Consider the following 56,834-nt stretch of genomic DNA (forward strand, 5'->3'; position numbering starts at 1 on the left):
GCGGCGAGCACCACGGCCCAGGCGCCGGGGCGTATTCGGGAGGCGGCGGGCGGGGCGGAGACAGGTGTGGAGACATCGGGCATGGGCGCCATGCTCCCAGGCGGTGCGCGGCCCGTACATCGGGCATCGCACGAGCGGGCCGCGCCTCGACCGCCGGTCGTCGGACGTCGGCGCCCGGGCCCGGACACCGGCCGTCGGCGTGGCAGATGCCCCATAACTCCGCGTACGCCACCATAGTGGTGCGCTATGAGTACGGAGAGCGCCCACGTGCCCCCAGGCCAGCCCCCCTCCGGCCCCCCGGACTCCGATTCCGGTGCGGCGCCCGGGACGGACTCCTCGCCGGACCGGGTGGTGGTGGCGCTCGGGGTACTGGGCGTCATCGGGATCGTCCTGTGGGCGGCCCTCGGACAGCACTCCTTCGAAAGCGCCTCGAACGCGGCCCTCCCCTGGGTGCTCGACAATTTCGCGTGGCTCTTCGTCATCGCCGCCGACGTGTTCCTGGTGCTGTGCCTGGTGATCGCCTTCAGCCGCTTCGGCCAGATCCGGCTCAGCAGGGACGACTCGCCGCCGGAGTTCTCCGACTTCTCGTGGATCGCGATGATGTTCAGCGCCGGCATGGGCATCGGGCTGATCTTCTACGGCGTCGGGGAACCCGTCTCGCATTACCTGGCCCCGCCGCCCTTCAGCGGAGCCGAGCCGCAGACGGCCGGGGCCGCGCGCACCGCCATGGAGTACTCCTTCTTCCACTGGACGCTGACCCCGTGGGCGATCTACGGGATCGTGGGCCTGGCCCTGGGATACGCGAGCTTCCGCCAGGGCCGGGGCAACCGGCTGAGCGCCGTGTTCGTGCCCCTCATCGGCGAGCGCCGGGCGAACGGCGCCTTCGGGAAGGTCCTGGACCTGCTCGCCGTCTTCGCCACGGTCTTCGGCACCGCGACGAGCCTGGGGCTCGGCGCCCTGCAGATCGCCATCGGGCTCGATCTGACGGCCGGGGTCGGCCAGAGCACCGGCGTCGAACTGGTGGTCATCGCCGTGCTCAGCGTCGCGTTCGTGATCTCCGCCTTCACCGGTCTGCACGGCGGGGTGAAGTGGCTCAGCTCGATCAACCTCGTCGTCGCGGCGGTCCTCATGGTCTTCGTCTTCTTCGTCGGCCCGACCGTCTACCTCCTGGACGTGCTGCCGTCCTCGGTCGGGGGTTACCTGCACCAGCTCCTCCCGATGGCGTCGCGCACCGGCGCCTTCGGCGGCCAGGACTGGCTGGGCGCCTGGACGATCTTCTACTGGGCGTGGTGGCTGTCCTGGGCCCCCTTCGTCGGCACCTTCATCGCCCGCATCTCCAAGGGCCGCACGATCCGCGAGTTCCTCCTCGCCGTGCTGCTCATCCCGAGCGGGGCGACCGCCCTGTGGTTCGTGGTGCTCGGCGGCACCGGCATCCGGTTCGCGGAGACGGGCGTCGTCGACATGGCGGAGAAGGCGAAGGAGGGGACGGAGGCGACGCTGTTCGCGATGCTGGAGGCCCTGCCGGCCGGTGCGGTGACCGCCTGGGTCGCGATGGTCCTGATCATGATGTACTTCGTCACCAGCGCGGACTCCGCCTCCCTGGTCATGGGCTCGCTGACCAGTCGGGGCGCCCTGCACCCCCGGCGCTGGCTCGTCGTCACCTGGGGCCTGCTCATGGCGGCGGTCGCGGCGGCCCTGCTGGTGGCCGGCGGGCTCCAGTCGCTCCAGAGCGCGACGATCCTGGTGGCGCTGCCCTTCGTCGTGGTGATGCTCTTCCTCTGCTGGTCCCTGCTGCGCGAGCTGCGCACCGACCCGGGCGGCGGGCCCAAGCGCAGCGAGGGGCTGCGCGGGGTGCGCGACGCGGTGCGCGCCATGGTCGGCGAGGAGCTGGGCAACCAGCCGGCCTCCCGCCACCGCCATCTGCGCCGCGCGGCGGCGGCCCGTACGACCGGCGCCGAGGGGGACGGCGACGGCGACGCGAAGAAGTGACGCCGGGAACCGCCGCTTTCCACGCCCCGGGGGCTCACGCCCGCTGACGGGGGGTCAGGAAGCGGTGGTGCTCCCGCGGAACAGAACGCCCCCCAGAAGTGTTCACCCTGCACGCACGTGGGGGGAGCCCGGGTGCCGGACGGCTGCCCGGGAGGCCCCGCACATGCGAAGGACGCAACGGATACGGCACGCGGGGGAGCTTCCCGGCCCGTCGAGAACGCGCTCCGCCCCCCTCGTCCCCGTGCTCGCCTTCGCGGGCATCACCGTCGCGGTCATGCAGACCCTGCTCGTCCCGGTCATCAAGGATCTGCCGGTCCTGCTGGACACGTCCCCGGCCGACGCCACCTGGGTGATGACGGCCACCCTGCTCGCGGGGGCCGTCTCGACGCCGATCATGGGACGGCTCGGCGACCTGTACGGCAAGCGGCGCATGCTGCTCGCCTCGCTGGCCGTCATGGTGGCCGGCTCGCTGGTCTGCGCCTCCACCGACGATCTGGTCGTCATGATCACCGGCCGTGCGCTCCAGGGCTTCGCCATGGGCGCGATCCCGCTGGGCATCGGCATCATGCGCGACGAACTGCCGGGCGAGAGGCTCGGTTCGGCGATGGGCCTGATGAGCTCGTCGATCGGGGTGGGCGGCGGCCTCGCCCTGCCCGCCGCCGCCCTGGTCGCCCAACACGCGGACTGGCACGCCCTGTTCCTCGGCTCGGCCGGGCTCGGCCTGCTCGCGATGGCGCTCACGTACGCCTTCGTCCCCGAACCGCCGCTGCGCGCGCCCGGCTCCTTCGACGTCGTCGGCGCCCTCGGACTCTCGCTCGGCCTGGTCCTCCTCCTCCTGCCGGTCACCAAGGGCGGCGACTGGGGCTGGTCCTCGGCGACGACGCTCGGGCTGCTGGCCTCGTCCCTGGTCACCCTGGTGCTGTGGGGCCTGTTCGAACTGCGCACCCCCGCGCCGCTCGTCGATCTGCGCACCACCGCCCGGCGCGAGGTGCTGCTCACCAACCTCGCCTCGATCATGGTGGGAGTCGCCTTCTACGCGGTCTCCCTGGTCCTGCCGCAACTCCTCCAACTGCCCACGTCCACCGGATACGGCCTCGGGCAGTCCATGGTGGTCGCCGGGCTCTGCGTGGCCCCGCTGGGCCTGACGATGATGTTCGTCGCCCCGCTGTACGCCAGGATCTCCGCCCGCCGCGGCCCCAAGGCCACGCTGATGCTCGGCATGCTGGTCATCGCGGTCGGTTACGGGGCCGGGCTCGGCCTGCTCTCCGCCGCCTGGCAGACCGTGCTGATCGCGGTGGTGCTCGGCGCGGGCATCGGCCTCGCCTACTCCTCGCTGCCCGCCCTGATCATCGGGGCCGTCGATCCCTCGGAGACCGGTGCGGCCAACGGTCTCAACACCCTGATGCGGTCCATCGGCACCTCGGTGTCGAGCGCCGTCATCGGCATGGTGCTGGCCGACACCTCGGTGGCCGTGGGAGCGGTCCGGGCGCCCTCCATGGAGGGGTTCCGGATCTCGTTCCTCATCGCCACCGGCGCGGTGCTGGTCGGCCTGGTGCTCGCGGCGTTCCTGCCCGCCCGGCGGCCCCCCCGCGCACCCGGTGCTCCTGGCGAGCAGTGCGGACGCCCGGCCGGGCCCCCCGCCCGCGCCCCGGGCCCCCGCCGAGAGCGCCGGCCGGGCCGTACGGCACGATGGGTCGCCGTCGACCGGCCCCTGAGCCGCCCCGCGCCACCTGGAGGAACCCCGTGACCGCCGAGTCCGCCGCCGCTTCCGCTTCCGCCGCCGGGCCCACCGGTTCCGCCGGGCCCGCGCCGGAGGTCCTCGCCGCGTTCGAGGCCGCCAAGGGCTTCATGCCGGTCCACGAGGGGCTCGCCCTCCACGCGGCGGCGACCGGGGCCGGTGCGCTCGGGCTGCCGCTGCTGGAGGTGGGCACGTACTGCGGCCGGTCCGCCGTCCTCCTCGCGGACGCGGCACGGGCGGCCGGGGTCGTCGCGCTCACCGTGGACCACCACCGGGGCAGCGAGGAGCAGCAGCCGGGCTGGGAGTACCACGACCCGAGCGTGGTGGATCCCGAGGTCGGGCTGATGGACACCCTGCCGACGTTCCGCCGCACCCTGCACCGGGCCGGTCTGGAGGACCACATCGTGGCGATCGTCGGCCGCTCCCCGCAGGTCGCCGCCGTGTGGGGCGGACCGCTCGGGCTCGTCTTCGTCGACGGCGGGCACACCGACGAGCACGCGAACGCGGACTACGAGGGCTGGGCTCCGCATGTGGTCCAGGACGGCCTGCTGGTGATCCACGACGTCTTCCCCGACCCGGCGGACGGCGGGCAGGCCCCGTACCGGATCTACCGGCGGGCACTGGACTCCGGGGCGTTCACCGAGGTGTCGGCCACCGACTCGCTGCGCGTGCTGCGCCGCACGGGCGCCGGAGTCTGAGCCCCCCGGGCCCACCCGGTACGGCGCACGACGGCCGGACGCCGAGCCGCCCGGTGCGGCGCGCCGCACCGGGGGCCGGTGTCCGAGGGGCCCGCGGCCCGGCTGGGTAGCATCGCCGCGTGCCGTACGACGACAGCCCTCCCCCCACCCGCCGCGCCCGGCCGCTGACCGCGGCCGCCGCGCTGGCCGCCGTATGCCTGACCGCCGCCGGATGCGGTGGCGGCCCGGAATCCGAAAGGGCCGGCGCCACCCCGCCCCGGCCCGGTGCGGGCGCCGCCTCCCCCGCCCCCTCGGGGCCCGCGGGTTCCCCCCTCCCCTCCGCTTCCGTCTCCGCCCCGGCCTCCGTTTCGGCGCGGCCGCTGCCCGCGGGGCCGCTCACCGGCCGGACCGTGGTGATCGACCCGGGGCACAACCCCGGCAACCGCGACCGCACCCGGGAGATCAACGAGCAGGTCGACATCGGCACCGGCCGCAAGGAGTGCGACACCACCGGCACGTCCACGGACGACGGTTACGCCGAGGCCCGGTTCACCCTCGACGTCTCCCGCCGGCTGCGCGCGCTGCTGGAGTCGGCGGGGGCCCGGGTGCTGCTGACGCACGACGCGGACCGCCCGTTCGGGCCGTGCATCGACGAGCGGGCCCGCATCGGCAACGAGGCGAAGGCCGACGCGGTGGTCTCCGTGCACGCCGACGGATCGGCCGTGGGCAACCGGGGCTTCCACGTGATCTTGCCCGCCCGGGTGAAGGGCGGTGGAGCCGACACCTCGGCGATCGTGGAAAGCTCGGCCGATCTCGGCGCGAGGATCGCCGGGCACTTCGCCCGCACGACCGGAAGCGCGCCCTCCAATTACGTCGGCGGAAAGACCGGTCTGGTCACCCGTGATGATCTCGGCGGACTGAATCTGTCGACCGTGCCCAAAGTGTTCGTGGAATGCGGCAATATGCGTGACCCGCAGGATGCCGCGCTGCTCACGGGCGAGAGTTGGCGGCAGAAGGCGGCCCAGGGGATGGCCGATGGCGTCAGCAGTTATCTGAAGGGGTAGTTCTGCGGGGATATCGGGGGGATACCCGATCACGATCCGGGTTCGGGGGCAACCCGCCCGGCCAGACGATAGATTCATCCGTACGATGGGGAGCCGCTCCCGAGCTTCGAGCCGCACCGGCGGCAGCGACGACCGCCCCGACGAGACGACCGACTAAGGACCTTCACGTGAATATCCGATCCCTCACTCGAGGTGACGGCGTGGTGATCGGAGCAGCGGTCGTGCTGTTCATCGCCTCTTTCCTCGACTACTCCAGCTACTGCCCGCAGGGCATCGACTGCTCCAAGATCGACAATCCCAACGCCTGGGACTCGCTCGGCCTCCTGATGAGCGTCTTCCTCGCCGGCGTCATCGCCGCGGCGCTGGTGGTCGTCAGCCGTGCGATGCCGGGCCGCAAGGTGGCCTGGCTCGACCTCGGCCAGTTCGGCGCCGCGCTCTCGGTCTTCGCCCTGTGGACCGCCTTCTGGACGATCCTCGACATCAGCAACGCGGGCGCCGGCCTGATCCTCGGCCTGCTCGCCGCCATCGTGCTCGCCGCGGGCGCGGTCGCCGGACCGCTGGTGCCGTTCCTCAAGGCCCCGCTGCTCAGCCCGGCCGGCCCGGCGCAGGGCGTCCAGGGCGGCCAGGCCCCCTACGGCGCGCAGCCCGGTCAGGGCTACGGCTACCCCGGCGCCCAGCAGCAGCCGTACGGCGCGCAGCCGAGCCAGGGCTACGGCTACCCCGGCGGCCCCCAGCAGGGTCAGCCCGCCCAGGGCGACCCGGCGCAGGCGCAGGCGCAGCAGGCCCAGGCTCCGCAGCCCTCGCAGGGCGGCGCGGCTCCGGCGGGCGACTTCGCCCCGTTCTGGTTCGCCGTTCCGGTGGCCCGCCCGCTGTACGGCGAGGACGGTTCGCCCAACCCGATCGCCGAACTGGCGCCGGGCACCTGGTACCTCGCGGTGGAGCAGCGCGGCCAGAGCCTGATCGCCCAGACGCAGGACGGCCGCCGCGGCGTCCTGCAGGACACCACGGGCATCCAGCGCGGCTGATCCCCGACGCGCACCTCGCGGCCCCTCGCCCTTCCGGGCGGGGGGCCGTCGTCGTACGGTCCGCCCCGCGCGCGCCCTCGCCTGACGGCGCGTCGCGGCGGGCCGGACCCGCCGCCCGGGGCGGCGGGTTCCCGCGGCCGGCTCAGCCGAAGGAGGAGCGGTCCAGCCAGAAGTCCAGGAGCGCGGCGTCTCCGAGCACCTCCACGCGCGAATCGGTCGGCTCCAGACGGCGGTTGAAGACGAGCATCAGGTCGGTGAGCGACCCGCGCAGCGCGACGGTCGCCTTCTCGTGCGCACGCCGCCAGGTGAAGCGGTCGTCGGCGAACTCGATCAGCCACTCCGCGCCGGGGGCATCGGTGGCGTGCAGGTGCAACGAGCGCCCGCCGCCCCGCAGTTCGGCCGCCTCCGGGTCGCCGTTCTCCTGGGCGAAGGAGACGATGCGCAGCCACTCCTCGATGGTGTCGGCGGCCACCTCGGGGGCCACCGTGTACGGAGCGCGGGCGGCGAGCGCCGCGTCGGCCCGGTGCACCGCGGTCTCGTGCGTCATGCGCCGCGCCCAGAACGCCGTCCGCCGCTCCCAGGCCCAGGCCCACACCTCGGCGTCCGGGCCCGCCTCCCGCAGCGCGGCGACGGTGGCCGCCGCCCCCTCGGCCAGCCAGGCGTCCAGTGCGGCCGGGTCGTCGTCCTCCGGCCCCGCGGTGCCGGGCACCTTCTCCTCGGGGACGTCCTCGACCGCCCGGGTGCGGACGATCTCGCCCACCCAGCGGTGCGCGCCGCCGACGTGCACGGCCAACTCCCGCAGGGTCCAGTCGGGGCAGGTGGGTACGGTCGCGGTGAGGTCCGCGCCGGTCAGCACCGCGCGCAGGGCGTCGGTCTGGGCCAGGATCTCGTCGCAGTAGCGGTCATAGGAGAGGAGCGTCATGCGGCGCACCTTATCCGGCGGCCCCGGGCCGATCATCCGGATAACACCCCGGGCGACCGCCTCGACGGGGCGAGGCCTCCGAGCCGCCGCCGCGACCGCCCCACGATCGCCCGGGTTTCACTCTGCGTAAAGCGGCAACCAGAGTTCCATGTCTCCCAGAACCCGTTCAGGAAGCAGTTCAGCGGCGCGTGTCATCGCCGTCGTGGCCGACATCCTGGCCTTCGTCATCATCCTCTGGATCGTGATGTACCTGCTGGACGCCAACCGGGGCAACGACTTCGTGCAGTGGGTGCACGACGCGGCCCGCACGCTGGCGGGCTGGTCGTACGACCTGTTCACGTTCGACCGGACGTGGGCGAACGTCGTCGCCGGTTACGGTCTCGCGGCCGCCGTCTACCTCTTCATCGGGCACGCCGTGGCGGGCCGCCTCCGCCGCGGCTGAACCGGCCCCGTCCGGGGCGGGTCCGGTTCGGTCGGCGGGCTACGCCGCTCGGTGTGAACCGGGCCCGCTCCAGGCGGGTTTCAGCGGCAGCAGTCCGGCTCCAGGCCGACCGGCAGCCGCTCGCCCCCGAAGACCGCGGCGGTCGCCTCGTCCCCGCCGAGCGCGGCCACCGCGAGCAGCAGCGAGCCCGCCGTCCAGGTGGTCAACTCCTCGGGCCAGAAAGCCCGGTCGCCCTCGAAGACGTACCCCGTCCAGTACAACCCGCCCTCGGCGCGCAGGTGCTGGATCGACTGGAGGATCTCCAGCGCCCGGTCCGACTCCCCCGTCATCCACAGGGCGAGGGCCAGTTCGCAGCTCTCGCCGCCGGTCACCCAGGGGTTGGGCAGCACGCAGCGCACCCCGAGGCCAGGAACGACGAAACGGTCCCAGCCCTCCTGGATACGGGCGGTGGCCTCGGCCCCGGTGACGGCGCCGCCGAGGACCGGGTAGTACCAGTCCATCGAGTAGCGGCCCTTGTCGAGGAAGCGCTCGGGGTGGCTGCGGATCGCGTGGGCCAGCGCCCCGGTCGCCAACTCCCAGTCGGGCTGCGGCTCCTCGCGCCGCTCGGCGATGGCCAGCGCACAGCGCAGCGCCTGGTGGATCGAGGAGGAGCCGGTCAGCAGCGCGTCGTTCACGGGCGTGCCGTCCGGCTCCCGCTTCCAGCCGATCTGGCCGCCGGGCTGCTGGAGCCGCAGCACGAACTCGACGGCGGCGAAGACCGTGGGCCACATCCGGTCGACGAACGCCTCGTCCCCGGTGGCGAGATAGTGGTGCCAGACGCCGACGGCGACGTAGGCGACGAAGTTGCTCTCCTGGCTCCGGTCCGTGGGCCGGTGCGGATCGCCGTCGTGGTAGGCCGCGTACCAGGAGCCGTCCGGGTTCTGGTGGCGGGCGAGCCACGCGTAGGCGCGGGCGGCGGCCTCGTGCTCGCCGGCCGCGTCCAGCGCCATGGCGGCCTCGGTGTGGTCCCACGGGTCGAGGTGGTGCCCCCGGAACCAGGGCAGCGCCCCGTCCTCCCGCTGCACGGCGGCGAGCGCCGCGACCGTCTCGGCCGCCTGATCCGCTGTCAGGACGCCCGGCAGGACGAGGTGTTCGGTCCGTTCGGGGGTGCTCACGCCGCGGCCTTCGGAAGGTGCGGCTTGGTGGCGTAGGCGACGAAGCTCTTGCCGACGACCGGGTTGAGGAGCTGTTCGGCGACCCGCGTGGCGAGCGGCTTCTTCATGATGTCCCAGACCAGCAGCTTGTGGTACGCCCGCACCGGCAGCGCCTTGTCGTTGTCCACGCCGAAGGCGCACTTGAGCCACCAGTAGGGCGAGTGCAGGGCGTGGGCGTGGTGGGTGCCGTACGGCTTGAGGCCGGCCTCGCGGATGCGGGCGAGGAGCTGGTCGGCCTTGTAGATGCGGATGTGGCCGCCCTCGACCTCGTGGTAGGCGTCGGAGAGGGTCCAGCAGACCTTCTCGGGGCCGTAGCGCGGGACGGTGATGGCGATGCGGCCGCCCGGCTTGAGGACCCGGACCATCTCGGCGAGGACGCCCTTGTCGTCCGGGATGTGCTCCATGACCTCGGAGATGATCACGACGTCGAAGGAGTCGTCCGGGAAGGGCAGGTTGAGGGCGTCGCCCTCCATCGCGGTGGCGGTGGCGCCCTCGGGGGCCTCCCCGGCCTCCTTCATCGCCGCGAACCACGTGGCGACCTCGCGGATCTCCTCGGCGTTGCGGTCGAGGGCGACGACCCGGGCTCCGCGCCGGTAGCACTCGAAGGCGTGCCGGCCGGCACCGCAGCCCAGGTCGAGCACTCGGTCGCCGGGGGCGAGCGGGAAGCGGGTGAAGTCGACGGTCAGCACGAGGGCCTGCCTTCGAGGTCGGAGGTACGGGTGGCGGTGCGCGGGTGGCGGGGGGCCCGGAGGCCCTCGGTCACCTGCGGACTCCGCGGGCGGCGATCGCCCGACGGTACAGCTCGGCCGTTCCGGCGGCCGCCCGGGCCCAGGTGAAGTTGGCCAGCACCCGTTCGCGCCCGGCGGCGCCGAGCCGGGCGCGCAGTTCGGGGCTCTCCAGCAGCCGGTCCAGCGCCCCCGCCAGCGCGTCGGGGTCGCCGGGGGCCACGGCGAGGCAGGTCTCCCCGTCGCGGCCGGAGACCTCGGGGATCGCGCCGCCGGTGGTGGCGACGAGGGGGGTGCCGGTGGCCATGGCCTCGGCGGCGGGCAGCGAGAAACCCTCGTACAGCGAGGGCACGCAGGCGACCTGGGCGCTGCGTACGAGGTCGACCAGTTCGGCGTCGCTGATCCCCTTGACGAACCGGACGGCGTCCGTGAGCCCGTGCCGCTCGATCGCGCGGGCGACCGGCCCGCCCTCGGCACGCTTGCCGACGACGACGAGGTGGGCGTCGGGGTTGCCGGTGCGGAGCTTGGCGAGAGCGTCGACGAGGTGGACGAGGCCCTTGAGGGGGACGTCGGCGCTGGAGGTGGTGACGATGCGCCCCGGCACCTCGGCGACGGAGGGGTCGGGCGACCACAGGTCGGTGTCGGCGCCGATGTGGACGACGCTGATCCGGTCCTCGCGCACTCCGAGGTCCTCGACGATCTCGTCGCGCGAGGAGCCGGAGACGGTGAGGACGGTGTCCAGCTTGCGGGCGACCCGCTTCTGCATGCGGGTGAAGGCGTACCAGCGGCGTACGGAGGCGCGTCGGCGGCGGCTGGGCGCGGCCGCCAGGTCGAGTCTGCGGTCGACGGTTATGGGGTGGTGGATCGTCGTGACGAGCGGGGCCCCGAGGTCGCCGAGGAGCCCGTAGCCGAGGGTCTGGTTGTCGTGGACGACGTCGAACGCGCCGCGCCGGGCCAGGAGGTGGCGGCGGGCGCGCAGGCTGAAGGTGAGGGGTTCGGGGAAGCCGCCGGTCCACATGGTGGCGACCTCGGCGAGGTCGATCCAGTCCCGGTACTCGCCGCGCTTGGGCGTACGGAACGGGTCCGGCTGGCGGTAGAGGTCCAGGCTCGCCAGCTCGGTGAGCGGGACGCCCTCGTCGAGCACCGGGTAGGGCTGCGCGCCGATCACCTCGACGCTGTGGCCGAGGCGGGCCAGTTCCCGGCTGAGGTGGCGGACGTACACGCCCTGGCCGCCGCAGAACGGGTTGCCCTTGTAGGTGAGGAGTGCGATGCGCAACGGCCGGTCGGCGGTCCCGGCGGTGGAGCCGTCGCCCGTGCGGGGGCCTGTCTCTATGGCCTCAGCGGTCACACTCGGCCCCCTTCTGACTGCGTGTTCGCCGGAGCGTAACCGGTCGCGCTAATCTAGAACAAGTTTCAAACTTGCTGGAACAAGCTTCGTACTCGATCGCTCGGCGTGCATCGAATCTACCGGCAGGTAGCGTCGGCGGTGAGGCCGGATCAGGTGATTCGTGCCACGGCGGACGCCCCTGGCATGCTGTGCGCGCCCGGCCGGCCCGTTTCGCCCGTCCGGGTGGATCAAGCCATGGATCGTGGATCGGGGGCGGCATGACCGCGGACGCCAGACCGGCGGCGCCTGCGCTGACCGAGCGCCAGAAGGCCCGTCGCCGCCGCATCCTGCACGCCTGTGCGCAGCTGGCCGGCCGGGGCGGGTTCGAGGCGGTGCAGATGCGGGAGGTGGCCGAGGCCGCCGGGGTCGCGCTGGGCACCCTCTACCGCTACTTCCCCTCCAAGATCCACCTCCTGGTCGCGACCCTGCAGGACCAGCTCCAGCAGCTGCGCACCACGCTCCGCAAACGCCCCCCTGCCGGGGACGACGCGGCTCAGCGGGTGGCCGAGGCCCTGATGCGCGCCTTCCGCGCCCTGCGACGCGAACCGCACCTGGCGGACGCCATGGTCCGCGCCCTCACCTTCGCGGACCGCGGCGTGAGCCCCGAGGTGGACACGGTCTCCCGGCTCACGACGGCGATCATCCTGGACGCCGCGGGCCTGGAGCACCCGGGCCCGGGCCAGCTCTCCGCGGTCCGGGTCATCGAGCACACCTGGCACTCGGCCCTGATCGCCTGGCTCTCGGGCCGGGCCTCGATCGCCCAGGTCGAGAGCGACATCGAAACGGCCTGCCGCCTCATCGGCCTGACGGCGGCCCCGGCGGGGCCCCTCGCCGAGCGGCCCCCCGGCCCCTCCCCTACGGACCGGTAGAGTGGGCAGGTCGTCATCATGCCCGTACAGGGGGAAGCCGGGGCACTCCGGCCGAGCGCCCCAGCCGTGACCCGTCCGCCCGACGGCAGCCGGACCGCCCTCCGCGGAGCGTGACCGGCTCGGGCCACCGGAACCCCGGTGGCCGGCACCGTCGAGGCATACGGGGCCGGAGCCCGGCGCCCCCGTGCGCCCGCGGAGTCCGGCCCTCGCAGGAGAGGCCCAGCCAGCCATGACCGTACGCCGCAGCGCAGCCGCGCTCGCGACCACCGCCGTGCTCCTGGGCGCGGCCGCGCCCGCAGCGGTCGCCGCACCCAGCCCCTCCCCGTCCGCGGAACTGCCGGCCGGGCTCTACGGCACCACCGACCCCGCCTACGACGGGGTGTGGCGGCAGTCGCTGGCCTTCCTCGCGCAGAAGATCGAGTACGTCACGCCGTCGACGCGGGCGGTGGACTGGCTGGTGGGCCAGCAGTGCGACAGCGGCGCGTTCACCTCGTACCGGGACGCCTCCCAGCCGTGCGACTCCTCGACGGTGATGGACACCAACGCCACCGCCGTCGCCGTCCAGGCCCTCGTCGAGATCGACCAGCACCGCGAGGACGCCAACAACGGGGCCGACTGGCTCAAGTCCGTGCAGAACGAGGACGGCGGCTGGGGCTACAACCCCGGCAGCCCGAGCGACGCGAACTCGACGTCCATCGTGGTGGGCGCCCTGGCACGGACCGGCGTCCCGATCAACGAGGTCACCACCCCCGACGGCAACACCCCGTACACCGCCCTCCAGTCCCTGGCCCTCCCGTGCGGGGACGAGGACGGCGGGGCGTTCGCCTACCAGCCGGGCAAGAAGGGCGAGCTGACCGCCAACCTCGACGCCACCGCGGCCTCCGTGCTCGGCCTGATGGGCAAGGGCATCGCCTCCGGCACGTCCAACGCGGTCAAGGACCCCGTCTGCACGAAGGGCGACGACCTGGGCCCCGAGCAGAGCGCCCAGAACGGCGCGTTCTTCCTCGCGGACACGCTGAGGAAGAAGCCGTATCTGGAGCAGCCCCCGATGCCGGGCGCGGAGGACACCGCACCGCAGCCCGACTACGGCAACACCGCCGACGCGGTCGTCGCGCTCGCCGCCTCCGGGCACAAGGACAAGGCCGAGGCGTCCGTCGCCTGGCTGGAGAAGTACGCCACCGGCTGGTCGAAGGCGGGCGGTCCGGCCGCCACCGCGCAGCTGATCCTCGCGGCGCACGCCACCGGGGCGGACGCCCGCGCCTTCGGCGGCGTCGACCTCGTCAAGCAGCTCAACGCGATGGGGCCCTCCCCGGCCGCCACCGCCCTCCCCTCCCCCACGCCGACCGGTCCCCAGCCCTCCAGCGGCACCGGCAGCGACGACAGCGGGCTGGGCCTGGGGTGGCTGATCGGCATCGGGCTGCTCGTCGGCACCGGCATCGGCTTCCTGCTCAGCATGCGCCGGAAGAAGCAGCAGCCGTGAGGTCCCGGACCCTCCCGCCGATCGCCGTCACGGCCCCGGTACGGCCCCGGACCCCGCTCGTCGCCCTGCTGACCGTCCTCGTCGCCGCCTGCGCCGTCCTGCTCGGCGGTGCGGGGAGCGCCGAGGCCGCCGGGTACCGCTACTGGTCCTTCTGGGCGGGCAACGGCGAGAACTGGGAGTACGCCACCCAGGGGCCGTCCCTCCTGCGCCCGGACGACGGCTCGGTCCAGGGCTTCCGGTTCGCCGTGAGCGAGGACTCGGGCGAGGCCGCCCAGCCGCGCCGCGCCCCGGACTTCGGGGCGATCTGCGCGGGCACCCCGGCGAAGGACGGCGCCAAGCGGGTGGCGCTGGTGATCGACCCGGGCACGGCGGCGGACGCCCCGGGCGGGGAGGAGCCGCCCGCCCCGCGCACGGCCTGCGCGCAGGTCGCGCCGGACGCCAGCAGCGCGGAGGCGCTCGCGGCGGTGGCGAAGCCGCTGCGGTACGACGGCAGCGCCATGCTCTGCGCGATCTCCGGCTACCCGAAGACGGGCTGCGGCGAACAGGTCTCCGGCGACGCCGGCAGAGCGGAGGCGTCCTCCCCCGAGGAGGCGGCCTCCCCCGCGAAGACGACCGGCGAGGGCGGCGGGGCGGACGGCGGCGGTCCGTCCGCCGGGCTCCTCGTCGGCCTCGGCGCCATCCTGCTGCTGGGCGTCGCCGCCGTGGTCCAGGCCCGCCGCCGCCGGTGACCGGCTCCTCCGCCCCGGCGCGGCTGCTGCGCCGCGCCCTGCACGCCCCCGAGGCGGACCGCGGCAACGCGCTGCCCGCCGGGGCGTGGTGGCTGTGGGCGCTGGGGCTGGCCACCGCCGCGTCCCGGACGACCAACCCGCTGATGCTCGGGCTGCTGGTGGGGGTGGCCGGGTATGTGGTGGCGGCGCGGCGCACGGACGCGCCGTGGGCGCGCTCGTACGGGGCGTTCGTCAGGATCGGGCTGTTCGTCGTGGCGCTGCGGCTGCTGTTCTCCGTCTTCCTCGGCTCGTCCGTCCCCGGTACGCACACCGTGCTGACGCTGCCCGAACTGCCGCTGCCCGCCTGGGCGCAGGGCGTGCGGATCGGGGGCCGGGTCACCGCCGAGCAGTTGGCGCACTCGCTGTACGAGGGGATGAAGCTGGCCACCCTGCTGATCTGCGTCGGCGCGGCCAACGCGCTGGCCAACCCGGCGCGGTTGCTGAAGTCGCTGCCCGGTGCGCTGTACGAGGCGGGGGTCGCCGTGGTGGTCGCCATGACGTTCGCGCCGAACATGGTGGCCGACGTGGCCCGGCTGCGGTACGCGCGCCGGCTGCGGGGCCGGCCGACCGGGGGCGTGCGGGCGGTGGCGCAGATCGGGTTGCCGGTGGTGGAGGGCGCGCTGGAGCGGTCGGTGGCGTTGGCCGCGTCGATGGACGCGCGCGGGTACGGGCGTACCGCCGAAGTCCCGGCCGCCGTCCGGTACACCACGAACGTGCTGACGCTGGGCGGGATGCTCGGGGTGTGCGCCGGCACGTACGGGCTGCTGGCCGCTGAGGGCGCGGTGTACGGGCTGCCGTTGCTGCTGGCCGGACTGGTCGCGGCGACGGCCGGGCTGCGGCTCGGCGGGCGGCGCTCGGTGCGGACCCGCTACCGGCCGGACCGGTGGGGGGCGCGGGCCCGGCTGGTGGCGTCCTCGGGTGCGGCGGTCGCGGCGGCGATGATCTGGGCGGGCGCGGTCGATCCGGAGGCGCTGCGCCCCGGCGTCGTACCGCTGACCGCGCCGGTGCTGCCGCTGTGGCCCGCGGCGGCGGTGCTGATCGGCCTGCTGCCCGCGCTGGTCGCCCCCGTACCGCCCTCGTCCCGGGCAGCCGAAGGACCGCATCGCAGCAAGGAGCAGGCGTGATCACGTTCGAACGGGTCTCCGTGCGCTACGAGGGCTCGGAGCGCCCCACGCTGTCCGGGGTCGATCTCACCGTCCCCGAGGGCGAACTCGTGCTGCTCGTCGGCCCCTCCGGTGTCGGCAAGTCGACTTTGCTGGGCACGGTCTCGGGGCTCGTCCCGCACTTCACGGGCGGGCTGCTGTCCGGCCGGGTCACGGTGGGCGGCCGCGACACCCGTACGCACAAGCCGCGTGAGCTGGCCGACCTGGTCGGGACGGTCGGCCAGGACCCGCTCGCGCACTTCGTCACGGACACGGTCGAGGACGAGCTGGCGTACGGCATGGAGTCGCTCGGCCTGGACCCGGACGTGATGCGGCGCCGGGTCGAGGAGACGCTCGATCTGCTGGGCCTGGCCGACCTGCGCGACCGGCCCATCGCGACCCTGTCGGGCGGTCAGCGGCAGCGGGTGGCGATCGGTTCGGTGCTCACCCCGCACCCGAAGGTGCTGGTGCTCGACGAACCGACCTCCGCGCTGGACCCGGCGGCGGCCGAGGAGGTCCTCGCGGTGCTCCAGCGGCTGGTCCACGACCTGGGCACGACCGTGTTCATGGCCGAGCACCGGCTGGAGCGGGTGGTGCAGTACGCGGACCAGGTCGTCCTGCTGCCCGCGCCGGGCGCTCCCCCGGTGGTGGGGCCGCCCGCCGCGATCATGAAGGTGTCGCCGGTCCGGCCGCCGGTGGCGGAGCTCGGCCTGCTGGCCGGCTGGGAACCGCTGCCCCTGTCGGTACGCGACGCCCGGCGCGCCGCCGGGGGGCTGCGGGAGCGGCTGGCGGGGGCGGCGCCCGTGCGCGCGGTCGCCCCCCGGGCCCCGGAGCCGGGGCCGCCGGTTCCGGCCGCCGGGGAGCGGGCGCGGCCGGGCCGGTTCGCCCGGCTGCTGGGCCGGGGCCGGGACCGTACGGAAGGCTCCCCCGCCTTCGAGGGGTCCGCCGTCCCGTCCGCCGCCGATCCGGTCACCCGGGTGAGGGGGCTCGGGGTGCGGCGCGGGCGGGTCGAGGCGTTGCGGCGGGTGTCGCTCACCGTGGCGCCGGGCGAGACGGTGGCCCTGATGGGGCGCAACGGGGCCGGCAAGTCCACGCTGCTCGGGGCCCTCGTCGGGATGATCGAGCCCACCGCGGGCACCGTGCTGGTCGGCGGCCTGGCCCCCGCCCGGACGGACCCGCGGGCGATGGTGCGCCGGGTCGGCCTCGTACCGCAGGAGCCGCGCGATCTGCTGTACGCGGACACGGTGGCCGCCGAGTGCGCCGCCGCCGACCGGGACGCCGGGGCGGCGGAGGGCACGTGCCGGGCGCTGGTGTCGGAGCTGGTGCCGGGGGTCGCGGACGACACCCACCCGCGGGACCTTTCGGAGGGCCAGCGGCTCGCCCTGGCCCTGGCGCTGGTGCTGACGGGCCGGCCGCCGCTGTTGCTGCTGGACGAGCCGACGCGCGGTCTGGACTACGCGGCGAAGGCCAGGCTCGTCGGCGTGCTGCGCGGGCTGGCCGCCGAGGGCCGTGCGATCGTCCTGGCGACGCACGACGTGGAGCTGGCGGCGGAGTTGGCGCACCGGGTGGTGATCCTCGCCGACGGGGAGGTCGTCGCGGACGGCCCGACCGGGCAGGTGGTGGTCTCCTCGCCTGCCTTCGCCCCGCAGACGGCGAAGATCCTGGCCCCGCAGGAGTGGCTGACCGTTCCCCAGGTGCGCGCGGCGCTGGAGGCGGGAGCGTGAACGGGACGACGGGCGCAGGAGGGCGGGCGGCCCGCCCCGTACGGCTCGGGCCGAAGTCGGTGGCCGTGCTGGTGCTGATCGGGGCCGTCGGCGTGGTCGCGTTCGGGTGGCCGCTGCTCGCGGACACCGGGTCCGGGCTGGCGCACGCGGAGGACGCGCCCTGGCTGTTCGCGGCGCTGCTGCCGCTGCTGGTCGCGGTGGTCGTGGCGACGATCTCGGAGTCCGGGATGGACGCGAAGGCCGTCGCGATGCTCGGCGTGCTGGCGGCGGTGGGGGCGGCGTTGCGCCCGCTCGGGGCCGGCACGGCGGGGCTGGAGCCGATGTTCTTCCTGATGGTGCTGAGCGGCCGGGTCCTCGGGCCCGGGTTCGGTTTCGTGCTCGGCTCGGTGACCATGTTCGCCTCGGCGCTGCTGACGGGCGGGGTCGGGCCGTGGATGCCGTTCCAGATGCTGGCGATGGGCTGGTTCACCATGGGCGCGGGGCTGCTGCCGGGGGCGGACCGGCTGCGCGGGCGGGCCGAGACGGCGATGCTGGCGGCGTACGGGTGCGTGGCGGCGTTCGCGTACGGCACGGTGATGAACCTGCAGGGCTGGCCGCTCCTCCAGGGTCTCGGATCGGGGATCTCCTTCAACGGGGACGACCCGCTCCACGAGAACCTGGTGCGGTTCCTCGCCTACTGCGCGGCGACCTCGCTGGGCTGGGACCTGGGGCGGGCGCTGCTGTCGGCGGTGCTGACCCTCACGGTCGGCCCGGCGCTGCTGAGGGCGCTGCGCCGGGCCACCCGCCGCGCCGCCTTCGACGCGCGTGCGACGTTCGGGGAGCCCGAGGCGCCGACGGCGACCGGGACATCCGGGGGACCCGGGGCGCGGGGTGAGGCGGAGGCCGCCGGGAAGTCCGAGGCGTAAGCACCCGGCTCCGGGGCGGCGGCCCGTCCTTCCACCCCGGCGCTCGTCGGCGGCGAGGGGAGGCGACCGCGACCGATCCGGCCCGGCTCCGATTGGCGGCGAGGGCCGGGCGGGCGGAGGATGGACGGACGCGGCGATCCACGCCGAAGGGGTGCCGGGACGGTCGACACCGTCCCGGCACCCCTTCGGCCTGCGGCGCCCGCTCCGAGCGGGGGCGCCGTTCCGGCCCTGCGGGCGTCCCTTCCCCCGCTCGCCGTCCGCTACGTGCCCGCGAGCTTCTCCACCGGTTCGCGTTCCGGTACGAGGGAGGGCTCGGCCGGCACGGCGGGTCGCGCCGGTTCCGTTTCCGCGGGTTCCGCCGCCTTTGGCCTCCCGTCCTTCTCCTCGGCGGTCCGCTCCTCACCGGTCACCAGCCTCCGCGGGCCCGACAGCAGGTACGTCAGCCCGAAGCCCAGCGAGACGACGAGGGCGCCGCCCGCCGCGTCGAGCACCCAGTGGTTGGCGGTGGCCACGATCGCGACGATCGTGANATCGTGAAGAGCGGGTGCAGCAGCCCGAGCGCCTTCATCCACAGCTTCGGGGCCAGCATCACGATGACCACCCCGCACCACAGCGACCAGCCGAAGTGCAGCGACGGCATCGCCGCGTACTGGTTGGTGACGGTGGTCAGCGTCCCGTAGTCGGGCTTGGCGAAGTCCTGCACGCCGTGGACGGTGTCGATGAACCCGAGGCCGGGCATGAGCCGGGGCGGGGCCAGGGGGTAGAGCCAGAAGCCGACGAGCGCGAGCAGCGTGGCGAAGCCGATGGAGGAGCGGACCCAGCGGTAGTCGGCGGGGCGGCGCGCGTAGAGCACGCCGAGGATCGTCAGCGGGACGATGAAGTGGAAGGTCAGGTAGTAGTAGTCGAAGAACTCGCGCAGCCAGTCGATCGTGACGACCGTGTGGTTGACCCAGTGCTCGATGTCGATGTGCAGCCACTGCTCGACGGCGTGGATCTGGCGGCCGTGCTCCTCGGCGAGCGGGCGTCCCGCCCTGGCGGCGAGGCGGACCTGGGCGTAGGCGTCGTAGACCACCCGGATGAGCAGGAGTTCCAGCAGCAGGTTGGGGCGGGTGAGGACCCGGCGCCAGAACGGCAGGAGCGGCACCCGTCTCCAGCGCGCCGGGACGGGTTTCGCGTAGTCCGTGGGGACCGGGTGCTGCCAGTACGGCGAGGTGCGGGGCAGGAACGGGGCGAGGCAGGCCGCGCCGAGCGCCACGAGCAGCAGCACGTTGTCGCGTACCGGGATGAGCGGCTCGATGTTCGGCAGCAGCATCGTCCCCGGCAGGGTGACGGCCAGGACCACCACGGACGGCCACACCAGCCGGTCGGAGGCCCGTTTGCCGACCCGGCCGACGACGGCGAGGAGCACCCACAGGAGCTGGTGCTGCCAGGCGGTCGGCGAGACGGCGACCACGACGCAGCCGGTCACGGCCACCGCGAGGAGCACCTGCCCGTCCCGCGCGTACCGCACCGCGCGCCGCAGCCCGACGACCGTCACGGCGGCGGCGACCGCCAGGAACAGGGCGATCTCCAGGGGGCCTTCGAGGCCGAGCCGGAGCAGCGCCCCGTGCAGGGACTGGTTGGCCAGGCTGTCCGGCCGCTCCCCCAGCCCGGCGCCCGCCAGGTGGTGCACCCAGTACGTCCACGAGTCCTTCGGCGCGGCGGCCCACGCGGCGGCCGTGGCCAGGGCGAACGTCACCCCCGCGCCCACCGACGCCTGCCGTCGGCCGGTCAGCCGGAGGAGGACGGCGAAGAGGAGCAGGACCGGCTGGAAGGCGGCGGCGATCCCGACGAGGACGCCCGCCGCCCGCTGCTCCCGGACGACGAACCAGGCCAGCAGCACCAGCAGGACGGGCAGGATGCTCGTCTGGCCCAGGTGCAGGGTGTTGCGGACCGGCAGCGACAGCAGGAACAGGCTGATCGCGACGGGGGCCGCGAGCAGGGCCGTGCGGCGGCCCGTCGGGGAGGGCAGCGCCCGGGCCGCGACGACGCCGAGGGCGACGACGAGCAGCAGGGAGCCGAACGTCCAGACGACCCCCAGGGTCTGCTGGGCCGACGCGGTGAGGGGCTTGAGGACGAGGCCGGCGAAGGGCGTGCCGGTGAACCGGCCGCCGTCGTACAGCGAACCCGCCACGTGCAGGACGCCCTCCTCCCCGATCCAGGTCTCCAGATCGAGGAGCCGTTCCCCCGGTGGCTGCCGGAGCACCGCCGCCACCTGCCGTACCGCCAGCGCGGCCACGACCAGCCAGAGCAGGGCCCGGGCCGGCCCGCTCCCCGCCGCTCCCGTGTCCGCCGCCGCGTCCCCGCGCACACTGTGATCCGCATTCACCACGCTGCGCCGACCCTCCCACCGTTCCATGCATCGCCCCTTCGAGTGGGGCCATGCCGGATGAAGCCTCGCATTGCCCTATGAGGTAGACACAATCAACCCCCTCTTTGCCTGACTGTCACCCCGCATCCCGCACCCCGCACCCCGTCCGGAAGACCGACCGGTTTTCCCCGGCCCCCCGCGGCGCGGGGTCGCGAGGGCCGGGGCGGGGGGCGGGGTCGCGGGGCGGGGGCCGGTCTGCCGGGCTCAGGCGGCCGGTCCCACGGGGGCGTCCGCCTGCCACGCCGTGAACAGGGGCACGTCGTCGGCTCCGGCCAGCACCACGATGCCGAAGGGCCGGTCGAAGGCGATGTGCTCCACCCGCTCCGGGCGGGGTGCGGAGCCCGCCCGGGGCATGGCGACCACCGTCACGGCCGCGGCCTCCACCCCCTCCTCGGCGATCTTCAGTACGGCCTCCTGGACGACGTCGGAGATGCGGAGGGGTTCGGGTGAGAGGCCGGAGAAGTCCGCGTGGTCGGTCAGGGCCAGCCGGACCCCGAGGGCGTCGAGCTGCCCGGTGACCGGCACCCGCGTCCGCAGCGCCAGCCGGGGCAGCCCGATGGTCACCCGGTCGGCGTCCAGCGGAACGCCCGAGCCCCGGGACGTCCAGCCCGCGGGCAGTACCCGGTCGGCCCCCGCCCCCGGCTCCCCCAGGACGAACCGGACCCGGGCCCCGGGGGCGCCGCCCGCCTCCGGGGCGCAGCGCAGCTCGACGACGTACGCCCCGCCGACCGTCCAGGCGTCGGAGAGCGGCACGGACTTGGCCATGGTCGGCACCTGGACGGCCCTCCCGGACGCGTCGGTGAACGGCTGGTCCCGGGTCAGCCATCCCTCGAACGGCGATTCCCAGCGGGCCTTGAGGGCGAGCACGTTGACCAGGGCGAGCAGGATGTCGTCGGTGATCTCCAACGGCAGTCGCTCGATCAGCCCGCCGGTCGCCTCGCGCACCCAGGCGTCGACGGCCGCCGGGTCCATCGGGGCGAAGGAGACGTCCGGCAGGGCCTCCCGGTACGCGCGGTAGACGGGTACCCGGCTGAAGACCCGGGTGGCGACGCCCAGCGCCCCGGTCCGGGCCAGCTCACGGGCCACCGCCGTGACGACCGGAGCGGCCTCCCGGTCCGCGGTGCCGAGAAGGGCCCGAAGTTCGGCGGCGGTCGCGCCGCGCGCGCCGGCGGCGACGGCGGCCAGGGCGAGCCACAGTCCGGCGGGCGAGCAGACGAAGCCCGGGGCCCGGTCGCCGCTCGGGCCCCGGTCCGCCCCGGCGGCCATGCCCTCCCGTATCCAGCGTTCGGCGAGGTGGCGGATCGCCCCGGTCGCGGATGCCGCCGGCATCGCTCCGGTCACGGACACATCACTCATTACTGCCCCCTACACATAAATGACGTCGTGGTTCGGCCGTACGGCGATGAGAATGCCGCACATGACGTGGACCGTAACCGCCGAACGTTTCGACTCCCCCGACGCGAGCGCCCTGCGCCGGGACTACTACGACGAGGTCGCGAGCCGTTACTGGCAGCGGCCCGCGACCGCCGAGGAGATCGCGGAGGGGCTCGACGACGACGGGGCCGACCTGCTGGTTCCGCCGACCGGCCGGTTCGTCGTCGGCCGGTACGGGGGCGAGGCGGCGAGCTGCGCCGGGCTGGTGCTGACGGAGGCCGTCGAGCCGGGTACGGCGGAGCTGACCCGGGTGTACGTGCGCCCGGCGTTCCGGGGCACGGGCGGCGGCGGTGTGCTGCTGGCCGCGGTGGAGGAGGCGGCGCGGGCGTGCGGCGTACGGCTGCTGCGGCTGGACACCCGCCACGACCTGGTCGAGGCGCGCGGCCTGTACGCGAAGCACGGCTACCGGGAGGTTCCGGCGTTCCACCGCCGCAACCCGTACGCGGAGCGCTGGTTCGCGAAGGAGCTGTGAGGAGGGCCCGCGGGACGGGGCCGGGGGGCGGGGCTCTCGGCGGTGGGGTCAGGGGACGTCCGGGCGCCAGGAAGCGTCGGGGGGGGCGGCCGGGCGTCAAGGAGCGTCAGGACGTCAGGGAGCGTCAGGACGTCGGGGGGCGTCAGGGGGCGTCCGGGCGGTCGCGCCCGGCCTGCTCCGCGTGTTCGGCATGGCGCGGAGGGGCCTCGTGATCGCGGGGAGACACCGGGGAGTGGGGGCGTTCCGCGGTCGAACCGCTGACCTCGGCGGTCAGCTCCCTGACGAGGGCCGTCAGGTCGGTGGGCCGCTCGGGCCCCCACCAGTCGCCGAGGAGTTCGGCGAGGGAGTCCTCACGGGCCTGGGAGAGCCGGACGACGGCCTCGCCCCCCGGCTCGGTGAGGACCATCTGCAGCCCCTCCCGGCGGGCCAGCCCCCGCTCCTCGACCTGCCGGGCCGCGTCGGTGATGACGTGGAGCGGCACGGGGGCGGTCTCGGCGAGGCGGGAGGGTTCGACCATGCCGTGCCGTCTGATCCGCAGGAGCAGCCAGCTCGCGGCGGGCAGCAGGTCGTACCCGGCCCGGGCGGTGACCTTCTCGTAGATCTCACGGCGTCCCTCCCGGCTGGCGAGCACCGACAGGGCGCGGGCGCACTCGTCGTACGAGGAGCGCTGGACGGGGTTGGAGGCGAGGGTCTGGCTGGTGTCGGGGGCGGTCACGGAGCCGCGGAGCTTGTCCTCACGGAGGAACCAGGCGAGGACGAAGGCCAGCAGGACCACCGGGGCCGCGTACAGGAAGACGTCGGTGATGGAGGTGGAGTACGCGCTCAGCACGGAGGGCCGCAGGTCCGCGGGGAGCTGCCCGAGGGCCCGGGGGTCGGCGGCCAGCCGCCCCGCGTCGACGCCCGGCGGCAGCGGTTGCCCGGCGAGCGCGTCCGTCAGCTGCCCGGTCAGCCGGTTGGTGAAGACGGTCCCGAAGACGGCCACGCCGAACGCGGCGCCGATGGACCGGAAGAAGGTCACCCCGGAGGTGGCGACCCCCAGGTCCTGGTAGGCGACGGAGTTCTGGGCGACCAGGACGAGCACCTGCATCACGAGGCCGAGACCGGCGCCGAAGACGAAGAAGTAGGCGCTCATCAGCCAGGTCGAGCTGTTCTCGTCGAGCTGGTGGAGCAGGAGGAGGCCGCCGGCGGTGAGGGCGGTGCCGACGACCGGGAAGACTTTCCAGCGGCCGGTCCGGCTGACGATCTGGCCGGAGCCGGTCGAGGTGATCAGCAGGCCGAGCACCATCGGCAGCATGTGCACGCCGGACATCGTGGGGGTGATGTCGTGGACCACCTGGAGGAAGGTCGGAAGGTAGGTCATCGCGCCGAACATGGCGAAGCCGATGACGAAGCTGATCACGGCGACCAGGCCGAAGGTCCGGATCCGGAACAGTTTCAGCGGCAGTACGGGTTCGGCCGCGCGGCGTTCGACGGCGACGAAGGCCACCAGCAGCACGACGGCGAGCACGGCCAGCCCGATGATCTGCGGGGAGTCCCAGGCCCATGTCGTACCGCCGAGGGAGGCGACGAGCACCAGACCGGTCGCGACGGCCGCGATGAGGAAGGTGCCGAGGTAGTCGATGACGTGCTTCTCGCGGCGGACGGGGATGCGCAGGAAGGCCGCGATGACGACGAGGGCGACGACGCCGACCGGCAGGTTGACGTAGAACACCCAGCGCCAGCTGAGGTGCTGGGTGAAGAAGCCGCCGAGGAGCGGGCCGAGGACGCTCGTCACGCCGAAGACCGCCCCGAAGAGGCCCTGGTACTTGCCGCGTTCGCGCGGGGGGACGAGGTCGCCGACGATCGCCATCGACAGCACCATGAGCCCGCCGCCGCCCAGCCCCTGGAGGGCCCGGAAGCCGATGAGCTGAGGCATGTTCTGGGCGACTCCGCAGAGCGCGGAGCCGATCAGGAAGATCACGATCGCGGTCTGGAAGAGCTTCTTGCGGCCGTACTGGTCGCCGAGCTTGCCCCAGAGCGGGGTCGCCGCGGTGGCGGCCAGCAGGTAGGCGGTCACCACCCAGGACAGGTGGTCGAGCCCGCCCAGCTCGCTGACGATGGTGGGGAGGGCGGTGGAGACGATCGTCTGGTCGAGTGCCGCGAGCAGCATGCCGAGGAGCAGGGCTCCGATCGCCACGAGGACGCCCCGGCGGGACTGGCCCTGACCGGGGGCCGCAGGCGGCGGGCTCAGCTGCTGGGCCATGGGCGTCGTCTCCTCGATCCGCTGGACGCGATGATCCGCTACACCCCATCCTGAACGTTTCACCCTGTTATGGCCTGCCGAAGACGGATCGCGTCCCGCAGCGCGCCCCGCCGTACCCCCGGCGGGCCGTTGGGGTTCCCCGGGGCGGGCTGCATAATCGCAGGCAGTTCGAGGGAGGGGACCACGATGACCGGACACGCATGCTCGGAGTGCGGCAGACAGAGGGCCGGGGAGCCCGGCACGGAGCACCGGATGCCGTGCCGCTGCGGGGCGGGACCGGGCCCGCTCACGCCGGACGAGCGGCGCACGGCCCACGAGGACCACCGCGCGGCCCGTACGGCGGAGATGGCGGCGGCCGAGGACTTCGACCCGCTGCGCATCCGCCCGTACGTGACGCTGACGGACGGCGGCCCGGCTTCCGAGGACTCCGGGGTGTACGGAGCCACGGAGGCGTCTGGGACGTACGGCACCTCCGAGACCCCTGAGGCGTACGGCACCTCCGAGACCCCGGGGGCGTACGGAGTCTCCGCGGCTTATGGGGCCCCCGATTCCTCCGGGGCCCACGGCTCCCCCGGGCCGTACGGGGCGTACACCCCCGCCGGGGCCCCCGACGCTCACGGCTCCTCCGAGGTGTACGGGGCCGCCTCTGCCGGTGCGGTGCGCCCGGGGCCGGACGAGGACCGCAGGCGTACGGCGGGCGCGGCCCCCGCCTCCGGCCTCGGCCCCGATCCCGTGCGGCCGCGCCGCAGGCGCCCCTTCACGGCCGTCGCGGCGGGTGCGGCGGTGGCCGCGGTGGTGGTCGGTACGGCGGCCTTCGCCGGCGGCCTGTTCGGCGGCTCCGAGGACAGGACGGACGAGGCGCTGCCGGAGATCACCACGAGCGTCCCGGACGCCGAGGACGAACCGGCCGCGTCGGTCGCCCCGTCCCCGTCCCAGTCCGCCTCGGCCGCCCCGTCCCGGACGCCGTCCGCCTCGGCCACGCCGTCCGCCTCGCCGTCCGCGTCCGCCTCCGCGACGAAGACCCCGAAGTCCACGCCGACCGCCTCCGCCCCCGTCTCCGCGTCGCCGGGGCCCGGCGAATCGCCCGCCCCGGGCCCGGGCGACGGCGCCCCGGCTCCGACCCCGACGGCCGATCCGCCCCCGGCGGGGATCGCCGCCACGACGCTGCGGCCCGGCGACCGGGGGCCTCAGGTCGTCGAGTTGCAGAACCGGCTCCGGCAGATCGGGGCGTGGCTCTACTCCGGCCCCTCCGATGGGCACTACACCGACCGCGTGGCGTACTCCGTGGCGTTCTACCAGTCGTACCAGGGGGTCCAGGGCGACCCGACAGGCGTGTACGGGCCTCACACCAGGAGCCTGCTGGAGGCGCAGACGAGTGGAGACCGGCCCGGCCACCGCTGAAACCGCGCGTCCGGCCCGTCCGCCGATCCCCCCGCCTGCTCGTCTCGGGCCGGGGGGATTGGCGTTCCGGCCCCGGTTTTTGTATCGTGGTGGAACAAAGTAGCTCCCGCCCGCACTCCCTGACCGGCGGGCGGGGGTTGCTCTGTTCCCGCCCGGGGCGCCTCACACCGAGGCGCGGCACCCGCGCGGCCCCGCGCACCCCCCTCACCGCCCGCACACCCCGCGACGCACCGCGAGCACCCGGGCTTGATCGCACACCTCCCACGCGTTCTGGAGCAGCCGATGCCGGCCACCGTCCTCACCGCTCACGCCCTCCTGCTGGACATGGACGGCACCCTCGTGAACTCCGACGCGGTGGTGGAGCGCTGCTGGCGGCGCTGGGCGGTCGAGCACGGGCTGGACCCGGAGGCCGCGCTCAAGGTGGTGCACGGCCGTCAGGGGTACGCCACGATGGCCGTCCTGCTCCCGGACCGGCCGATGGAGGAGAACTACGCGGACAACCGGGTGATGCTCGCCCGGGAGACCGCCGAGGTCGAGGGCGTCGTACCGATCGGCGGGGCGCCCGCCTTCATGGCCGCGATCGCCGGGCTGCCGCACGCCCTGGTGACCTCCGCCGACTCCGCGCTCGCGAACGCCCGGATGGGCGCCGCCGCGCTGCCGATGCCCGCCGTGCGCGTCACCGCCGAGCAGGTGTCCGCCAGCAAGCCGGACCCCGAGGGCTTCCTCAAGGGCGCGGCGGAGCTGGGCTTCGACGCGGCGGACTGCATCGTCTTCGAGGACTCCGAGGCGGGCATCGCGGCGGGCCGGGCGGCGGGCATGCGCGTCGTGGGCGTCGGCCCGCGCGCCGCGGCCCTCGCGCCCGACGTCCATGTGGAGGACCTGACGCAGGTACGGGTGGAGGCGGCCGGGGACGGCACGATCCGCCTGCACGTCGACGAGCGCTGACCCGCCCGGCCGCCACCCGCGAGCCCCCGTCCCGGACCGCACCCCGGGGCGGGGGCTCGCGTGTGCGTCCGGCCCCGCCGAGCCGGGCGCCCGCCCCGGCGGACTCAGTCCCGATGCGGCAGCCCGCGGGCGACCGGTTCCAGGACGGCGGCGACGGCCACCGCCTGGACCGCCGTCAGCGCCACCAGGACGAACAGCTGCGCCGCGCCCGCCTTTACGGGTGAGGCGCCGCCCGGCGGCATGCCCACGAACGCGCCGGGCAGGGTGGCCGGACCGTCCGTCCGGGCCTGCCGTCCGGGCCTGATCGGGGCCGGACGGCAACGCGTCCGACGCCGCAGGCCGTACGATCTCCAGCCGCGCGTCCCGGTCGAACGGCCCGAGGACCGGGCCCGCCTCCACCCCCCGCGCCGATGGGTACGGCCGCCCGGGGCCGGGAGCGGTTGCCGGTGATCCGGCGGTCCACACCGCCACGCCGAACACCAGCGCCACGAACCCGGGGAACGGTGCCGGGGAGCGGACCACCCGGCCGATAAGCAGGGAAACGGCGGCGAGTTGGGCCGTCGCCCGCGCCCCGCCGACCGGGATCTCGCGCGACCGCCCCAGCGAGGCCCGGGCGGCGACGGCGGCGACGGCGAGGACCAGCAGGACGGCGAGAACGGCACCGAGCGTGACGGAGGCCGGGAACGGTACGCGGCCACGACAGGACCGCGGACACCTCCTCCTCGCCCTCGGGGCGGACCGTACGGGCCAGGGCGGTCGAGGCGCGGACGCCCGCCCGGCCCGACCGGGGGCGCGCGAACCGGACGCCGCACGCCCCACGCCCCGTCAAGATCCACCGAAAGAGCCCCTGGTGACGGTTTCGCGCGCCCACGCGACCCGTCACTCCCCTCGCACACCTCTTGATGTGACGTGCACATGTCGTCACCCTGTTACCTGACGCCCACCCCACGGAAACCCGGCGTCGCCACCATGGGCGGGCTCGTTCGATCGCCCGCCCACGCACCCCCCACGTCAAGGGAGTTCGCATGTCCGGAATCTACGCGCGTCGCCTCTCGGTCGCCGCCGCCACCGCCGCACTCGCCGCCACCTCGGCCCTGTTCACCGCCCCGAGCGCCCAGGCCGCGATGCCCACCCCGGTCAGCGCCGCGACCGCGCGCACCTACCTCGGCCAGCTCCCCGTGGGCGCGGAGGGTTCGTCCAGCGGCTACAGCCGCGACAAGTTCCCGCACTGGATCACCCAGTCAGGGGCCTGCAACACCCGTGAGGTCGTCCTCAAGCGGGACGGCACCAACGTGCAGCAGGACTCCTCCTGCGCGGCGGTCAGCGGCCGTTGGTACTCCCCCTACGACGGCGCGACCTGGAGCGCCGCCTCCGACGTGGACATCGACCACATGGTCCCGCTGGCCGAGGCGTGGCGCTCCGGCGCGAGCAGCTGGACCAACGCCCAGCGCCAGTCGTTCGCCAACGACCTGACCCGCCCTCAGCTCATCGCGGTCACGGACAACGTGAACCAGGCCAAGGGCGACAAGGACCCGGCCGAGTGGATGCCGCCGAGCTCCTCGTACAAGTGCACCTACGTCCGCGCCTGGGTCCACGTCAAGAAGCACTACAACCTGAGCGTGGACTCCGCCGAGAAGAGCGCGCTGCAGTCGGCCCTGAACGGCTGCTGACCGACACGTCGGTGAGGCCGACACCCCGCTGAGGCCGGCGCCCGGGTGAGGCCCGGCGCGCATCCCGGGCGGCCGTTCGGGGGGCCGCGCACCCCGGGCCGCCGGGCCCGGTGCAGCGCACACCGGGCCGCCGTTCGGGGGCGGGCCGCGCGCCGCCGCCGGATGCCGCCCGCCGCCGCACCCGCCGGGGCCCGTGCGTCCTCTCCTCGCGTTCTGTACGTTACGGAGCCCATCCGTGACGGCGTCGCGAGGAGACAACACATGGCCGGGCTGCGCCTGGGACCACTGCTGCGGTACGTCGACTGGGAGTCCGGGTCCACCGCGACCGTCTGGGTCGAGGCGAGCCGTCCGTGCACCGTGGAGGTCCGGTGCGCCGACGGCGCCTCGGGGGCGTCGCCCACTTTCTCGGTCGCGGGGCACCACTACGCCCTGGTGGTGGTGACCGGGCTGACACCCGGCTCCACCACCGCGTACGAGGTGCTGATCGGCTCCCGGCGCGTCTGGCCGCCCGAGGACTCCCGCCTCCCGCCGAGCACCATCACCACGCCGCCCGCGACGAGGCCCGCGCCCGCCGCCGAGCAGACGGCCGGCAGCGTCGGGCCCCCGGCGGCGGACGGTCCGGCGGGCCCGGACGGCGGCCCGACGACAGGCGAACCGGCGGGCCCGGACGGCGGCGGGGCACCGGCCGACCCGGACGACCCGGACGGCGTCCGGATCTCGTTCGGGTCGTGCCGCTGGGCGGCGGCCCCCGGCGACGGGGACGACCCCGTGGGGCCGGACGCCCTGGTGACCCTCGCCGCCCGCCTCGCGGCGGACCCGGGGGCGCGACGGCCCGACGTCCTGCTGCTCCTGGGCGACCAGGTGTACGCGGACGAGACCTCCGTCGCGACCCGGCGCAGGCTGGCCGCCCGCCGCGACCTGAACGAGCCGCCGGGCGCGGAGATCGCGGACTACGAGGAGTACACCTACCTCTACGACGAATCGTGGCGCGACCCCAAGGTCCGCTGGCTGCTCTCCACGGTCCCCAGCTGCATGATCTTCGACGACCACGACGTGATCGACGACTGGAACACCAGCGCCGCCTGGCAGCGGGACATGCGCGCCACCCCCTGGTGGCACGAACGGATCGTCAGCGGCCTGATGTCCTACTGGGTCCACCAGCACCTGGGCAACCTCTCCCCCGCCGAACTGGCCGCCGACCCCGTCTACGCGGCGGTCACCGCCGCGCCGGACGGCACCGAGGCGCTGCGCCGCTTCGCCGCCGGCGCCGACGCCGACCCCACCCGTGCCCGGTGGAGCTACCGACGTGTTTTCGGCCGAGTACGGCTGGTGATGGTCGACACCCGCGCGGCCCGCGTCCTGGCCGAGGAGCGACGGGCGATGCTCGACCCCCACGAGGCGGACTGGCTGCGGGAAGCGGTCCTGAGCGACCGCGCTTCGTATGACCATCTGCTCATCGGCAGCTCTCTCCCCTGGCTGCTGCCTCCGCTCATCCATGACGCGGAACGCTGGAACGCGGCTTTGTGCGCGGGCGTACGCGGATCCCGCTGGGCGCGCTGGGGCGAGAAGCTGCGCCGCGCCGCCGACCTGGAGCACTGGGCCGCCTTCCCGGAATCCTTCGACCGGTTCACGGAGTTGCTGCGGGAGGCCGGGAGCGGCCCGGACGCTCCGGCGACGGTGTGCGTCCTCTCGGGCGACGTGCACCACGCCTACATCACCGAACCCCGGTGGCCGAGACCCCGACCGGACCGGGTATCCGGCAGTGGCCACGAGACCGGGTCCGACGCCGGAACGACGTCCGGCAGCGCTTCCGGCACCGCGCCCGGCGCGGCCCCGGCGGCCCGCGTCCTCCAGTTGACCTGCTCCCCCGTGCACAACTCGGCGCCCCGGTCCATCCGGGCGGGTTTCCGTTTCGGCTGGAGCCGGACGGGCCGGTGGATCGGCCGGGCGCTGAGCCGCCACGGCCGTACGGGCGTGCCGCCGGTGGCCTGGGGCAGGACGGGCGGCCCCTGGTTCGGCAACCAGCTCATGACCCTGACACTGCGTGGCCGGAATGCTGCGCTGACATTGGTACAGGCCAGAGCAGGCACCCGGGGAGCCCAGCTCGAAGCGGTTCTTGAGCGTTCACTCACCCCTGAGAATGAGGCACTTTTCAGCCACTCGACAGAATGTTGAAGTTGCAAGTACTGATGAGGTTTCCCTAACCTCGGCGCTCAGTCGGTTCACGTCCCCACCACGACCGAAGGAGCACACCCCCCATGCCCGTCCGCTTGAACCAGGCCCAGCCCTACGTCCTCAGCCTCTTCCGCTTCGTCGTCGGCCTGCTGTTCGCCATCCACGGCGCTGCCACGCTCTTCGGGGCGTTCGGCGGCGACCAGGCGGAGACCGGCGCCTGGCCCGGTTGGTACGCCGCCCTGATCCAGCTGGTCTGCGGCTCGCTGGTCGCCCTCGGCCTCGGCACCCGTGCCGCCGCCTTCCTCGCCTCGGGATCGATGGCCTACGCGTACTTCAAGGTGCATCAGCCCGAGGCGCTCCTGCCGATCGAGAACGGCGGCGAGCCCTCGGCGCTGTTCTGCTGGGCGTTCCTGCTGCTCGTCTTCACGGGCCCGGGTGCGGTCGCCCTGGACCGCTTCTTCGGCTCGCGGAACACGACGGCCGCCACCGAGCACTCCCCTCACCGCGACCAGGCCCGGGCCGTCTCGATCTGACCGGTGCGTCGGCCGCCGGGACGGGGCCGGCGGCCGACGCACCGGATCACGGAACTACGGAATTACCGGGCTACCGGAACGTACGCCGGCCACCTCGTACCCGGGCAGACGGATCGCGCACCCGGAGTGTGAGGGCCCGGTCACCCCCGGGGCCCGAACGGGACCGTGAAGCAGGCGGCCCGCTCCCCCGCACCGCCCTGGCGGTCGTGGATGATCACCGACCGGGCTCCACCCTCCCGGAATCCCCAGTCCTGCAGGGCCAGCGCCCTCCCGTCGCCGTCCTCGTCCGTCCGGAAGTCGAGCCACACCTCGTTGACCGGGTCGGCGGTCGCCGCCGGGCGGTGCTGATAGTGCGGCCCGGCAGCGGCGGGGTCGGCGCCGCACGGCGAGGTGTGCACGTGCATCCCGTAGGCGTGGCCGGGCACGAGCCCGCGCAACCGGGCTTCGACCCGGGTGCCGGACGGGTCCGCGAGTTCCGTGACCTCGACGCGCGCCCCGGCCGGCACCAACCGGGTGTCGTACGTCAACGCGTCGGACGGCACGAAGGAGCCGGGCGGCGAGAACACCCCCGCCGCCCGCCTCCACGAACTCCCGCCCACGGTGACACCGTCGTCCCTGCGACTCGGGTCTCCCCCGCGGCCTGGCCGCTGCGCCGGGGCCGCCGCAGCGGAAACACTGTGCGCGCCGTGGTCGGCATGGCCGGCGGGAGCGGTGAACGTGCCGCCGGCGCCCGCTCCGTGGGCGACGGCGGCACCGCAGACAAGCGTTACCAGGGCCACCGCGCCCACCAGCACGCCCGGCACCCGCAGGCCCCCCGCGCTCACACCCGAGGCCGCAGGCAGTCCCCGGACCGGGCTCTGGGCCGAGGCCGGAGCCGGCGGCGAGGCCGGGCCCTGGGCCGGGTCCGGGGTCGGGCCCTGGGCCGGGGGAACCGCACCGTCCAGGACCCGGGAGGCCCCACCGTCCGCGGCTCGGAAAGCCCTGCGTCCGGCCTCCGCACCGCGCCGGCCCCCCATGGCGGCGGCCCCCTCACGCCGGACCGCATTCCGCCGTCCGGAAGTCGGGTGCGCCGCGCCGTGTCCCCTGCGTACCATCCATGCCGTCATACGCTGCTCCTCGTCCGTGCCGGTTCGTTCTCCCCGCCTAACGGGGACACGGCCTGAAGGTGTACGCGACCTGTACAACACCACCGCCCTGGGCGATGGCCGAAGGACCCTCACGCGTACGCTGTAAAGCTGAACCTGCCGCTCCTGCCGCTCCCCTGCGACGTCGCGGCGTTGACACGATCGGGGAGTAGTAGACGGTGCTGGAGAGTGTGGGCGCGCTGACCAGCAGCCCATGGATCTACGCGGTGGTCGCCCTCTCCGTCCTCCTGGACGTCTTCCTGCCCCTGCTGCCCAGCGGCGTCCTCGTCGTCACGGCCGCCACGGCGGCGGCCGCGGGCTCCACGACCGTGAGCGGCGCGGGGGGAGGCGCCGGGGGCCAGGTCCCCTCGCTCGTCGTCCTGGTCCTGTGCGCGGCCACCGCCTCGGTGCTCGGCGACCTCGTCGCGTACCGGGTCGCCTGGCGCGGAGGAGACCGCCTGGACCGGGCCATCGCCCGCTCCCGGCGCCTCACCACCGCGCAGGAACGTCTCGGCGCGGCGCTGAGCCGGGGCGGCGGGGCGCTGGTGATCATCGCCCGGTTCGCTCCGGCGGGCCGCTCCGTGGTCTCGCTCGGCGCGGGCGCCGCCCACCGCAGGAAGCGGGACTTCCTGCCGTGGTCCGCACTGGCGGGGGTGGCCTGGGCCGGTTACAGCACGGGGCTCGGCTACTTCGGCGGCCGGTGGCTGGGCTCGACGTGGTTCGGCACGGCCGTTTCGGTGCTGGCCCTGTTCGCGGCGGGCGCGCTGGCCGCGTTCATGGTGAAGCGCCGCCCGGCCACGGCGTCCGCGCCGGGGGTGGCCATGGCAACGGGCCCCGTGCCCGAGGGCGCGGACCCCGGAAGCGAAACGCGAACCGACCTCGCAGCCACCCCCGTGCAGCGCTCGGCGGCCACCGCCCCGGCCGCACCGCCGACGTCATCGCCGCTCGTGTCCGTACCCGCACCGGTGCCGTTTCCGGCCCCCGCCCCCCTGAGCGAGCCGTCAGCGCGCTGACGGAGGGCAGGCGGCGGCAGGACGCCTCTCATGCGTCCGCCGCACACCACACCGACCCCCGGCAGCCGCGCGCAGCCACCCCCTCACCGCCCCCGCACCGCAAGGGCGGGCTTCCGGCAGGGCGGCTTTCCGGAGGGGCGAGTTTCCGGAGGGGCCGCTTCCCGGGGCGGGCCTGGCTTCCGGGAGCGGGCCGGCCTCCCCCTGAGACTCAGTCCCGCGCCGTGCCCCGTACCACCAGCCCGTCGAGCAGCTTCATCGTGGCGGCGGTGATCTCGTCGACGGCCTGGTCGAAGACCTCCCGGTTGTGTGCGGCGGGCGCGCGGAAGCCGGAGACCTTGCGTACGTACTGGAGGGCGGCGGCCCGCATGTCCTCCTCGGTGGCCTCTTCGGGGAGGGCGGGCGGTCGGAGCGTCTTGATACTGCGGCACATGTCTCCAGTGTGGACCGCCTCACTGACAACCGGCAGCCGTCCCCGACACGGCGGACGCGTCGGTCCGACCGGCTCCGCCGCACCGGCGCCGACGGCCTCCGCCACGCCGGGGTCCTCGCCTCAGCCGGTCCGCCCCGGGGCGTCCGCGTCGGACCGGTCGGTGCACAGGGCCCAGATGACGAAGACGTCGATCGCGATGGTGACGATGGCCCAGACCGGGGTGTACGGGAGCCACATGAAGTTGGCGACGATGTTCAGGGAGGCGAGCATGACGCCCGCCACGCGGGCCCAGGTCGCGCCTTTCAGGATGCCCACGCCCACGAGCACGAGGATCACGCCGAGGACGAGGTGGATCCAGCCCCACGAGGTCACGTCGAACTTGAAGACGTAATCGTTGATCCGCGTGTAGACGTCGTTCGAGGCGATGCCCGTGATGCCTTTCAGCACCCCGAGGATGCCGTCCACGAGGAGCAGGACACCGGCGAACATCGTTCCTCCGGCGGCCCAGGGGCTGCCGGAGCGTTCGCCGGGCGGAGGTGCGGCGGGCCGTGAGGCACCCGGTGCGGGTGTGTCGAACTGGGACATGTGAGCTCCTTTCACAGGGCGCCGACCGGGACGCCGCGTCCTTGGGCGTCGACGGTGAGTGCTGCCCCCTCCACGTGGTGGTTCACGGCGCCGATCGGACGCACGGTCCCCCGTGCGCGGCACGAGAAGACAGCGGAGAGGGCGGGCGGCAGATGGTTGACGGGGTGGCCTCGCACCAGCACCACCCGGGTTCCGGAGCGCGTCCCGACCCGCCGCCCGCCGCCGACGCGGCGGCTCACGATCCGGTCCGGCGCCAACGCGCGTCGTGCCGCGTCCGGAGGCTCGTCCCCCGCCGTGCGGTAGCCGAGCGGCGGTTCGATGGGGACGCTCTCGCATGCCGTACGACGACGTTTCACAGGATCATCCCCAGGTGTCGAGGTCGCCGCCGCGCCATTCGATCAGGCCGGGCCGGTCGAGCTCGACGACTTCGTCGGGCCCCGGGGCGAACCCGGCGGCTCGCAGCAGCGCGGCCACCTCGCCCCGCCCGTGGGCCAGGCCCACGATCCGCCCGTGGACGGTGACCCGCCGCCCTCCGGTCGGGGAAGGCGGATGGACGATGACGGGCGGGTGCTTCGCCATGCCTCCACGGTGCCCCGAGCACCGCCTCAGCGCATCCCGAGGGGCCGGTTCCGTGACCGGCCCCGGCGGCCGGGCCGGTCACGGAACCGGCCCCGCGGAGACGGGCGTCCCCTCTGACATTCCCACGAACGATCATGAACGCCCACGGAGGACCCGCCCATGACGGCAACCGCCGCCCGCTACCTGTACATCACCCGCCACGCACAGGCGACCCCGGACGAGAGCTCCCTGACCGATGTGGGCCGCCGCCAGGCCGCCCTGCTCGGGGAACGGCTCTCCGGGGCCCCGATCACGGCGATCCACCACGGTCCGCTGCCGCGCGCCGAGGAGACGGCGCGACTGATCGGCGAACACCTGGCGGGGGCCCGTCTGCTGAGGTCCGACCCGGCGGGCGACTACATCCCGTACCTGCCGCGCCGGGAGGAGTTGCCGGCGGAGTCGGCCGACGAGACGCTCGCCCGGCTGGCCGGGTTCCCGGCGGCCGAGCGGGAGCAGGGCCCCGGGCTGGCGCAGGAGGCCCTCGCGCGGTTCACGGGACCGGCCGAGGGCGACGAGCCCCGCCACGAACTCCTCGTCACCCACAACTTCCTCGTGGGCTGGCTCGTCCGGGCCGCGCTGGAGGCCCCGCCCCACCGCTGGCTGGGCCTCAATCACGCCAACGCCGCGCTGACGGTCATCCGTTACGCGCCGGGCCGCCCGCCGGGCCTGCTGCTGTACAACGACACCGGCCACCTGCCGGCCGAACTCCGCTGGTCCGGATTCCCGCCCGAGCTGCACGTCTGACCGAGACCGCGCTGGGTCGGACCGTACGGACGCGGGCGCCCTGCGGGACCGCCCCGAAGCACGGGAACGGGCGGGGACGCGACGGCGCCCCCCATCACGGTCGTCCGCCCATCGGCCTCGGGAAACCGCCCCCAGGCGGCCTCCCGCAGGATCTCCGCCAGCATCTGCCCCATGAAGCACCATCGTGCGACCTGTCGTTCGTTCGAACGCCGCCCTCGTGTCCCCCGGTTCCAGAAACACAGGCCTGCACACCGGGCCAAACCCCGGACGAAGGAACGACGAAGGCCCCCGATCCTGATGGACCGGGGCCTCGCGCCGGTGGGCGCGGACGGTTTCGAACCGCCGACACCTGGTGGGGAAGCTCGGCCGGAGGCAGCCAAGCCTCTGGCGGGCCCGGCCGTGACTGCCCTCCAGGGTTCTCCGGGGCTGCGGTTGGCCACCGAGGTTGATGTCGGCAATGGAGTCAGTTCACAGCTTCGGCATCTGCTCGTCGGCTGCCTTGCGCGGTCGCGTCAAAGCCGCCGCGGCACGCCTGTCGTCTGCATGCTTCTGCTCTATCGAGGCTCGCAGCTCCCCCGGGGTCGGCCATGGCGCACGCCGGTGGATCATGCGGTGACAGTTGGCGCAGATGAGGGCGAGATCGCTGAGCTTGGTGCGGCCCTCCCCCGCTACATGGAGCGGAAGGACGTGATGGCACTCGATGTATCCGGTGCCGCGGTCCCCGTAGACCTTCTCGAAGTCGAAGCCGCACGCTTCACAAGCGAGCTGTCCGCCCCGCTGAAGAACAGAAGCGATCTTCTTCTTGCGCAAGCCCTTGTTCCGTTCACGCGCCCTGTGGCGGCGCATGAGCAGCCGGCCCTCCGGCGCGCTGAAGTCGTCGCCGAACTCCTCGTCCTCAGTCGGCGCGAAGGACTGCAATTCGCCAGTCGCGATACCCTGACGGATCAGCCGCGCCGCTTCGGCCATCTCTTGTGGCCGGGCAAGGAACTCGTGCAACACAGCGACATCCAGGGCTCCGCCCTTCGTGGGCTTCCCCCGGTATTCCGGGTGGCGGGTGGCGATGTCGAACGTCTTGCGGGCGACGCCGTTGGAGTTGCGGAACTTGTCGTTGCGGTCCGCCTCTGCGTGGATGGGAAGCAACTGGAGGAGGGCAGACAACTCCGCCACCCGGCTGTCCTCGGCGTCCAGTCCCTTCCAATCGTTCTCCATTACCAGGTCGCAGGCAAGAACGATCTCGTCACGGGCCCAGTCCGGATTCTGGATGGCCTTGACCTGGAAGCCCACTCGCTTGAGCCACGCCGCGGCATGATCCTTGCCGCCGCTGAACTCGTCCCGTGTGAGGGCCCGCCCCTGATCCCACTGGTGGGCCACCCCCGCGACGGCCTTGGAGTCGTACTCCTGGCCCTCGTGGACCAACACGTAGGACCGTGCCTCCCCGAAGCCGTACTTCGTCAGGAAGGCTTCACGCCCCAACTTGTCGTGCTCCCCCAGGGCCTTGAGCACGGACTCTCGCGTGATCGCTCCTTTTCGCATAAGACGATCGTAGGGGTGCCTACTGACAACACCCCCGCGTCCACAAGAAGCACCGTAGCGGCGCATGGCCTGTTCTGTAGGCTCGCACATCGTTCGAGGCCTCCCCGTCAAGGAAGATTGCACCAGCACCCCATGAGAACGTGACCGAGGCGAGATCGCCGAGCGGGCTGAACCGCAGCCGTCGAGCCACTTGGACCGCATGGTGAAGCGGCAGCCTCCCGACCGTGGGTGGCCGCGTCCGTTGATGTCGGAAGTGGATGCCGAAGACCCCCAGCCGTGATCGGCTGGGGGTCTTCGTGCTGGTGGGCGCGGACGGTTTCGAACCGCCGACATCTGCTTTGTAAGAGCAGCGCTCTACCCCTGAGCTACGCACCCGTGGATGAGGCCACAGCCTACATGGACCAGGGCCGCTGCTCATAAACCGTCCCGGACGGGCCGGCGGCGCGGGGCGGGGGCGGGGGCAGACGCCCGGGGGATAACCCCACCCCGAGACGGTAGCGGGCCGGATCCCGGCGGGGGTCGGGGGTGCATACGGTGGTGGAGCACCGGCAGGAACGCCCGGTGGCACTGTCCGGCACAACGTAACTGGGGGACCGATCACCGTGGACACCTTGACGAGCTCACCGACCCGTACGCGTTCCGGGGCGCGTCTCGGGGCCGCCGGGCGGGCCCTTGCTCTCGGGGGCGGAGTGGTGTTGCTGGCGCTGGCTCTCACCGGGTGTGGGAGTACGGACGTGGACGGGGCTCCCGTCGAGCGCAAGTCGTTCGCTCTGGAAGGGAAGACTCTGACCATCGACGTCGAGAACGGTGTCGTGGACCTCGTGCCGGCCGACGTGAAGGAGGTCGAGGTGGAGCGGCAGCTCGACGGGTGGGTGGTCCTCGGCAGCGGGCCCGATGCCGTCTGGAAGATGGAGGGCGACACCCTCACGCTCCGGGTGAAGTGCGATGGCCTCATCAACAGTTGCGACTCCCGGCACCGGGTGAAGGTGCCGCGCGGGGTCGCGGTGACCGCCGCCTCGGACAACGGGAGGGTCGCCGCCACCGGCTTCGACAGCGCTCTGGACCTCTCGTCCGACAACGGGGAGATCCACGTCCGGGATGCGGGCGGGGCGCTCATGCTGAAGAGCGACAACGGGGAGATCCGGGCCGAGCGGATAACCGGGCCCTCCGTGATCGCCCGCGCCGACAACGGAGAGATCCGGCTCGGTTTCTCCTCCGTGCCCGACCGCGTGGACACGGTGAGTGACAACGGGGGCATCACCATCGATCTGCCGCCGGGCGGCCAGAAATACGCGGTGGACGCCTCCGCCGACAACGGGGACGTCTCCATCGACGTGCCGCGCGGCGACGACGGCGCCCATGTGGTGAAGGCGCGCAGCGACAACGGGCACGTCACCGTGCGAAGCGCGAACTAACCGACCCGTGTGTTCGTCCTTACCTGGTGGGAGAATGTACCGGGCAGGGCGAATCGGCACGGGAGAGGGATGTGACGGCGACCAACGCGCGGCCGAGGGCAAGAGCGGGTGCGAGGGCCGCCGTGGGGGGCGGCCGGGACGTGCTGACGTTGATGTTGCTGCCGGTGCCCCTCTTCGTCGCGGTGCTGCCCGCCGCCTTCGCCGGCGGGGGTACGCGTCGATGGTTCGGCGGGCGCGGGGAGAACCAGCGGGCCGAGGCTCAGGCAGCGAAGGACGCCGCGGCCGAGGCGTTCTACGAGCTGGACACCGCCCAGCGCGATCTCAAGATCTCCATCGAGACCATCAACGCCGTGGACAGCTCTGCGCGCGGCCGGAAGGCCGCCGAGGACTTCGACGCGCTTGGTCGGCGCATCGACGAGGCCAGCCGCACCTACATCACCGCGGTCGACAGCCATGACCTGGACCGGGACGACCTGGAGCCCTCCGTAGCCGCCAAGGCCCGCACCGAGTTGACCCGGGCCAAGGACGACCTCGTGCGGGTCAAGGGCGAGCTGGACCGGTTCGCCCAGGGGCTCGGGCCTCTGCTGGGCAGCGCGGAGACCCAGCTCGCCCGGCTCGCCCCCGCTGTCGAACGGGCCCGGCAGGCGCTCCTCGCGGCGAGCAACGCCCTCGATTCCGTACGGGCAGCGGGTCTGCGCGCCGATGATCTGGCCGCTCGGCTCGCCGCGCTCGCCCCCGAGCTGACCAAGCTGAACCAGGGCGCGGGGCAGCACGGCGTCCAGGAGACCCTGCAGCGGGCCGACGTGGTGCTGCGGGACGCGGAGGCCGTGCGCGCCGAGGCGGAGCGACTGCCCGAGCGGGCAGCCGAGATCGACCGGCGGCTGGTGTCCCTGCGGACCCGTGCCCAGGCGCTGACGAACCGGGCGGGCTCGGTGGAGCCGGTGCTGAGCGAGTTGCGGCGGCGTTTCTCCGCCGCATGCTGGCAAGACCTCCAGCCGGTCCCGGAGCAGGCCGCCGTGAAGGTGCGGCAGGCCGAGGACAAGCTCGCCGAGGCGGCCAGGGCGCGCGAGGAGCAGCGGTGGGCGGACGCCACGTCCCGGCTGTCGACGGTCCGCGCCCTGCTCAACGCGACGGACGAGGCGGTCTCCGCCGCCGGGGACCGGTTGCAGCAGCTGAACGCCGTGGCGAAGGACCCGCAACAGGAGATCGAGCGGACCCGGTTCGCGGTGCGGGACGCCCAGCGCCTCGCCATGGCCGGTCGGCACACGCCGGACCCCCGGCACGCCCGGCCGCTCGACGATTCCGTCGCCCGACTGGAGCGCGCCGTCGCCGGGCTCGAAGGGCGCCACCCCGACTACTGGCACTTCCTGACCGAGACGGAGGCCGTGCGACAGACCGCCGCCCGGGTCGTCTCCGACATCCGCGAGGAGCGCGGCGCGGGCACCTGAGACCTCCTCCTTCCTCCCTTTTCCCTCCCCCTTCCCTCTCTCCTCCTCCCTCCCCCGTGTGGGGGTCCGGGTAGCCGAGGACCGCCCGGGACCTCACACGGCCTCCGGGGTGCCGGGGGTGGGGTCGGGAGGCGGTGTCAGAGGGTGCGGGCAGGGGGCCCGTGGGCAGAGGGAAGGGGCGGGGCCAGCAGGCATGGCCCGGGGCGCGGGCAGGGGCGGGCCCGCAGGCGGGGCCCGGGAGGTGGGCAACGGGGCCAGGAAACGTGACCCCGGGGCATGGGCAGCCGGGCCCGCAGGCGGGGTCCGGAGCGTGGGCAGCCGGGCCAGGAGGCGGAACCCCGGGGAGGTGGCAGGGAGCGTGGCCACCGGGGTGGGTTGGCTCTAGCCTGTGTTCATGCCTCGTTACGAATTCCGGTGCCGCACCTGCGGAGACACGTTCGAAGTCAGCCGTCCCATGGCCCAGTCCTCCGACCCGGCCGCCTGCCCCGCAGGCCATGACGACACCGTCAAGCTGCTGTCCGCCGTGGCTGTGGGCGGCGCCGCCGGGTCCGCCCCCGCGCCCTCGGGTGGGGGCGGGGGCGGCGGCTGCTGCGGGGGCGGGTGCTGCGGCTGACCTCCAGGGGTGAGGGCCCCGCGGGCGCTCGTCGAGCGCCCGCTACTTCTTGCGGGACAGCGTCAGGCCGTCCGAGACCGTCAGCATGACGCTGTCCATCCGCGGGTCGGCTTTCACGTGGTCGTTGAACTCCTGGATCGCGGCGGCGGGGCCGGACGCCTCCGGGTTCGTGACCTCACCGTGGAAGAGCACGTTGTCCGTGGCGATGACCCCGCCCTGCCGCATCCGGGGCACCAGTTCCTCCCAGTACGCGATGTAGCCGCCCTTGTCCGCGTCCAGGTAGGCGAAGTCGATGTGCGGCTCCTCGGGCATCGCGCGCAGTGTGTCCAGGGCCGGGGCGATCCGGAGGTCGATCCGGTCCGCGACGCCCGCCTTCTCCCACGCCTCCCGGCCGTACGCCGTCCACTCCTGCGAGATGTCGCAGGCGATCAGCGTGCCGTCGGCAGGCAGCGCCCGGGCCATCGCCAGGGCGCTGAACCCGGTGAACGTACCGACCTCCACCACGTGCCGTGCGCCGACCAGCCGGACCAGGAAGGCGAGGAGCGGGGCCTGTTCCTCGGCCGACTGCATGCCCGCGTGGTCGGGGAACCGTGCGTAGGTGGTCTCCACCAGCTCCCGCTGGACCGGGCCCAGCGGTGGGTTGTGGGCCAGCATGTACGCGTACAGCTCGGCCGTGATCGTGGTGTCGTTGCCCATGGTCATGCCCCCACCCTTCCCCACCACGCGCCCTCACGCAGCGGCAGCCGCCAGGAACCTGCGCAGGATCTCCTCCCCCGCCGCACCGCCGCGCTCCTCCAGCGCCGTCACGTGCAGGGCCCGCCAGCCCTCGTCGGCCAGTTCGCCGTGGCCGGGACGCCAGCCGAGATCGGCGGCGAGCAGCAGGTCGGCGTCGAGAAGGGAGTCCCCGGCGGCGAACGTGCGCGTCGCGCCGGTCCGGCGCGCGACCTCGCGCATCGCGGCGCTCTTGGTGAGCGGTGCGGGCACGGCGTAGACCTTGCGGCCCTGGAGGGAGACGGTCCAGCCGCGCGGCCGGGCCCAGGCGGCCAGTTCCTTCACCCACTCCTCGGGGAGGAGGGAGCGTTCGACGACGAGGTAGGCGAAGAGGTCCTCGGCGACCCGCTCCTTGAGCAGCCAGGCCGGGTCGGCGGTCGTGGCGAGGTGGGCGCGGATCTCGGTCAGCGGCGCGCACTCGGCCGCGATCCGGTTCTCCACCTGGCGCTGCCAGTCGGGGTCGAAGACGCCGTCGACCAGGATGTGGCCGCCGTTGGCGCAGATCGCGTACCGGGGGGCGGGGCCGGGGAGGTGGATGCGCCCGTACTGCTCGCGGGTGCGGGTGGTGGTCGGCACGAAGACGGTGGAGGCCGCCACCTCGGTGAGCAGGGCGGCGGCCGTCTCCGTCATGTACGACAGGGGCTTGTGGCCGTACACCTCGACGCACAGGAGCCGGGGGGCCTCCGCGTCGGGCATGGCCAGGTCCAGCGAGGCCGCCGAGTAGATCAACGTACGGTCGAGGTCGCTCGCCACCAGGGTCGTCGGGGCGGTCGGCGTCGGCGGGGCGGTCGTGCTCGCGTCCGTGCTCATGCGCCCTTCACCGCCGTGCCGTCCGCGCCCGTCGCGCCGCGCGTGAACCGGGGGTGGATCAGGCCGACACAGCTGTACGGGAGGTCGTCGACCTCGTCGACGGGCACGCCGCGCTGTTCGGCCAGCAGCCGGATGTGCTCCAGGTCCGGGCGCGCGCCGCGGCGGGCGAGGATCTTCCAGGGGACGCGGCGGAGCAGCACCCGGGTGGTCTCGCCGACACCCGGCTTGACCAGGTTGACGTCGTGGATGCCGTACTCCTCGCTGATCCGCTCGACCGCCGCCCAGCCCTCCCAGGTCGGGGCGCGGTCGGCGGCCAGCAGTTCCTTCGTCGCGTCGTCGACCTCGGCCGCCACCTCGTCGAACCGTGCGGCCACCGTGTCGAGGAAGTGGCCGGAGACGTCGGACGCGGCCAGCTCCCGGTAGAACTTCGCGCCGTGGAAGTCGTCCGGGCCGACCAGGTCGGCGCGGAGCACCGTACGGGAGACGAGGCCGGAGACCGTGGAGTTGAGGCAGGCGGAGGGGATGAGGAAGTCCTCGCGGGTGCCGTACGTCCGCACGCAGCCGCCCGGGTCGGCGAGCACCGCGATCTCCGGGTCGAAGCCCGCCGGGCCGCCCGATGCCTCGAACGCGCCGATGGCCGCCGCCAGTTCGCGGGTGATGGCGCCCTTCCCCGTCCAGCCGTCGACGAACACCACGTCGGCCGGGTCGTGATGGGCTGCCAGCCAGCGCAGGGCGGTGGCGTCGATGCCCCGGCCCCGGACGATGGAGATGGCGTAGTGCGGCAGGTCCACGCCGTGCCGGTGCCGGGCCCAGCGGCGCATCAGCACGCCGACCGGCGTTCCGGCGCGGGCGAGCGACACGAGGACGGGGCGCGGGCCGCGTTCGGCGAGGACCGTCTCGGTGACGGTGCCGACCGCGCGGGCGATCCGGGCGGCGGAGGTCTCCAGGGCCGCGGAGAACAGCTCCTGGTAGGCGGGGGTCGGCTGGTACTCGACGGGCAACGACTCCGCGTAGTGCGCGCCGCCGCTCTGGATCGCCTCCTCGCGTTCCTCGGTGGGCGCCTCCAGTTCGGTGTCCGAGAGGTCCTGGAGCAGCCAGCCGACCTCGTCCGGCGCGTAACTGGAGAAGTCGGGGCCTCGGAGGGGCTCGGGCAGCACGGCGGGCTCCTGGTGGGGGGCGGGGGCGGGGCGGGGGAGATAGGAGGGCACGACCGCCAGGAGGAGCCGGCCGGTGTGTTCGGCGAGCCGGGCCAGCAGTCCGTCGGGGGCGTGCAGTTCGGGGGTGTCGGCGGTGGAGTCGACGACGGCCACCACCGCGTCGAACCCGGCGCCGGCCACGTTGTACGCGTACCGGTCGCCGGGGCCGTCCGCCGGGTCGTCGTGGGCCGGGAAGACGAGCCGGGTGCGTATCGCGTAGCCGGGGTCGTCGACGGCGAGGACGGGCGAGCGGGTGGTGGTGGAGTAGCGGACCTCGGCGTCGGCGCCCAGGACCTCTTCCAGAGCCGTGCCGAGCCGCAGCGGGGCGTACATCAGCTCCTCGAAGCCGAGGACGAGGATGCGGCGGGGGCCCCGGCCGTGGGCAGGGCCCTGGCCACCGTCCCGGTCCGGCGCGTCGGAGTCCAGGGCGGCCGCGATCCGTTCCGCCATGGCCGGGAGCGCTGCTTCCAGGGCCGCCCGGTGGGCCGGGGTGAAGCCGTGCCGGCCGCCGTCGGGGACGCCAGCCGGCCAGTCGAGGCCGACGCGGGTGAGGGGGGCGGGGGCCGGGACGGAGGGCCGTGCGGAGGCGGGAGCCCGCTCCTCCTGCTCCGCGACCAGGGCCTGGCCGCGTTCCAGCACGCCGTCCGGGAGGCTCACCGTCCCGGTACCGCGGGTCACCAGGTCGACGCGGGCGCCGATCTCGGCGGCGAAGGCGGTCAGCCGGTCGCGGTCGCCGGCCGAGCGCATGTCGACCAGGGCGACGATGACGTACCGCTCGCGGGGGTGCAGGGCGTGCAGGGTGCGGATGGTGTTGAGGACCGTGTTGCCGGTGGAGAACTCGTCGTCGACCAGGACCAGGACGGATGCCGTCCCGCCGCCCGCCAGCAGGTCGCGGTCCTCCGGCAGCAGCAGGTGCGAGGTGGCGTGGGAGTGGGACTCCTCGAAGCCGCCCGCCTGCTCGGCTCCCGTCACCGGGCGCCGGGTGGAGTGCAGGTACGGAGCGTCCCGCAGGCCGTCCGCCACGGAGTGGCCGAGACCGGTGGCCGTCTCCGCGTACCCGAGGACCACCGCGCGGCGCGCCTCCTCGGGGCCGAGCAGCGCCCGTACCCGCTCGCCCAGCTCGTACCCGGCCCGGTGGACGACGGAGGGCCGCTGGGGGACGTGTTTGCCCAGCACGTTGGAGACCAGCAGGTGCGCCCGCTTGGGGTTCCGGCGCAGGGCCAGACCCAGCAGTTCCCGGAGATCTCCGTCACCTTCGAGGGCGACGCCCAGCCGTTCGGCCACCCAGTCGCCCGACCACACCACGTCCACGGTCTCTTCTCTCGTCGCGCGCTCGCTCATCGACGCGCGCTCAGTTCGTCAGGCCGGCGGCCAGCAGGTCCACGAAGCCCACGTCTTCCCTCGCCACCCCGAACGCCTCGGCCCGCAGCAGCGTGCGCTCGGCCCAGGCCCGGTGGGGCTTCACCTCGTTCATCTTGTTCGTGTACGCCGAGCGCAGCACGCCGCCGCCACCGCGGTCGGGGTCCAGGATGTCCCGGGCGTCGGTGTACTCCTCGTGGCTGACCACGGACAGGGCGTGGACCGGCGCCACGTGCGACGGGTGGATGCAGGTCTTGCCGAGCAGCCCGTTGGCACGGTCGAGCTCGATCTCCCGGAGCAGCCCGTCGAGGTCGTGCTCGATCAGCGCCGTACGCAGTTCCTCGGCCCGGCCCTCCAGGAAGGGGCTGCGGCGCAGCTGGGGCTTGAACATGCGCTCCTGGCGGCGGAAGTACTCCCAGACCGGTCCGGTGATCGTGAAGCCGGAGCCGTCCGCCCGGCCGAGCACGTTGACCACGTCGGCGATCACCGAGGCGACGATGTGGACGTCGTACGCCGTCATGTCGGGGGCGCGGCGCAGTCCGTACGCCGAGCAGAAGTCGGTGACGCCGAGCCGCAGGGCGAGTACCCGGTCCCGGTATTTTTCGACGCTGCGGGCGATGCCCCGGAGGGTGTCGCCGCGCGTCTCCAGGTGGAGCAGCTCGGGCGATTCGAGGACCGGCATGGCGAAGAGCCGTCGTCCGCACGCCGCCTCGGCCTCGGTGAGCGCCTCCAGGAAGTGGCGCCCTCGCTCCTCGGTGAATTTGGGAAGCACGAAACCGGACAACATGTGGACCGATTCGCCGAGACGGCGCACGAGGTCGGTGATCTGACCCGGTTCCCGGACGCGGATGAAGAGGAGCGGTAGGCCGGGGCCGGTCGCGCCGTCTTCGCCGTCCGGGCCGCGCTCGGCGGACTCCGCCGCTCCGCTTCCGGCCGCCCCTGCCGCCTCCCGGGCGGCGAGGGCGGCGAACTGCCTGATCAGATTGGCTTCGGCGCCGGGCACCTCGGCGTCGTCGATCGAGTCCTCCAGGCACAGCACCATGGAGACGACGCCACGAGCGGCCTGCTTCAGCACGTCGTCCGCGAGTGACGGACGGGTGGCCGGGGAGTAGAGCGTGGCTCCCAGGGCGACGGAGAGCATGCGTGCCGGGGAGTCGGCGGTGAAGACGCGGGGCTCCCGGTGGAACAGGCCCTGGCGGGCAGTGGGCGATATATGCCCGAAGTGACGCATCCTTTTCCCCCGAACTGCCTGACCGACCGAACAACACATGGCCGGTAATAGTACGTATGGACGGGTGTCATCAGTTCCCCATGTACATGAATTTCCGGTTGCCCGCCTCTTGTCCCTCTCATCCCCACGGTGGGGTCGCGCCCTGTCCGCGCCGCCGCCGGGCACGGTCGTGCCGCCCCCCGCGTTGTCCGCGCGGGCCCTCAGCAGGCAGGATGACGGTCATGACGCACACGATGCTGAAGGGCTCGAACGTCCCCGTCGATGCCACGGCCGTCCGGGCCGTGCTGCGCTGGACCCCGGGCGCCGGGGTTCCCGACGTGGACGCCTCCGCCCTGCTCCTCGGTGCGTCGGGCCGGGTGCGCTCCGACGAGGACTTCGTCTTCTACAACCAGCCCCGGCACCCCTCCGGCCTGGTCCGGCGGCTGCCGAAGCGCAGCGTCCCGGAAGGGCTGACGGACACGGTCGAGGCGGACCTCGGCGCGCTCGACGCCTCGGTGGACCAGGTGGTCATCGCGGCCTCCTCCGACGGAGCGGCCTTCGAGCAGGTGGCGGACCTGCGGATCCTGCTGTTCGACGCCGCGTTCGCCGACGGCGAGCCGCTGGCCGTGTTCGACGTCCGGCCGGAGACCGGGGAGGAGACGGCGATCATCTGCGGCGAGCTCTACCGCCGCGGCGAAGGGTGGAAGTTCCGCGCGGTCGGTCAGGGGTACCCCTCCGGCCTGATCGGTCTGGCCACCGCCTTCGGCATCTCGGTGGACGACTCGGAGGCGGCGGACGGAGCGCAGGACCCGGCGGGGCCGGGGCCGCTCCCGGCCGCCGTGCCTCCGCCCCCGGCCGTGCCGCCGGAGATCCCCCCGGCCCCCGCGACCGCCGGGACGGGCTCCGACGCCCAGGCCACGGTCCACCACCAGCAGCCCTCGTACGGCTATCCGCCCCCGCCCCCGCATCCCGCGGCGGCCGGGGCCCACCAGCCGGCGTACGGCTACCCGCAGCCCGCCGAGCCGCCCGCGTACGGCTATCCGCAGCCGGCGGCAGCCGCCGCGCACGCGCCCGACCCCCATTTCGTGCTGCCTCCACAAGGTCCGCAGTTCATCCGCTCCTGAGCCTGTCCGGGCCCGGCCGGGGAGCCCGCGCCGGTCCGGCAGGGCGGGGCCGCCCCGCCGCGGGCCCGGTACGGGCGCGGCTCAGGTGCGGGTCTTGTAGCCCCGGCCCCATTGCATGCCGTAGCCGTACAGCCGGTCCAGTTCCGACTGGAAGCCGTACACGAACTTCACCTCGCGGCGCACGATCAGCTCGTCCTTCACGTTCTCCACGGTGAACACCGCGCAGGAGCGGGCCTGCGGAGCGCGCTCGTCCAGCTCGATCTCGATGCGCGGGCCGTTGCCCGGGTAGAGCGTGACCTTGGCGTGCGTACGGTCGAAGGCGGGCGTCCGGTCGTAGATGTAGACGAAGAACAGCAGGCGCTTGATCTGGTCGCGCTGGTCGAGGTTGACGTAGACCGTCTCGCCGGAGGGCGCGCCGAACCGGTCGTCGCCGCTGAGCCGGACGTACGGCGGGCCGTTGAGGTCCCCGAGGAGGCCGCCCAACGGCTGCACGACCCCCTTGGTGCCGTCCGCCAGCTCGTACATGCAGCCGAGGTCCAGGTCCACGTTGACCACCCCCTGGGTGTGCGCCTGGACCACTTCGGGCTGGAAGAACTGGAGGGGGTTCCGCAGCCTGCCGCTCCGGCGGGAGCGGCCCTCGATGTCGGAGGTCCGCATCCGCCAGGAGAGGTTGACCCGCAGGTTGCCCGAGAGGGCGCCCTGTTTGTTGAGCGAGACCGTGGCGTTGCGTTTGGACAGCACGATGGCGCTCGACGTCGAGTTGCCCGAGTCGAACTGCGCCGCACGCCCCGGCCACAGGCCGTCGAAGAATCCCATGCCAACCCCCACCCTGTTCGCGCCTGCTGCTCGCACCGCCTGCGCGTGCCCGGACATCACCGCGGGGCGGCCACCGGGCCGGGTCCGGGAGATCCCGGAGAGCCGTCGCCGTGTGGGCCGCCCCGCCAAGAGCGTTCCTCAATCCCTGCCGGGTCACACCCCGGCGGACACCTCGGACTTGTTTCCCGGGCCGCCGTCGCCGGACTCCGCGGCGAGCGCGCGGTTGCGCCTGACCGAGGACCAGAAGGAGAGGGCGATCAGGATCACTCCGACCGAGCCGGTGATCAGCTCGTTGATCTCGTACTGGATGGTGATCAGCAGGATGACGGAGAGGGCGCCGATGGCGTAGTGCGCGCCGTGCTCCAGGTAGACGTAGTCGTCGAGCGTGCCCTCGCGCACCAGGTAGACGGTGAGCGAACGGACGTACATGGCGCCGATGCCGAGGCCGAGGGCCATCAGCACGATCTCGTTGGTGATGGCGAAGGCGCCGATGACGCCGTCGAAGGAGAAGGAGGCGTCCAGGACTTCCAGGTAGAGGAAGAGGAAGAACGCGGCCTTCCCGGCGAGGGCGGCCCCGGTGACGGGCTTGCCCTTCTTCTTGGCCTCCTCCTCGGCCTCGTGCTCGCGCTCCTCCTCTTCTTCGAGCTTGTTCTCGAAGAAGCCGGAGAGCCCGCCGACGATCAGGTAGGTGATCAGGCCGGCGATGCCGGAGAGCATGACCGTGGACGCCTTGTCGGCGTGCCCGCCGCCGTGCTGGTGCGCGTGGGTCGCGAAGGTCAGGGCGGAGATCAGCAGGACGATCAGCGCGACGCAGACCGAGAGCATGTCGACCTTGCCGAGCTTGGCGAGCGGACGCTCGATCCAGCGCAGCCAGTGGATGTCCCGGTCCTCGTCGAAGATGAAGTCCAGGAAGATCATGATCAGGAACATGCCACCGAAGGCGGCGATCGACGGATGGGCGTCCGTGACCAGTTCCTTGTACTTGTCCGGGTCGTTGAAGGACAGGTCGATGGCCTCGATCGGTCCGAGCTGCGCGCTCACGGCCACGATCACGACGGGGAACACCAGTCGCATGCCGAAGACGGCGATGAGAATGCCGATGGTCAGGAAGATCTTCTGCCAGAAGGCATTCATCTTCTTGAGGATTCCGGCGTTGATCACCGCGTTGTCGAAGGACAGCGAGATCTCCAGGACGGACAGGATCGCGACGATGCCGAAGGCCTGCCACCCCCCGTAGATGACCGCCGCGACCAGGCCGAGCGCGGTGACCGCGAACGACCAGCCGAAGGTTTTCAGTACCACTGGCTACCCCATCGTGTTATGTATCGGGTCTCCCCCGGTGTGTCGGGGCCCCCCGCGCCGTGCGCGGCGTTATGAAACGTTGACGCCGAAGTCTAGAGCGATGCCCCGCAGGCCGGACGCGTACCCCTGGCCGACTGCACGGAACTTCCACTCGCCGTTGTACCGGTAGAGCTCGCCGAAGATCATCGCGGTCTCCGTCGAGGCGTCCTCGCTCAGGTCGTAGCGGGCCAGCTCCCGGCCGTCGGCCTGGTTGACCACCCGGATGAAGGCGTTGCTGACCTGGCCGAACGCCTGGCCCCGGTTGTCCGCGTCGTGGATCGAGACCGGAAAGACGATCTTGTCGCAGTGGGCGGGGACCTGGTCGAGGCGGACGATGACGGACTCGTCGTCGCCGTCGCCCTCGCCCGTCAGGTTGTCGCCGGTGTGCTCGACGGAGCCGTCCGGGCTGGTGAGGTTGTTGTAGAAGACGAACCACTCGTCGCCGAGGACCCGGCCCGACTGGCACAGCAGCGCGCTGGCGTCGAGGTCGAAGTCGGCCCCCGTGGTGGAGCGTGCGTCCCAGCCGAGCCCGACCAGTACCTGGGTGAGGTCGGGTGCGACCTTGGAGAGGGAGACGTTGCCTCCCTTGGCGAGCGTGACGCCCATGTGTGTCCTCCCCGAGTCGTGAAAAAGCTGCCGGGCGCTTTCGACGCCCGGTGACGGGCGTCGAAAGCGCCCGGTGGCGGGGCGCCCGGCGGGTCGGAACCGGCCGGGCGCCCCCTGGCGCCGGAACGTCAGACGTTGACCCCGAAGTCCTGGGCGATGCCGCGCAGACCGGAGGCGTACCCCTGGCCGATGGCGCGGAACTTCCACTCGGCGCCGTTGCGGTAGAGCTCGCCGAAGACCATGGCGGTCTCCGTCGAGGCGTCCTCACTCAGGTCGTAGCGGGCCAGCTCGGAGTTGTCGGCCTGGTTGACCACGCGGATGTACGCGTTGCGGACCTGGCCGAAGCTCTGCTGGCGGCTCTCGGCCTCGTAGATCGAGACCGGGAAGACGATCTTGTCGACGTCGGCGGGGACGCCCGCGAGGTTGACCTTGATGACCTCGTCGTCGCCCTCGCCCTCACCGGTGGTGTTGTCACCGGTGTGCTCGACCGAGCCGTCGGGGCTCTTGAGGTTGTTGAAGAAGACGAAGTTGCCGTCGGTGGCGACCTTGCCCTCGGTGTTCGTCAGCAGGGCGCTGGCGTCGAGGTCGAAGTCACCCCCGGTGGTGGTGCGGGCGTCCCAGCCCAGACCCACGATGACCGCGGTCAGGTTGGGCGCGGCCTTGGTCAGCGAGACGTTGCCGCCCTTGCTGAGGCTGACTCCCACGAGTCCTCCAGTAGTTTTCTCAGGGGCCGGCAGACACCAGCGTCCCCGTCGTTCGTTGGCATCGGATCAACGATTGGATCCTAGTGACCGGTTCCCTGCCAAAACAGGCTTTTGACCGGGCGTCGCCAGGAGATCGCCTCAGAGCGTTTCGAGCGCCTTGACGTAATCGTTCAGGTCACGGGCGTCCGGGAGGCCGTTGACGACGCTCCAGCGGACGACGCCCTCCTTGTCGATGACGAAGGTGCCGCGCACCGCGCAGCCCTTGTCCTCGTCGAAGACGCCGTAGGCCCGCGAGGTCTCGCCGTGCGGCCAGAAGTCGGAGAGCAGCGGGTACTCCAGGCCCTCCTGCTCCGCGAAGACGCGCAGGGTGTGGATGGAGTCGTTGGAGACCGCGAGGAGCTGGGCGCCCTCGTCCTCGAAGCGGGGCAGCTCGTCGCGGAGCGCGCACAGCTCGCCGGTGCAGACGCCGGTGAAGGCGAACGGGTAGAACACCAGCACCACGTTCTTCTCGCCGCGGAACTCCGACAGCCGCACGGTCCGGCCGTGGTTGTCCTTGAGCTCGAAATCCGGGGCCTGGCTGCCGACCTCGATCGTCATGGAACACGCATCCCTTCGCCGTTTCTCCGCATCCCGGGCCGGTCCGTCCGGGTGGCTCCCACCCTACGCACGGGCCGCCGCCCGGCCGCGAAGGGCCCGGGGCCCGGCCGGCCGCCCCCGCGCGCACGAAGGCCCCCGCGGACACGGTGTGCGTGCCCGCGGGGGCCCCCGGCGGTGCGAGAAGCGGCTCAGCGCTTGGCCTTGGCCCCCTTGGGGGTGGCCAGACGGCTGCCCGTCCAGTCCTTGCCCGCGCTGATGCTCTTGGTCTGGGCGAGCCCGGCCGTCTGGGCGGCCTCGTTGATGTCGCTCGGTTCGACGTATCCGTCACGGCCGGTCTTCGGCGTCATCAGCCAGACCATCCCGCCGTCCTCGATCAGACCGATGGCATCCACCAGCGCGTCCGTAAGGTCGCCGTCCTCGTCGCGGAACCAGAGCAGAACGACGTCGGCGACGTCGTCGTACTCCTCGTCGACGAGTTCCTGGCCGGTAGTGGCCTCAATGCCCTCACGGAGCTCCAGCTCGACGTCTTCGTCGTAGCCGATCTCCTGGACCACCTGTCCGGGCTCGAACCCCAGGCGTGCAGCCGGGTTGGTCCGCTCCTCCGCGTGGTCCGCGGTCGCGCTCACGGGTTGCCTCCTGATCATGTCTTCGGAAAATGCTGTGGCCACGCGCGTGCGCGGGGCGTAGGCCGTAGTCCACACGGGCCCGGCGAATCGCGCAAGTACCCGGCGTGCGAGACCGCCTATACGGTGACGTTCCCTGCCACGTCAGCGCAAGTTCCGGCATGTCTCCCCGGCGGCTTCACCGGGTCTCCCCGGCTCTCTCCATCCGTTTACGTCCTTCCTCAGCTTATGCCGTTTCGATCCGCCAATCGGATTCGAACAGCCTTTGGGAACGCTTGGACGCCTTGGGCGTAAGGTTGCGGTTTGCCCGTACCCAGCCGCGTACCGCTCATACTCGTGCCCCGTCGGGGAGTTTTCGGAACCTCGGGGTTACCTCACGGTAGAGATGACGTCCGGGCCTTCGCGGTAGCACGATGGAGACGGCGCGCACACAGTTGTCCCGGGGGTACGTTCCCCGTAACAGACCCCGCAGAGCACCACCGAACAGCGAAGGAACAGTGTGGCTTCCGGATCCGATCGCAACCCGATCATCATTGGCGGCCTTCCGAGCCAGGTCCCGGATTTCGATCCCGAGGAGACCCAGGAATGGCTTGACTCCCTCGACGCCGCCGTCGACGAGCGCGGCCGGGAGAGGGCCCGCTACCTGATGCTCCGGCTCATCGAACGCGCGCGGGAGAAGCGCGTCGCGGTGCCGGAGATGCGCAGCACGGACTACGTGAACACGATCGCCACGAAGGACGAGCCGTTCTTCCCCGGCGACGAGGAGATCGAGCGCAAGATCCTCAACGCGACCCGCTGGAACGCGGCCGTGATGGTCTCGCGGGCGCAGCGGCCGGGCATCGGCGTCGGCGGCCACATCGCCACCTTCGCGTCCTCCGCCTCGCTGTACGACGTGGGCTTCAACCACTTCTTCCGGGGCAAGGACCAGGGGGACGGCGGCGACCAGATCTTCTTCCAGGGGCACGCGTCCCCGGGGATCTACGCCCGCGCGTTCCTGCTGGACCGGCTGAGCGAGGCGCAGCTCGACGCGTTCCGCCAGGAGAAGTCGAAGGCCCCGAACGGGCTGTCCAGCTACCCGCACCCGCGGCTCATGCCGGACTTCTGGGAGTTCCCGACCGTGTCGATGGGCCTCGGTCCGCTCGGCGCGATCTACCAGGCGCGGATGAACCGCTACATGGAGGCGCGCGGGATCGCCGACACCTCCAAGTCGCACGTCTGGGCCTATCTGGGCGACGGAGAGATGGACGAGCCGGAGTCGCTGGGCCAGCTCTCCATCGCGGCCCGCGAGGGCCTGGACAACCTGACCTTCGTGGTCAACTGCAACCTCCAGCGCCTCGACGGCCCGGTGCGCGGCAACGGCAAGATCATCCAGGAGCTGGAGTCGCAGTTCCGGGGCGCCGGCTGGAACGTCATCAAGCTGGTCTGGGACCGTTCCTGGGATCCGCTGCTGGCGCAGGACCGCACGGGCATCCTGGTCAACAAGCTGAACACCACGCCGGACGGCCAGTTCCAGACGTACGCCACGGAGACCGGCGCGTACATCCGCGAGCACTTCTTCGGCGACGACCCGCGGCTGCGGGACATGGTCAAGGACATGACCGACCAGCAGATCCTGCACCTGGGCCGCGGCGGTCACGACCACCGCAAGGTCTACGCGGCCTACGCGGCGGCCAAGGCGCACAAGGGCCAGCCGACGGTCATCCTGGCGCAGACGGTCAAGGGCTGGACCCTGGGGCCGAACTTCGAGGGCCGCAACGCGACCCACCAGATGAAGAAGCTCACGGTCGAGGACCTCAAGCGCTTCCGGGACCGCCTGCACATCCCGATCACGGACAAGCAGCTGGACGAGGGCTACCCGCCCTACTACCACCCGGGCCGCGACTCGGAGGAGATCCAGTACATGCACGACCGCCGCCAGGGGCTGGGCGGTTACGTCCCGACCCGGGTGGTGCGTGCGAAGCCGCTGCCGCAGCCCGACGACAAGACGTACGCGGCAGCGAAGAAGGGCTCGGGCTCGCAGTCGATCGCCACCACCATGGCGTTCGTCCGCATCCTGAAGGACCTCATGCGGGACAAGGAGATCGGCAAGCGTTTCGTGCTGATCGCCCCCGACGAGTACCGCACCTTCGGCATGGACGCGTTCTTCCCGAGTGCGAAGATCTACAACCCGCTGGGCCAGCAGTACGAGGCGGTCGACCGCGATCTGCTGCTCGCGTACAAGGAGTCCCCCACCGGGCAGATGCTGCACGACGGCATCTCCGAGGCGGGGTGCACGGCCTCGCTGATCGCGGCCGGCTCGGCGTACGCCACGCACGGCGAACCGCTGATCCCGGTGTACGTCTTCTACTCGATGTTCGGGTTCCAGCGCACCGGCGACCAGTTCTGGCAGATGGCCGACCAGCTCTCGCGCGGTTTCGTGCTGGGCGCGACCGCCGGCCGCACGACGCTGACCGGTGAGGGCCTCCAGCACGCGGACGGCCACTCCCAGCTGCTCGCCTCGACCAACCCGGGCTGCGTCGCGTACGACCCGGCGTACGGGTTCGAGATCGCGCACATCATGAAGGACGGGCTGCGCCGGATGTACGGCGAGGCCAACGAGGACGTCTTCTACTACCTCACCGTCTACAACGAGCCGATCCAGCACCCGGCCGAGCCCGAGAACGTGGACGTCGAGGGCATCCTCAAGGGCATCCACCGCTTCAGCACCGGCGAGAAGGGCGAGATCCCGGCCCAGATCATGGCGTCCGGCGTGGCGGTCCCCTGGGCGCTGGAGGCGCAGAAGATCCTCGCGGACGAGTGGAACGTCAGGGCGGACGTGTGGTCGGCGACCTCCTGGAACGAGCTGCGCCGTGAGGCGGTGGACGTGGAGCGCCACAACCTCCTGCACCCGGAGGAGGAGCAGCGCGTCCCGTACGTGACCAGGAAGCTCGAAGGGGCCCAGGGCCCGTTCGTGGCGGTCTCGGACTGGATGCGTTCGGTGCCGGACCAGATCGCGCGCTGGGTGCCGGGCGCCTACCAGTCGCTCGGCGCGGACGGCTTCGGCTTCGCGGACACCCGCGGCGCGGCCCGCCGGTTCTTCCACATCGACGCGCAGTCGATCGTGCTGGCGGTCCTGACCGAGCTGGCCAAGGAGGGCAGGATCGACCGGTCCGCCCTCAAGAAGGCCGTGGACCGCTACGAGCTGCTGGACGTGACCGCGGCCGATCCGGGCGCGGCGGGCGGCGACGCCTAGGGCGTGTTTCGGAAGGAGCGTCGTCCGCCCGGAGGGCGGGTTCGGCGGCGTCCGGTGCGTGCGATCGCAAGGCGGGGGGCCGCCCCGATACCGGTGGTATCGGGGTGGTCCCGACAACGCGGCGAGCGTGCGTGCCGGGCGTCGCCGAGCAGGCGGGACTTTCGAAACACGCCCTAGCCGTAGGAGCGAAGGGGACGGAGGGGCGGTGGCGCGAGGCGTCGCCGCCCCTTCGGCGTGTCCGGGGTCAGTTCTCCCAGATCTTGAAGGCGCGTACCTGGTACGGGGAGCGGGGCGTCCAGGTCCCGCCGCCGGGGTACGTCTCGAACTCTCCGGTCTCCGCGCACTCGGCGGACTGGTAGGTGGTGACGGGCCGGCCGGTGCGGTTGGCGAGGGACTGGGCGTCACCGCCCCGGGGCAGCGGGACGCAGCTCTCGATGTCGACGCCGGAGAGCTCGAAGGTGTGGCGGGCCCCGGTGAAGTCGGCCTTCTTCCAGAGGCAGAGCCGGCCCGCCTCGCAGCTCCCGAGGCTGACGCCCGGCGCCCGCTCGGGGGCCGCGGCCGCCCGGTCGGGGGCCAGGGCCTGGGGTGCGAGGGCGATGACGGTCAGGGCCGCTGCCGCGAGAACGGTCGTACGCAGGGTCACAACGGTCGTGCGCATGGTGGATCAACCCCCGTGGTCGGTCGGTGATGTTCTCTTCCGTCGCTCACTCTGAGTCACCGGGTGAGGGTGCGGAAGAGGGGCGGGGGTCCGCCACCCTGATAGGCGACAGCCCCGCCGAAAGGATTCGGCGGGGCGGTGACCTGCGCTGTGTTGACGGAAGACGCCGTCTCGGGGGGGGTCAGATGTGACCGACGCCGGCGCCCGCCTCGGCGTTCTCGCCGCGCTTGGTGAGGGTGGCGACGAGGGCGGCGACGACCGCGACGATGCCCGCGACGGTGAAGGCCAGGCCCATGCCGGACATGAAGGTGTCGTGGATGACCCCGCCGATGCGGGAGGCGATGTCCGGTGTCATGCCGGGGGCCTGGTCGAGCCCGCCGGGGACCATGCCGAACTCGGCGGCCTTCTCCAGCCCCGGGTCCGCCTCGCCGGGCAGGCCCGCGTCCTTCCAGTTGCCCGCGAATTCGGCGCTGACCTTGGAGGACATGACCGCGCCGAGGACGGCGGTGCCGAGCGCGCCGCCGACCTGCATGGCGGCCTGCTGGAGGCCGCCGGCCACCCCGGACAGCTCCAGGGGCGCGTTGCCGACGATGACCTCGGTGGCGCCGACCATGACCGGGGCGAGCCCGCAGCCGAGGAGGGCGAACCAGAGGGACATCGTCAGGGTGCCGGTGGACTCGCTGAGCGTGGTCATGCCGAACATCGCGGTGGCCGTGCAGACCATGCCGCCGACCAGCGGGACGCGCGGGCCGAACTTGGTGATCAGCAGGCCGGCCACCGGCGAGGAGACGATCATCATGGCGGTCAGCGGCAGCAGGCGCAGGCCGCTGTCGACCGGGCTGAGGCCGTGGACGCCCTGGAGGAAGAACGTCACGAAGAAGAGGCCGCCCATGAAGGCGAACGCCATCAGGACCATGAGGACGGTGCCGGCCG

Annotated in this window: 49 protein-coding genes, 1 tRNA gene and 4 pseudogenes (2 of these 54 cut by a window edge); 25 read left to right on the forward strand and 29 right to left on the reverse strand. The window is 73.1% G+C overall.

The genetic code is table 11. The features are described from left to right. Positions 1-92, reverse strand: partial view of an MFS transporter gene (locus AMK24_RS16620; protein WP_073769512.1) — the 5' end (the start) only. Its footprint begins 1,351 nt before the window's first position; only the first 92 of its 1,443 coding nucleotides appear in the window; the start codon lies at positions 90-92; its stop codon lies beyond the left edge, outside the window. Positions 93-246: 154 nt separating this feature from the next. Between AMK24_RS16620 and AMK24_RS16625 the strand changes: the two genes are divergently transcribed. The 5 genes and pseudogenes from AMK24_RS16625 (at position 247) to AMK24_RS16645 (ending at position 6,493) form a co-directional block, all read left to right on the forward strand. After that, positions 247-1,989 carry a BCCT family transporter gene (locus AMK24_RS16625; protein ID WP_073769513.1) on the forward strand — a complete coding sequence of 581 codons (1,743 nt, stop codon included), beginning with the start codon at positions 247-249 and terminating at the stop codon, positions 1,987-1,989. Positions 1,990-2,152: 163 nt separating this feature from the next. Continuing rightward, positions 2,153-3,736 (forward strand): annotated as a pseudogene (locus AMK24_RS16630) (MFS transporter). A 101-nt stretch (positions 3,737-3,837) separates the two neighbouring features. After that, positions 3,838-4,425 carry a class I SAM-dependent methyltransferase gene (locus tag AMK24_RS16635; RefSeq protein ID WP_242435181.1) on the forward strand — a complete coding sequence of 196 codons (588 nt, stop codon included), beginning with the start codon at positions 3,838-3,840 and terminating at the stop codon, positions 4,423-4,425. 119 nt (positions 4,426-4,544) lie between these two features. Beyond that, positions 4,545-5,468 carry an N-acetylmuramoyl-L-alanine amidase gene (locus tag AMK24_RS16640; protein ID WP_073769515.1) on the forward strand — a complete coding sequence of 308 codons (924 nt, stop codon included), beginning with the start codon at positions 4,545-4,547 and terminating at the stop codon, positions 5,466-5,468. Between the two features lie 167 nt (positions 5,469-5,635). Beyond that, positions 5,636-6,493, forward strand: coding sequence for a DUF5336 domain-containing protein (locus AMK24_RS16645; protein WP_073769516.1), 858 nt, complete (start codon positions 5,636-5,638; stop codon positions 6,491-6,493). Between the two features lie 142 nt (positions 6,494-6,635). Here AMK24_RS16645 and AMK24_RS16650 read toward each other — a convergent pair whose 3' ends face one another. Further along, entirely contained in the window at positions 6,636-7,415 is a 780-nt protein-coding gene (locus tag AMK24_RS16650; RefSeq protein ID WP_073769517.1) for a maleylpyruvate isomerase family mycothiol-dependent enzyme, read from the reverse strand. A 148-nt stretch (positions 7,416-7,563) separates the two neighbouring features. On the opposite strand from AMK24_RS16650, the gene AMK24_RS16655 reads away from it, so the two are divergent. Next, positions 7,564-7,857: a hypothetical protein gene (locus AMK24_RS16655; RefSeq protein WP_073769518.1), complete on the forward strand. Its 294-nt coding sequence runs from the start codon at positions 7,564-7,566 to the stop codon at positions 7,855-7,857. Positions 7,858-7,937: 80 nt separating this feature from the next. On the opposite strand, the gene AMK24_RS16660 is transcribed toward AMK24_RS16655, so the two are convergent. From AMK24_RS16660 to AMK24_RS16670, 3 genes are all read right to left on the reverse strand, one after another. Next, the gene (locus AMK24_RS16660) at positions 7,938-9,011 is read right to left on the reverse strand and encodes a prenyltransferase (RefSeq protein WP_073769519.1); all 1,074 of its coding nucleotides are present in this window, start codon (positions 9,009-9,011) and stop codon (positions 7,938-7,940) included. Continuing rightward, positions 9,008-9,739: a class I SAM-dependent methyltransferase gene (locus AMK24_RS16665; RefSeq protein WP_073769520.1), complete on the reverse strand. Its 732-nt coding sequence runs from the start codon at positions 9,737-9,739 to the stop codon at positions 9,008-9,010. Before AMK24_RS16665 ends, AMK24_RS16660 begins: the two co-directional genes overlap by 4 nt. Before the next feature lie 70 nt (positions 9,740-9,809). Then, on the reverse strand, positions 9,810-11,123 hold the full coding sequence (locus AMK24_RS16670) for a glycosyltransferase family 4 protein (protein WP_073769521.1): 1,314 nt from the start codon (positions 11,121-11,123) through the stop codon (positions 9,810-9,812). A 257-nt stretch (positions 11,124-11,380) separates the two neighbouring features. Between AMK24_RS16670 and AMK24_RS16675 the strand changes: the two genes are divergently transcribed. The 6 genes from AMK24_RS16675 (at position 11,381) to AMK24_RS16700 (ending at position 18,049) form a co-directional block, all read left to right on the forward strand. Then, positions 11,381-12,031 (forward strand): TetR family transcriptional regulator, encoded by a 651-nt coding sequence (locus AMK24_RS16675; RefSeq protein WP_073769522.1) that lies wholly within the window; start codon positions 11,381-11,383, stop codon positions 12,029-12,031. Positions 12,032-12,260: 229 nt separating this feature from the next. Continuing rightward, the gene (locus AMK24_RS16680; protein ID WP_073769523.1) at positions 12,261-13,511 is read left to right on the forward strand and encodes a prenyltransferase/squalene oxidase repeat-containing protein; all 1,251 of its coding nucleotides are present in this window, start codon (positions 12,261-12,263) and stop codon (positions 13,509-13,511) included. Further along, entirely contained in the window at positions 13,508-14,239 is a 732-nt protein-coding gene (locus AMK24_RS16685; protein WP_073769524.1) for an SCO2322 family protein, read from the forward strand. The genes AMK24_RS16680 and AMK24_RS16685 overlap by 4 nt, the downstream gene beginning before the upstream one ends. Further along, positions 14,236-15,402 carry a cobalt ABC transporter permease gene (locus AMK24_RS16690; protein WP_073769525.1) on the forward strand — a complete coding sequence of 389 codons (1,167 nt, stop codon included), beginning with the start codon at positions 14,236-14,238 and terminating at the stop codon, positions 15,400-15,402. The genes AMK24_RS16685 and AMK24_RS16690 overlap by 4 nt, the downstream gene beginning before the upstream one ends. Continuing rightward, positions 15,399-17,144, forward strand: a complete 1,746-nt coding sequence (locus AMK24_RS16695) for an ABC transporter ATP-binding protein (RefSeq protein ID WP_073769526.1) — start codon at positions 15,399-15,401, stop codon at positions 17,142-17,144. The genes AMK24_RS16690 and AMK24_RS16695 overlap by 4 nt, the downstream gene beginning before the upstream one ends. Next, the gene (locus tag AMK24_RS16700; RefSeq protein ID WP_073769527.1) at positions 17,141-18,049 is read left to right on the forward strand and encodes an ECF transporter S component; all 909 of its coding nucleotides are present in this window, start codon (positions 17,141-17,143) and stop codon (positions 18,047-18,049) included. Before AMK24_RS16695 ends, AMK24_RS16700 begins: the two co-directional genes overlap by 4 nt. Before the next feature lie 260 nt (positions 18,050-18,309). On the opposite strand, the pseudogene AMK24_RS34770 reads toward AMK24_RS16700, so the two are convergent. The 3 genes and pseudogenes from AMK24_RS34770 to AMK24_RS16710 form a co-directional block, all read right to left on the reverse strand. Next, positions 18,310-18,578 (reverse strand): annotated as a pseudogene (locus tag AMK24_RS34770) (hypothetical protein); the annotation flags it as partial. 1 nt (position 18,579) lies between these two features. Continuing rightward, a pseudogene (locus AMK24_RS16705) lies at positions 18,580-20,447 on the reverse strand (bifunctional glycosyltransferase 87/phosphatase PAP2 family protein); the annotation flags it as partial. 216 nt (positions 20,448-20,663) lie between these two features. Next, positions 20,664-21,815, reverse strand: a complete 1,152-nt coding sequence (locus AMK24_RS16710; RefSeq protein ID WP_073769528.1) for a serpin family protein — start codon at positions 21,813-21,815, stop codon at positions 20,664-20,666. A gap of 61 nt (positions 21,816-21,876) precedes the next feature. Here AMK24_RS16710 and AMK24_RS16715 point away from each other — a divergent pair, with 61 nt between their 5' ends. Next, positions 21,877-22,365: a GNAT family N-acetyltransferase gene (locus AMK24_RS16715; RefSeq protein ID WP_073769529.1), complete on the forward strand. Its 489-nt coding sequence runs from the start codon at positions 21,877-21,879 to the stop codon at positions 22,363-22,365. 142 nt (positions 22,366-22,507) lie between these two features. Here the strand turns inward: AMK24_RS16715 and AMK24_RS16720 are convergent, their stop codons facing one another. Further along, positions 22,508-24,607: an MDR family MFS transporter gene (locus AMK24_RS16720; protein WP_073769530.1), complete on the reverse strand. Its 2,100-nt coding sequence runs from the start codon at positions 24,605-24,607 to the stop codon at positions 22,508-22,510. 186 nt (positions 24,608-24,793) lie between these two features. Between AMK24_RS16720 and AMK24_RS16725 the strand changes: the two genes are divergently transcribed. Together AMK24_RS16725 and AMK24_RS16730 are read left to right on the forward strand one after the other, a co-directional pair. Then, positions 24,794-26,008: a peptidoglycan-binding domain-containing protein gene (locus AMK24_RS16725; RefSeq protein ID WP_242435178.1), complete on the forward strand. Its 1,215-nt coding sequence runs from the start codon at positions 24,794-24,796 to the stop codon at positions 26,006-26,008. A 282-nt stretch (positions 26,009-26,290) separates the two neighbouring features. Further along, the gene (locus AMK24_RS16730) at positions 26,291-26,953 is read left to right on the forward strand and encodes an HAD-IA family hydrolase (protein WP_073769532.1); all 663 of its coding nucleotides are present in this window, start codon (positions 26,291-26,293) and stop codon (positions 26,951-26,953) included. Positions 26,954-27,057: 104 nt separating this feature from the next. On the opposite strand, the pseudogene AMK24_RS16735 reads toward AMK24_RS16730, so the two are convergent. Further along, a pseudogene (locus AMK24_RS16735) lies at positions 27,058-27,598 on the reverse strand (ABC transporter permease). A 380-nt stretch (positions 27,599-27,978) separates the two neighbouring features. Between AMK24_RS16735 and AMK24_RS16740 the strand changes: the two are divergent. The 3 genes from AMK24_RS16740 to AMK24_RS16750 all read left to right on the forward strand — a co-directional run bounded on the left by AMK24_RS16740 (position 27,979) and on the right by AMK24_RS16750 (position 31,331). Next, the gene (locus AMK24_RS16740) at positions 27,979-28,623 is read left to right on the forward strand and encodes an HNH endonuclease family protein (protein ID WP_073769533.1); all 645 of its coding nucleotides are present in this window, start codon (positions 27,979-27,981) and stop codon (positions 28,621-28,623) included. A gap of 261 nt (positions 28,624-28,884) precedes the next feature. Next, entirely contained in the window at positions 28,885-30,798 is a 1,914-nt protein-coding gene (locus AMK24_RS16745) for an alkaline phosphatase D family protein (protein ID WP_073769534.1), read from the forward strand. 83 nt (positions 30,799-30,881) lie between these two features. Then, positions 30,882-31,331, forward strand: coding sequence for a DoxX family protein (locus AMK24_RS16750; protein ID WP_073769535.1), 450 nt, complete (start codon positions 30,882-30,884; stop codon positions 31,329-31,331). A 140-nt stretch (positions 31,332-31,471) separates the two neighbouring features. Here the strand turns inward: AMK24_RS16750 and AMK24_RS16755 are convergent, their stop codons facing one another. Then, positions 31,472-32,134 (reverse strand): superoxide dismutase family protein, encoded by a 663-nt coding sequence (locus tag AMK24_RS16755; protein WP_107427416.1) that lies wholly within the window; start codon positions 32,132-32,134, stop codon positions 31,472-31,474. Positions 32,135-32,634: 500 nt separating this feature from the next. On the opposite strand from AMK24_RS16755, the gene AMK24_RS16760 reads away from it, so the two are divergent. Continuing rightward, entirely contained in the window at positions 32,635-33,468 is an 834-nt protein-coding gene (locus tag AMK24_RS16760) for a DedA family protein (RefSeq protein ID WP_073769536.1), read from the forward strand. A 208-nt stretch (positions 33,469-33,676) separates the two neighbouring features. On the opposite strand, the gene AMK24_RS16765 is transcribed toward AMK24_RS16760, so the two are convergent. The 4 genes from AMK24_RS16765 to AMK24_RS16780 all read right to left on the reverse strand — a co-directional run bounded on the left by AMK24_RS16765 (position 33,677) and on the right by AMK24_RS16780 (position 35,062). Next, positions 33,677-33,898 (reverse strand): DUF2277 domain-containing protein, encoded by a 222-nt coding sequence (locus AMK24_RS16765; RefSeq protein WP_073769537.1) that lies wholly within the window; start codon positions 33,896-33,898, stop codon positions 33,677-33,679. A gap of 120 nt (positions 33,899-34,018) precedes the next feature. Continuing rightward, on the reverse strand, positions 34,019-34,483 hold the full coding sequence (locus AMK24_RS16770) for a DUF7144 family membrane protein (protein ID WP_073769538.1): 465 nt from the start codon (positions 34,481-34,483) through the stop codon (positions 34,019-34,021). Between the two features lie 11 nt (positions 34,484-34,494). Continuing rightward, positions 34,495-34,839, reverse strand: coding sequence for a hypothetical protein (locus AMK24_RS16775; RefSeq protein WP_073769539.1), 345 nt, complete (start codon positions 34,837-34,839; stop codon positions 34,495-34,497). A gap of 4 nt (positions 34,840-34,843) precedes the next feature. Beyond that, positions 34,844-35,062 (reverse strand): hypothetical protein, encoded by a 219-nt coding sequence (locus AMK24_RS16780; protein WP_073769540.1) that lies wholly within the window; start codon positions 35,060-35,062, stop codon positions 34,844-34,846. A 159-nt stretch (positions 35,063-35,221) separates the two neighbouring features. Between AMK24_RS16780 and AMK24_RS16785 the strand changes: the two genes are divergently transcribed. Next, entirely contained in the window at positions 35,222-35,845 is a 624-nt protein-coding gene (locus AMK24_RS16785) for a histidine phosphatase family protein (protein WP_073769541.1), read from the forward strand. Between the two features lie 468 nt (positions 35,846-36,313). Here AMK24_RS16785 and AMK24_RS16790 read toward each other — a convergent pair whose 3' ends face one another. Continuing rightward, positions 36,314-37,378, reverse strand: coding sequence for an HNH endonuclease (locus AMK24_RS16790; protein ID WP_073769542.1), 1,065 nt, complete (start codon positions 37,376-37,378; stop codon positions 36,314-36,316). 300 nt (positions 37,379-37,678) lie between these two features. Continuing rightward, positions 37,679-37,753, reverse strand: a tRNA-Val gene (locus AMK24_RS16795). Between the two features lie 227 nt (positions 37,754-37,980). On the opposite strand from AMK24_RS16795, the gene AMK24_RS16800 reads away from it, so the two are divergent. The 3 genes from AMK24_RS16800 to AMK24_RS16810 all read left to right on the forward strand — a co-directional run bounded on the left by AMK24_RS16800 (position 37,981) and on the right by AMK24_RS16810 (position 40,854). Further along, positions 37,981-38,793: a DUF4097 family beta strand repeat-containing protein gene (locus AMK24_RS16800; protein ID WP_073769543.1), complete on the forward strand. Its 813-nt coding sequence runs from the start codon at positions 37,981-37,983 to the stop codon at positions 38,791-38,793. A 71-nt stretch (positions 38,794-38,864) separates the two neighbouring features. Further along, complete coding sequence (locus AMK24_RS16805; protein ID WP_073769544.1) at positions 38,865-40,241, forward strand: hypothetical protein; 1,377 nt, start codon at positions 38,865-38,867, stop codon at positions 40,239-40,241. A 394-nt stretch (positions 40,242-40,635) separates the two neighbouring features. Next, entirely contained in the window at positions 40,636-40,854 is a 219-nt protein-coding gene (locus tag AMK24_RS16810; RefSeq protein ID WP_073769609.1) for an FmdB family zinc ribbon protein, read from the forward strand. A 42-nt stretch (positions 40,855-40,896) separates the two neighbouring features. Here AMK24_RS16810 and AMK24_RS16815 read toward each other — a convergent pair whose 3' ends face one another. From AMK24_RS16815 to AMK24_RS16830, 4 genes are read right to left on the reverse strand one after another with little or no spacing between them, the layout of a single operon-like run. Beyond that, entirely contained in the window at positions 40,897-41,556 is a 660-nt protein-coding gene (locus tag AMK24_RS16815; RefSeq protein ID WP_073769545.1) for an O-methyltransferase, read from the reverse strand. A 27-nt stretch (positions 41,557-41,583) separates the two neighbouring features. Further along, positions 41,584-42,435, reverse strand: coding sequence for an HAD family hydrolase (locus tag AMK24_RS16820; protein ID WP_073769546.1), 852 nt, complete (start codon positions 42,433-42,435; stop codon positions 41,584-41,586). Further along, positions 42,432-44,972 (reverse strand): phosphoribosyltransferase, encoded by a 2,541-nt coding sequence (locus AMK24_RS16825; protein ID WP_079190539.1) that lies wholly within the window; start codon positions 44,970-44,972, stop codon positions 42,432-42,434. The genes AMK24_RS16820 and AMK24_RS16825 overlap by 4 nt, the downstream gene beginning before the upstream one ends. Positions 44,973-44,982: 10 nt before the next feature. Beyond that, a complete protein-coding gene (locus AMK24_RS16830; RefSeq protein WP_073769547.1) occupies positions 44,983-46,221 on the reverse strand; it encodes an HpcH/HpaI aldolase/citrate lyase family protein in 1,239 nt (412 codons plus the stop codon). Positions 46,222-46,433: 212 nt separating this feature from the next. Between AMK24_RS16830 and AMK24_RS16835 the strand changes: the two genes are divergently transcribed. Beyond that, positions 46,434-47,324 (forward strand): TerD family protein, encoded by an 891-nt coding sequence (locus tag AMK24_RS16835; protein WP_073769548.1) that lies wholly within the window; start codon positions 46,434-46,436, stop codon positions 47,322-47,324. Positions 47,325-47,405: 81 nt separating this feature from the next. Here the strand turns inward: AMK24_RS16835 and AMK24_RS16840 are convergent, their stop codons facing one another. The 6 genes from AMK24_RS16840 to AMK24_RS16865 form a co-directional block, all read right to left on the reverse strand. Next, positions 47,406-48,140, reverse strand: a complete 735-nt coding sequence (locus AMK24_RS16840; RefSeq protein ID WP_073769549.1) for a Tellurium resistance — start codon at positions 48,138-48,140, stop codon at positions 47,406-47,408. Positions 48,141-48,293: 153 nt separating this feature from the next. Continuing rightward, positions 48,294-49,442 carry a DUF475 domain-containing protein gene (locus AMK24_RS16845; protein ID WP_073769550.1) on the reverse strand — a complete coding sequence of 383 codons (1,149 nt, stop codon included), beginning with the start codon at positions 49,440-49,442 and terminating at the stop codon, positions 48,294-48,296. 69 nt (positions 49,443-49,511) lie between these two features. Further along, positions 49,512-50,087, reverse strand: coding sequence for a TerD family protein (locus tag AMK24_RS16850; RefSeq protein ID WP_073769551.1), 576 nt, complete (start codon positions 50,085-50,087; stop codon positions 49,512-49,514). A 128-nt stretch (positions 50,088-50,215) separates the two neighbouring features. Beyond that, the gene (locus AMK24_RS16855; RefSeq protein WP_073769552.1) at positions 50,216-50,791 is read right to left on the reverse strand and encodes a TerD family protein; all 576 of its coding nucleotides are present in this window, start codon (positions 50,789-50,791) and stop codon (positions 50,216-50,218) included. Positions 50,792-50,929: 138 nt separating this feature from the next. After that, positions 50,930-51,388 (reverse strand): peroxiredoxin, encoded by a 459-nt coding sequence (locus tag AMK24_RS16860; RefSeq protein WP_073769553.1) that lies wholly within the window; start codon positions 51,386-51,388, stop codon positions 50,930-50,932. A gap of 188 nt (positions 51,389-51,576) precedes the next feature. Beyond that, positions 51,577-52,014, reverse strand: a complete 438-nt coding sequence (locus tag AMK24_RS16865) for a DUF3052 domain-containing protein (RefSeq protein ID WP_073769554.1) — start codon at positions 52,012-52,014, stop codon at positions 51,577-51,579. A gap of 496 nt (positions 52,015-52,510) precedes the next feature. On the opposite strand from AMK24_RS16865, the gene aceE reads away from it, so the two are divergent. Continuing rightward, complete coding sequence (gene aceE / locus AMK24_RS16870) at positions 52,511-55,243, forward strand: pyruvate dehydrogenase (acetyl-transferring), homodimeric type (RefSeq protein ID WP_073769555.1); 2,733 nt, start codon at positions 52,511-52,513, stop codon at positions 55,241-55,243. Positions 55,244-55,487: 244 nt separating this feature from the next. Here aceE and AMK24_RS16875 read toward each other — a convergent pair whose 3' ends face one another. Continuing rightward, a complete protein-coding gene (locus AMK24_RS16875) occupies positions 55,488-55,901 on the reverse strand; it encodes a peptidase inhibitor family I36 protein (protein ID WP_073769556.1) in 414 nt (137 codons plus the stop codon). A 181-nt stretch (positions 55,902-56,082) separates the two neighbouring features. Then, positions 56,083-56,834 carry the 3' portion of an MFS transporter gene (locus tag AMK24_RS16880; protein ID WP_384579283.1) on the reverse strand. Its footprint extends 742 nt past the window's final position, so the window shows 752 of its 1,494 coding nt (coding positions 743-1,494); the start codon falls outside the window, past its right edge; it ends in the stop codon at positions 56,083-56,085.

This window comes from Streptomyces sp. CB02366 (genome assembly GCF_001905905.1).
Lineage (GTDB): Bacteria > Actinomycetota > Actinomycetes > Streptomycetales > Streptomycetaceae > Streptomyces.

Bases quoted from the DNA above. Each gene is read 5' to 3' on its own strand.
- AMK24_RS16625 (WP_073769513.1), top strand. From the start codon at position 247: ATGAGTACGGAGAGCGCCCACGTGCCCCCAGGCCAGCCCCCCTCCGGC.
- AMK24_RS16635 (WP_242435181.1), top strand. From the start codon at position 3,838: ATGCCGGTCCACGAGGGGCTCGCCCTCCACGCGGCGGCGACCGGGGCC.
- AMK24_RS16650 (WP_073769517.1), bottom strand. From the start codon at position 7,415: ATGACGCTCCTCTCCTATGACCGCTACTGCGACGAGATCCTGGCCCAG.
- AMK24_RS16655 (WP_073769518.1), top strand. From the start codon at position 7,564: ATGTCTCCCAGAACCCGTTCAGGAAGCAGTTCAGCGGCGCGTGTCATC.
- AMK24_RS16675 (WP_073769522.1), top strand. From the start codon at position 11,381: ATGACCGCGGACGCCAGACCGGCGGCGCCTGCGCTGACCGAGCGCCAG.
- AMK24_RS16680 (WP_073769523.1), top strand. From the start codon at position 12,261: ATGACCGTACGCCGCAGCGCAGCCGCGCTCGCGACCACCGCCGTGCTC.
- AMK24_RS16710 (WP_073769528.1), bottom strand. From the start codon at position 21,815: ATGAGTGATGTGTCCGTGACCGGAGCGATGCCGGCGGCATCCGCGACC.
- AMK24_RS16715 (WP_073769529.1), top strand. From the start codon at position 21,877: ATGACGTGGACCGTAACCGCCGAACGTTTCGACTCCCCCGACGCGAGC.
- AMK24_RS16720 (WP_073769530.1), bottom strand. From the start codon at position 24,607: ATGGCCCAGCAGCTGAGCCCGCCGCCTGCGGCCCCCGGTCAGGGCCAG.
- AMK24_RS16725 (WP_242435178.1), top strand. From the start codon at position 24,794: ATGACCGGACACGCATGCTCGGAGTGCGGCAGACAGAGGGCCGGGGAG.
- AMK24_RS16730 (WP_073769532.1), top strand. From the start codon at position 26,291: ATGCCGGCCACCGTCCTCACCGCTCACGCCCTCCTGCTGGACATGGAC.
- AMK24_RS16740 (WP_073769533.1), top strand. From the start codon at position 27,979: ATGTCCGGAATCTACGCGCGTCGCCTCTCGGTCGCCGCCGCCACCGCC.
- AMK24_RS16745 (WP_073769534.1), top strand. From the start codon at position 28,885: ATGGCCGGGCTGCGCCTGGGACCACTGCTGCGGTACGTCGACTGGGAG.
- AMK24_RS16750 (WP_073769535.1), top strand. From the start codon at position 30,882: ATGCCCGTCCGCTTGAACCAGGCCCAGCCCTACGTCCTCAGCCTCTTC.
- AMK24_RS16765 (WP_073769537.1), bottom strand. From the start codon at position 33,898: ATGTGCCGCAGTATCAAGACGCTCCGACCGCCCGCCCTCCCCGAAGAG.
- AMK24_RS16770 (WP_073769538.1), bottom strand. From the start codon at position 34,483: ATGTCCCAGTTCGACACACCCGCACCGGGTGCCTCACGGCCCGCCGCA.
- AMK24_RS16780 (WP_073769540.1), bottom strand. From the start codon at position 35,062: ATGGCGAAGCACCCGCCCGTCATCGTCCATCCGCCTTCCCCGACCGGA.
- AMK24_RS16785 (WP_073769541.1), top strand. From the start codon at position 35,222: ATGACGGCAACCGCCGCCCGCTACCTGTACATCACCCGCCACGCACAG.
- AMK24_RS16790 (WP_073769542.1), bottom strand. From the start codon at position 37,378: ATGCGAAAAGGAGCGATCACGCGAGAGTCCGTGCTCAAGGCCCTGGGG.
- AMK24_RS16810 (WP_073769609.1), top strand. From the start codon at position 40,636: ATGCCTCGTTACGAATTCCGGTGCCGCACCTGCGGAGACACGTTCGAA.
- AMK24_RS16815 (WP_073769545.1), bottom strand. From the start codon at position 41,556: ATGACCATGGGCAACGACACCACGATCACGGCCGAGCTGTACGCGTAC.
- AMK24_RS16820 (WP_073769546.1), bottom strand. From the start codon at position 42,435: ATGAGCACGGACGCGAGCACGACCGCCCCGCCGACGCCGACCGCCCCG.
- AMK24_RS16825 (WP_079190539.1), bottom strand. From the start codon at position 44,972: ATGAGCGAGCGCGCGACGAGAGAAGAGACCGTGGACGTGGTGTGGTCG.
- AMK24_RS16830 (WP_073769547.1), bottom strand. From the start codon at position 46,221: ATGCGTCACTTCGGGCATATATCGCCCACTGCCCGCCAGGGCCTGTTC.
- AMK24_RS16835 (WP_073769548.1), top strand. From the start codon at position 46,434: ATGACGGTCATGACGCACACGATGCTGAAGGGCTCGAACGTCCCCGTC.
- AMK24_RS16840 (WP_073769549.1), bottom strand. From the start codon at position 48,140: ATGGGATTCTTCGACGGCCTGTGGCCGGGGCGTGCGGCGCAGTTCGAC.
- AMK24_RS16850 (WP_073769551.1), bottom strand. From the start codon at position 50,087: ATGGGCGTCACGCTCGCCAAGGGAGGCAACGTCTCCCTCTCCAAGGTC.
- AMK24_RS16860 (WP_073769553.1), bottom strand. From the start codon at position 51,388: ATGACGATCGAGGTCGGCAGCCAGGCCCCGGATTTCGAGCTCAAGGAC.
- AMK24_RS16875 (WP_073769556.1), bottom strand. From the start codon at position 55,901: ATGCGCACGACCGTTGTGACCCTGCGTACGACCGTTCTCGCGGCAGCG.